General features: G+C 61.4%; 50 protein-coding genes (2 of these 50 cut by a window edge). 29 read left to right on the top strand and 21 right to left on the bottom strand.

Annotated elements, in window-relative coordinates:
* On the top strand, nt 1–180 hold the 3' portion of the coding sequence (locus LOY70_RS27645; protein WP_265031701.1) for a GlxA family transcriptional regulator. The gene continues 780 nt to the left of window position 1, outside the view; only the last 180 of its 960 coding nucleotides appear in the window; its start codon lies off the left edge, out of view; it ends in the stop codon at nt 178–180.
* Nucleotides 181–384: 204 nt separating this feature from the next.
* On the opposite strand, the gene LOY70_RS27640 is transcribed toward LOY70_RS27645, so the two are convergent.
* From LOY70_RS27640 to LOY70_RS27630, 3 genes are all read right to left on the bottom strand, one after another.
* Nucleotides 385–801, bottom strand: coding sequence for a DUF3010 family protein (locus LOY70_RS27640; RefSeq protein WP_265031699.1), 417 nt, complete (start codon nt 799–801; stop codon nt 385–387).
* 86 nt (nt 802–887) lie between these two features.
* Nucleotides 888–1,664: a DUF4239 domain-containing protein gene (locus LOY70_RS27635; protein WP_265031698.1), complete on the bottom strand. Its 777-nt coding sequence runs from the start codon at nt 1,662–1,664 to the stop codon at nt 888–890.
* 107 nt (nt 1,665–1,771) lie between these two features.
* Nucleotides 1,772–2,173, bottom strand: a complete 402-nt coding sequence (locus tag LOY70_RS27630; RefSeq protein ID WP_265031697.1) for a lysozyme inhibitor LprI family protein — start codon at nt 2,171–2,173, stop codon at nt 1,772–1,774.
* A gap of 234 nt (nt 2,174–2,407) precedes the next feature.
* Between LOY70_RS27630 and LOY70_RS27625 the strand changes: the two genes are divergently transcribed.
* From LOY70_RS27625 to LOY70_RS27580, 10 genes are all read left to right on the top strand, one after another.
* The gene (locus LOY70_RS27625) at nt 2,408–3,385 is read left to right on the top strand and encodes a dipeptidase (protein ID WP_030139307.1); all 978 of its coding nucleotides are present in this window, start codon (nt 2,408–2,410) and stop codon (nt 3,383–3,385) included.
* 80 nt (nt 3,386–3,465) lie between these two features.
* On the top strand, nt 3,466–3,996 hold the full coding sequence (locus LOY70_RS27620; protein WP_030139308.1) for a DUF5943 domain-containing protein: 531 nt from the start codon (nt 3,466–3,468) through the stop codon (nt 3,994–3,996).
* 15 nt (nt 3,997–4,011) lie between these two features.
* A complete protein-coding gene (gene dgcA / locus LOY70_RS27615) occupies nt 4,012–6,072 on the top strand; it encodes a dimethylglycine demethylation protein DgcA (RefSeq protein ID WP_265031683.1) in 2,061 nt (686 codons plus the stop codon).
* Between the two features lie 170 nt (nt 6,073–6,242).
* On the top strand, nt 6,243–8,192 hold the full coding sequence (dgcB, locus tag LOY70_RS27610; protein ID WP_265031682.1) for a dimethylglycine demethylation protein DgcB: 1,950 nt from the start codon (nt 6,243–6,245) through the stop codon (nt 8,190–8,192).
* The gene (locus tag LOY70_RS27605) at nt 8,192–9,412 is read left to right on the top strand and encodes an electron transfer flavoprotein subunit alpha/FixB family protein (protein ID WP_265031680.1); all 1,221 of its coding nucleotides are present in this window, start codon (nt 8,192–8,194) and stop codon (nt 9,410–9,412) included. Before dgcB ends, LOY70_RS27605 begins: the two co-directional genes overlap by 1 nt.
* A gap of 12 nt (nt 9,413–9,424) precedes the next feature.
* A complete protein-coding gene (locus tag LOY70_RS27600) occupies nt 9,425–10,195 on the top strand; it encodes an electron transfer flavoprotein subunit beta (protein WP_025215873.1) in 771 nt (256 codons plus the stop codon).
* A gap of 320 nt (nt 10,196–10,515) precedes the next feature.
* Complete coding sequence (locus tag LOY70_RS27595; RefSeq protein WP_265031677.1) at nt 10,516–11,082, top strand: GNAT family N-acetyltransferase; 567 nt, start codon at nt 10,516–10,518, stop codon at nt 11,080–11,082.
* A 1,134-nt stretch (nt 11,083–12,216) separates the two neighbouring features.
* Nucleotides 12,217–15,669 carry a GMC oxidoreductase gene (locus LOY70_RS27590; protein WP_265031675.1) on the top strand — a complete coding sequence of 1,151 codons (3,453 nt, stop codon included), beginning with the start codon at nt 12,217–12,219 and terminating at the stop codon, nt 15,667–15,669.
* 162 nt (nt 15,670–15,831) lie between these two features.
* Nucleotides 15,832–17,700 (top strand): hypothetical protein, encoded by a 1,869-nt coding sequence (locus LOY70_RS27585; RefSeq protein WP_265031673.1) that lies wholly within the window; start codon nt 15,832–15,834, stop codon nt 17,698–17,700.
* 27 nt (nt 17,701–17,727) lie between these two features.
* Nucleotides 17,728–18,972, top strand: a complete 1,245-nt coding sequence (locus LOY70_RS27580; protein WP_265031672.1) for a metallophosphoesterase — start codon at nt 17,728–17,730, stop codon at nt 18,970–18,972.
* Nucleotides 18,973–19,074: 102 nt separating this feature from the next.
* Here LOY70_RS27580 and gbcA read toward each other — a convergent pair whose 3' ends face one another.
* The gene (gene gbcA, locus LOY70_RS27575) at nt 19,075–20,370 is read right to left on the bottom strand and encodes a glycine-betaine demethylase subunit GbcA (protein ID WP_265031670.1); all 1,296 of its coding nucleotides are present in this window, start codon (nt 20,368–20,370) and stop codon (nt 19,075–19,077) included.
* 284 nt (nt 20,371–20,654) lie between these two features.
* On the opposite strand from gbcA, the gene gbcB reads away from it, so the two are divergent.
* Entirely contained in the window at nt 20,655–21,755 is a 1,101-nt protein-coding gene (gbcB, locus tag LOY70_RS27570) for a glycine-betaine demethylase subunit GbcB (RefSeq protein ID WP_265031668.1), read from the top strand.
* Nucleotides 21,756–21,975: 220 nt separating this feature from the next.
* Here gbcB and LOY70_RS27565 read toward each other — a convergent pair whose 3' ends face one another.
* Nucleotides 21,976–23,016, bottom strand: a complete 1,041-nt coding sequence (locus LOY70_RS27565) for a threonine aldolase family protein (RefSeq protein ID WP_123416106.1) — start codon at nt 23,014–23,016, stop codon at nt 21,976–21,978.
* Nucleotides 23,017–23,213: 197 nt separating this feature from the next.
* Here LOY70_RS27565 and LOY70_RS27560 point away from each other — a divergent pair, with 197 nt between their 5' ends.
* The 8 genes from LOY70_RS27560 (at nt 23,214) to fdhA (ending at nt 33,241) form a co-directional block, all read left to right on the top strand.
* Nucleotides 23,214–23,939, top strand: coding sequence for a conjugal transfer protein TraX (locus LOY70_RS27560; RefSeq protein WP_265031665.1), 726 nt, complete (start codon nt 23,214–23,216; stop codon nt 23,937–23,939).
* 146 nt (nt 23,940–24,085) lie between these two features.
* Nucleotides 24,086–25,339, top strand: coding sequence for a serine hydroxymethyltransferase (gene glyA, locus LOY70_RS27555; RefSeq protein WP_047228145.1), 1,254 nt, complete (start codon nt 24,086–24,088; stop codon nt 25,337–25,339).
* Between the two features lie 21 nt (nt 25,340–25,360).
* Entirely contained in the window at nt 25,361–26,611 is a 1,251-nt protein-coding gene (locus LOY70_RS27550) for a sarcosine oxidase subunit beta (protein WP_003177603.1), read from the top strand.
* A gap of 14 nt (nt 26,612–26,625) precedes the next feature.
* On the top strand, nt 26,626–26,955 hold the full coding sequence (locus LOY70_RS27545; protein WP_014340581.1) for a sarcosine oxidase subunit delta: 330 nt from the start codon (nt 26,626–26,628) through the stop codon (nt 26,953–26,955).
* The gene (locus LOY70_RS27540) at nt 26,952–29,969 is read left to right on the top strand and encodes a sarcosine oxidase subunit alpha (protein ID WP_265031648.1); all 3,018 of its coding nucleotides are present in this window, start codon (nt 26,952–26,954) and stop codon (nt 29,967–29,969) included. Before LOY70_RS27545 ends, LOY70_RS27540 begins: the two co-directional genes overlap by 4 nt.
* Before the next feature lie 194 nt (nt 29,970–30,163).
* Nucleotides 30,164–30,796 carry a sarcosine oxidase subunit gamma gene (locus tag LOY70_RS27535; protein WP_265031646.1) on the top strand — a complete coding sequence of 211 codons (633 nt, stop codon included), beginning with the start codon at nt 30,164–30,166 and terminating at the stop codon, nt 30,794–30,796.
* A 221-nt stretch (nt 30,797–31,017) separates the two neighbouring features.
* Entirely contained in the window at nt 31,018–31,875 is an 858-nt protein-coding gene (gene purU, locus LOY70_RS27530) for a formyltetrahydrofolate deformylase (protein WP_025215861.1), read from the top strand.
* A 166-nt stretch (nt 31,876–32,041) separates the two neighbouring features.
* Complete coding sequence (gene fdhA / locus LOY70_RS27525; protein ID WP_072405820.1) at nt 32,042–33,241, top strand: formaldehyde dehydrogenase, glutathione-independent; 1,200 nt, start codon at nt 32,042–32,044, stop codon at nt 33,239–33,241.
* A 99-nt stretch (nt 33,242–33,340) separates the two neighbouring features.
* Here the strand turns inward: fdhA and LOY70_RS27520 are convergent, their stop codons facing one another.
* The 4 genes from LOY70_RS27520 to LOY70_RS27505 form a co-directional block, all read right to left on the bottom strand.
* Complete coding sequence (locus LOY70_RS27520; RefSeq protein ID WP_265031642.1) at nt 33,341–33,670, bottom strand: hypothetical protein; 330 nt, start codon at nt 33,668–33,670, stop codon at nt 33,341–33,343.
* Between the two features lie 145 nt (nt 33,671–33,815).
* A complete protein-coding gene (locus LOY70_RS27515) occupies nt 33,816–34,028 on the bottom strand; it encodes a cold-shock protein (protein ID WP_265031640.1) in 213 nt (70 codons plus the stop codon).
* Nucleotides 34,029–34,405: 377 nt separating this feature from the next.
* Nucleotides 34,406–34,981 (bottom strand): hypothetical protein, encoded by a 576-nt coding sequence (locus LOY70_RS27510; protein ID WP_265031638.1) that lies wholly within the window; start codon nt 34,979–34,981, stop codon nt 34,406–34,408.
* A 106-nt stretch (nt 34,982–35,087) separates the two neighbouring features.
* Nucleotides 35,088–35,495, bottom strand: a complete 408-nt coding sequence (locus LOY70_RS27505) for a DUF3757 domain-containing protein (RefSeq protein WP_265031636.1) — start codon at nt 35,493–35,495, stop codon at nt 35,088–35,090.
* Between the two features lie 306 nt (nt 35,496–35,801).
* Here LOY70_RS27505 and LOY70_RS27500 point away from each other — a divergent pair, with 306 nt between their 5' ends.
* On the top strand, nt 35,802–36,380 hold the full coding sequence (locus tag LOY70_RS27500) for a DUF2780 domain-containing protein (protein ID WP_123343758.1): 579 nt from the start codon (nt 35,802–35,804) through the stop codon (nt 36,378–36,380).
* Here the strand turns inward: LOY70_RS27500 and LOY70_RS27495 are convergent, their stop codons facing one another.
* Nucleotides 36,381–37,268 (bottom strand): acyltransferase, encoded by an 888-nt coding sequence (locus LOY70_RS27495; RefSeq protein WP_265031634.1) that lies wholly within the window; start codon nt 37,266–37,268, stop codon nt 36,381–36,383.
* Between the two features lie 208 nt (nt 37,269–37,476).
* Here LOY70_RS27495 and LOY70_RS27490 point away from each other — a divergent pair, with 208 nt between their 5' ends.
* The 6 genes from LOY70_RS27490 to LOY70_RS27465 all read left to right on the top strand — a co-directional run bounded on the left by LOY70_RS27490 (nt 37,477) and on the right by LOY70_RS27465 (nt 42,919).
* Nucleotides 37,477–37,983 (top strand): ATP-dependent zinc protease, encoded by a 507-nt coding sequence (locus LOY70_RS27490; protein ID WP_265031632.1) that lies wholly within the window; start codon nt 37,477–37,479, stop codon nt 37,981–37,983.
* Nucleotides 37,984–38,052: 69 nt separating this feature from the next.
* Nucleotides 38,053–38,733 (top strand): two-component system response regulator CreB, encoded by a 681-nt coding sequence (gene creB / locus LOY70_RS27485; RefSeq protein WP_265031630.1) that lies wholly within the window; start codon nt 38,053–38,055, stop codon nt 38,731–38,733.
* Entirely contained in the window at nt 38,733–40,151 is a 1,419-nt protein-coding gene (gene creC / locus LOY70_RS27480) for a two-component system sensor histidine kinase CreC (protein ID WP_265031628.1), read from the top strand. Before creB ends, creC begins: the two co-directional genes overlap by 1 nt.
* A gap of 165 nt (nt 40,152–40,316) precedes the next feature.
* Nucleotides 40,317–41,291, top strand: a complete 975-nt coding sequence (locus LOY70_RS27475) for an alpha/beta hydrolase (protein WP_265031626.1) — start codon at nt 40,317–40,319, stop codon at nt 41,289–41,291.
* Nucleotides 41,292–41,345: 54 nt separating this feature from the next.
* On the top strand, nt 41,346–42,719 hold the full coding sequence (gene creD / locus LOY70_RS27470; protein WP_265031624.1) for a cell envelope integrity protein CreD: 1,374 nt from the start codon (nt 41,346–41,348) through the stop codon (nt 42,717–42,719).
* Nucleotides 42,716–42,919, top strand: coding sequence for a hypothetical protein (locus LOY70_RS27465; RefSeq protein WP_123416094.1), 204 nt, complete (start codon nt 42,716–42,718; stop codon nt 42,917–42,919). Before creD ends, LOY70_RS27465 begins: the two co-directional genes overlap by 4 nt.
* Here LOY70_RS27465 and LOY70_RS27460 read toward each other — a convergent pair.
* From LOY70_RS27460 to LOY70_RS27425, 8 genes are all read right to left on the bottom strand, one after another.
* Nucleotides 42,916–43,545 carry a glutathione S-transferase N-terminal domain-containing protein gene (locus LOY70_RS27460; protein ID WP_265031621.1) on the bottom strand — a complete coding sequence of 210 codons (630 nt, stop codon included), beginning with the start codon at nt 43,543–43,545 and terminating at the stop codon, nt 42,916–42,918. The two genes, LOY70_RS27465 and LOY70_RS27460, sit on opposite strands and share 4 nt — an antisense overlap.
* A gap of 80 nt (nt 43,546–43,625) precedes the next feature.
* Nucleotides 43,626–43,805, bottom strand: a complete 180-nt coding sequence (locus LOY70_RS27455) for a hypothetical protein (protein WP_265031619.1) — start codon at nt 43,803–43,805, stop codon at nt 43,626–43,628.
* The gene (locus tag LOY70_RS27450; RefSeq protein ID WP_265031617.1) at nt 43,802–44,932 is read right to left on the bottom strand and encodes a PepSY-associated TM helix domain-containing protein; all 1,131 of its coding nucleotides are present in this window, start codon (nt 44,930–44,932) and stop codon (nt 43,802–43,804) included. Before LOY70_RS27450 ends, LOY70_RS27455 begins: the two co-directional genes overlap by 4 nt.
* 219 nt (nt 44,933–45,151) lie before the next feature.
* The gene (locus LOY70_RS27445; RefSeq protein ID WP_265031616.1) at nt 45,152–47,590 is read right to left on the bottom strand and encodes a TonB-dependent siderophore receptor; all 2,439 of its coding nucleotides are present in this window, start codon (nt 47,588–47,590) and stop codon (nt 45,152–45,154) included.
* A 250-nt stretch (nt 47,591–47,840) separates the two neighbouring features.
* Nucleotides 47,841–48,815: a FecR domain-containing protein gene (locus LOY70_RS27440; RefSeq protein ID WP_265031614.1), complete on the bottom strand. Its 975-nt coding sequence runs from the start codon at nt 48,813–48,815 to the stop codon at nt 47,841–47,843.
* Nucleotides 48,812–49,330: an RNA polymerase sigma factor gene (locus tag LOY70_RS27435; RefSeq protein ID WP_025215842.1), complete on the bottom strand. Its 519-nt coding sequence runs from the start codon at nt 49,328–49,330 to the stop codon at nt 48,812–48,814. The genes LOY70_RS27440 and LOY70_RS27435 overlap by 4 nt, the downstream gene beginning before the upstream one ends.
* 234 nt (nt 49,331–49,564) lie before the next feature.
* Nucleotides 49,565–50,272, bottom strand: coding sequence for a PolC-type DNA polymerase III (locus LOY70_RS27430; RefSeq protein WP_265031610.1), 708 nt, complete (start codon nt 50,270–50,272; stop codon nt 49,565–49,567).
* Entirely contained in the window at nt 50,269–52,203 is a 1,935-nt protein-coding gene (locus LOY70_RS27425; protein WP_265031608.1) for a putative nucleotidyltransferase substrate binding domain-containing protein, read from the bottom strand. The genes LOY70_RS27430 and LOY70_RS27425 overlap by 4 nt, the downstream gene beginning before the upstream one ends.
* A 258-nt stretch (nt 52,204–52,461) precedes the next feature.
* On the opposite strand from LOY70_RS27425, the gene LOY70_RS27420 reads away from it, so the two are divergent.
* Nucleotides 52,462–52,908, top strand: coding sequence for a response regulator (locus tag LOY70_RS27420; RefSeq protein WP_265031606.1), 447 nt, complete (start codon nt 52,462–52,464; stop codon nt 52,906–52,908).
* Nucleotides 52,909–53,091: 183 nt separating this feature from the next.
* Here LOY70_RS27420 and LOY70_RS27415 read toward each other — a convergent pair whose 3' ends face one another.
* Entirely contained in the window at nt 53,092–55,269 is a 2,178-nt protein-coding gene (locus LOY70_RS27415) for a malate synthase G (protein WP_265031604.1), read from the bottom strand.
* Nucleotides 55,270–55,713: 444 nt separating this feature from the next.
* On the opposite strand from LOY70_RS27415, the gene LOY70_RS27410 reads away from it, so the two are divergent.
* A complete protein-coding gene (locus LOY70_RS27410) occupies nt 55,714–56,232 on the top strand; it encodes a glycine cleavage system protein R (RefSeq protein ID WP_265031602.1) in 519 nt (172 codons plus the stop codon).
* 216 nt (nt 56,233–56,448) lie between these two features.
* Here LOY70_RS27410 and rarD read toward each other — a convergent pair whose 3' ends face one another.
* Both rarD and LOY70_RS27400 read right to left on the bottom strand, forming a co-directional pair.
* Nucleotides 56,449–57,336, bottom strand: a complete 888-nt coding sequence (gene rarD / locus LOY70_RS27405; RefSeq protein WP_265031600.1) for an EamA family transporter RarD — start codon at nt 57,334–57,336, stop codon at nt 56,449–56,451.
* Between the two features lie 131 nt (nt 57,337–57,467).
* A protein-coding gene (locus tag LOY70_RS27400) for a serine/threonine protein kinase (RefSeq protein WP_265031598.1) crosses the window boundary here: on the bottom strand, nt 57,468–57,671 show its final stretch. Its footprint extends 771 nt past the window's final position; only the last 204 of its 975 coding nucleotides appear in the window; the start codon falls outside the window, past its right edge — the gene reads right to left on this strand; it ends in the stop codon at nt 57,468–57,470.

Raw genomic sequence — 57,671 nt, 5'->3', positions numbered from 1 at the left:
CGCTTGCGCCTGGAAAAGGCCCGGCAGCTGCTGCGCCAGACCGACATGAGCGTGCTGGAAGTGAGCATCGCCTGTGGCTTTGAGTCACCGTCGTACTTCACCCGCAGTTACCGGGCCCGGTTCGCGCGCTGTCCACGGGAGGATCGGCGGCGGCAGGGGGATGGGCGGGAGGTGGTTTGACAGGCTTTTATACTAAATTATACTCGCGACTATAAATTATACCTGTCGCCATAATTGGGTATAAAAGATTGATACCGCCAGTCATCGGTCATACACCTGTGGCGAGGGAGCTTGCTCCCGCTGGGCTGCGCAGCAGCCCCTCAACAGCGAGAGCCGCTGCGCGCCCCAGCGGGAGCAAGCTCCCTCGCCACGGGGGGAACGCATTTATTTTTTCACCAACGCCGAACACGCCGCCTTGTACGCCTCATGCTGATACTTGTTCAGCGTCGCCGGCAAGGCGAAGTCGTGTTTTTTGTGCTGCGCGTTGATAGTCTGCGGTGACAGCAGCGTCACCTCGCAGCCTTCCAGCAACTGGAAAACCCCTTCAATCTTGAACGTGGTCGGTCCGCCGGCGAACTCGCCTTTCTTGCTGCGCTTCTTGATCGCGATACGTTCGATGCCATGCTCCGCCACGAACGCCCGTACCTGGGCGGCAAACGCCTTGACGTTGGCGGCTTCGTCATCGTCGTCCAGGGCGATTTTCTTGGTGTTCAGGGCGATGTGGGTCAACGCCTGCTGCTCCAGCGAGGCGACGGCGATAATCGCTTCGCTGCCTTTGATTTCGATGCCGCAAATGATCATTGGAACCCTTGATGCCTGGAGGTGTGGAGTTGCAGTTTATCCATCTTGGCCTGGAACGCCGCGGTGATTTTTCACCTGTGGCCCACTCAGTTCATGCCTTGGCGCAGATCAAGCATGATCTTGTCGAAGTAATCGACCCGGATGACGCCGAAGCGGGGGTATTCGAAGTCCAGGATCACATACAGCACGCCGACCATGACTGCCGCGTAACCCAGGCTGTGCAGCCAGTTGCGCCGCTTTGTCCCCGCCATGCCATAGCCGATCAGCAGGGCGCTGATCAGGGCCATGGTCACCAGCATCAGGTAAATGATCAGGGGGGGGTGGGTTTCATGGGCCACGGCGCGGGTCGTGGTGATATCGATCATTTCATTTTGTGCTTGCAGCACACTGACCCCCAGGGTCGGGGTGGGCATCTGTTGCAGCGCGGCGATCGTGCGTTTCCAGATGATCTGTTGCAAAGCACCGGCGTGATCATGGGCGGCCTCGTCGAGTTCGTCTTCGCGCAGGTCGCGGTAATACTCGATGCGGGCGTCGACGTAGTCCTTGAACGCCTGGCGCACGGCCGGTTGCTCGCTCGCCGGTAGCAGATCCAGGCGCAGCCAGGCGGTGCCCATGGCATTGGTTTCGGCCACGATCAGCGCGCGCCGTTGATCAAGACGCGTGGCCGCACCGGAAAAAGTAAAGGCAATCAGCAGCGCCAGCAGGCCAAACACCGCGCCTTCGATTGCACCAATGCCTTGGCGGGCACCCTCCGGGTCTTGGACCAGGTGACGGTTGCCGATCTGGCGACCGGCTTCGATGCCCAGCACAATGGCAATGAAAATGGCCGCGCCGTAGAAGGGCAGGGCGGTAAGAGCGTGCATAAGAGAATCCCCGCAAAGCCAAGCGTGGCGTCATCCTAGGATTCTCTTTGTGATCCGCCTACTGTCAGAGTTGACAGTAGGCGGGGGCGGGAACGACCTCTCTGAGGTCAATCCTGCCCAATCGACTCCAAAAACTCCGACCGATCATCGCTTACCTGGGCCATGCAGTCGTTTTCGGCGATCTTGTAGGCTTCGCTGCCGGGTTTGGCCGGGAAGGCGGCGATGGCGCAGTCGGCGTCGCGTTGTTTGAGCCACAGTTGTTGGGCGGCCTTAACCTTGGCGGTGATGTCGTTGAGCTGGGCCTTGTCGCTGGTGTAGCGGGTTTGCAAGCGCTCAAAGAGGCTCTGCAGGTTTTCATTGAGCAATTGTTCGGCGGCGGTCTTGCCGTAGGCCGAGCAGGCCAGGGTCTGGACGTCGTTTTCAACTTCGTCGCAGGGATTGGGCTCGGTGTCTTCGGTTGCGTGTGCCAGGGTGCTGATCAGTGCCAAAGCCAGGAAGATTGATTTCATCGCGTTGCCGCTCAAGTCAGTGAAAACCAGTGATGCGGCGGATTCTGGCGCAAGCGCCCGGTAAATAACAGACGGGCAGTGTGGGCTCGCCATAGCCCTTTGTCGCGGATTGACGCTTTCGGCAATTCCCCTGTCGTTTTTGCACCCGGTCGCTACGGCCCTCAGGCATATGCTGGCCCCAAAGCGCCGGCACACGATTCGGCGCATGAATCGCTGATAAAAGGGGACTGCCTGATGAGCCCAGCCGAATTGCACGCCGACAGCATCGTTATCGACGGGCTGATCATTGCCAAGTGGAACCGCGACCTGTTCGAAGACATGCGCAAGGGCGGCCTGACCGCAGCCAACTGCACCGTGTCGGTGTGGGAAGGTTTCCAGGCCACCATCAACAATATCGTCGCCAGCCAGAAGCTGATCCGCGAGAACAGCGACCTGGTGATCCCGGTGAAAACCACCGCTGATATCCGTCGCGCCAAGGAGCAGGGCAAGACCGGCATCATCTTCGGCTTCCAGAACGCCCACGCCTTCGAAGACCAGCTCGGCTACGTCGAGATCTTCAAGCAGCTCGGCGTGGGTGTGGTGCAGATGTGCTACAACACCCAGAACCTGGTGGGCACCGGCTGCTACGAGCGTGACGGCGGCCTGTCGGGCTTCGGTCGCGAAATCGTCGCCGAGATGAACCGCGTCGGCATCATGTGCGATCTGTCCCACGTCGGTTCCAAGACCTCCGAAGAAGTCATTCTCGAATCGAAGAAGCCGGTGTGCTATTCCCACTGCCTGCCGTCCGGCCTGAAAGAGCACCCGCGCAACAAGTCCGATGAAGAGCTGAAGTTCATCGCCGACCACGGCGGTTTCGTCGGCGTGACCATGTTCGCGCCGTTCCTGGCCAAGGGCATCGACTCGACCATCGACGACTACGCCGAAGCCATCGAATACACCATGAACATCGTCGGTGAAGACGCCATTGGCATCGGTACCGACTTCACCCAGGGTCACGGCCAGGATTTCTTCGAGATGCTGACCCATGACAAGGGCTACGCCCGTCGTCTGACCAGCTTCGGCAAGATCATCAATCCCCTGGGCATCCGCACTGTGGGCGAGTTCCCGAACCTCACCGAGACGCTGCTCAAGCGCGGTCACCCTGAGCGGGTGGTGCGCAAGATCATGGGTGAAAACTGGGTCAACGTCCTGAAAGACGTCTGGGGCGAATAACCGCCGCCGCACCGCTGAATCCTCTACCTGCGGCCCTCTGCGCCGCAGGCAATACCACGAATTTCCGGAGTCAAGTTTTCATGGCCAAGATCGCCCCGCAACTGCCTATCGAAGTCGACAGCGAAACCGGTGTCTGGACCTCCGACGCCCTGCCGATGCTGTACGTACCGCGTCACTTCTTCGTCAACAACCACATGGGCATCGAAGAAGTGCTGGGCGCCGATGCCTACGCCGAGATTCTCTACAAGGCCGGCTACAAATCCGCCTGGCACTGGTGTGAAAAAGAAGCCGAATGCCACGGCCTGGAAGGCGTCGCGGTGTTCGAGCACTACATGAAGCGCCTGTCCCAGCGTGGCTGGGGGCTGTTCAAGATCCAGGACATCGACCTGGATAAAGGCACCGCCAGCGTCAAGCTTGAGCACTCGGCGTTCGTCTATGTATACGGCAAGGTCGGGCGCAAGGTCGACTACATGTTCACCGGCTGGTTCGCCGGCGCCATGGACCAGATTCTTGCCGCTCGCGGCAGTTCGATCCGCACCGTGGCCGAGCAGGTCTACGGCGGTTCCGAAGAAGGCCACGACGACGGCCTGTTCATCGTCAAGCCGTTGTAAGTCGAGGATCGCGCCATGGCTTTTGAAGCAATGTTCCAGCCGATCCAGATCGGCAAACTGACCATCCGTAACCGCGTGCTCAGCACCGCGCATGCCGAGGTCTACGCCACCGACGGCGGCATGACCACCGACCGGTACGTGAAGTATTACGAAGAAAAGGCCAAGGGCGGCATCGGCCTGGCGATCTGTGGTGGCTCCTCGGTGGTCGCCATCGACAGCCCGCAGGAATGGTGGAGCTCGGTGAACCTGTCCACCGACCGTATCATCCCGCACTTCCAGAACCTGGCCGACGCCATGCACAAGCATGGCGCCAAGATCATGATCCAGATTACCCACATGGGCCGTCGCTCGCGTTGGGACGGCTTCAACTGGCCGACCCTGATGTCGCCGTCCGGTGTGCGTGAGCCGGTGCACCGCGCCACGTGCAAGACCATCGAGCCGGAAGAAATCTGGCGGGTGATCGGCAACTACGCCAGCGCCGCCAAGCGCGCCAAGGCCGGTGGCCTGGACGGCGTCGAGCTGTCCGCCGTGCACCAGCACATGATCGACCAGTTCTGGAGCCCGCGGGTCAACAAGCGTACCGACGAATGGGGCGGCAGCTTCGAAGGCCGCATGAAGTTCGGCCTGGAAGTGCTGAAGGCCGTGCGCGCTGAAGTGGGCGACGATTTCTGCGTGGGCATGCGCCTGTGTGGCGACGAGTTCCACCCGGATGGCTTGTCCCACGAGGACATGAAGCAGATCGCCAAGTATTACGATGATACCGGCATGCTGGATTTCATCGGCGTGGTGGGTTCGGGTTGCGACACCCACAACACCCTGGCCAACGTCATCCCGAACATGAGTTATCCACCGGAGCCGTTCCTGCACTTGGCCGCCGGTATCAAGGAAGTGGTCAAGGTCCCGGTGCTGCACGCGCAGAACATCAAGGACCCGAACCAGGCTACGCGGATCCTGGAGGGCGGTTACGTCGACATGGTCGGCATGACCCGCGCGCACATCGCCGACCCGCACCTGATCGCCAAGATCAAGATGGGCCAGATCGACCAGATCAAGCAGTGCGTCGGTGCCAACTACTGCATCGACCGCCAGTACCAAGGCCTGGACGTGCTGTGCATCCAGAACGCCGCGACGTCCCGTGAATACATGGGCGTGCCGCACATCATCGAGAAGTCCACCGGGCCGAAACGCAAGGTGGTCGTCGTCGGTGCCGGCCCGGCCGGGATGGAAGCGGCGCGTGTCGCTGCCGAACGTGGGCACGATGTGACCCTGTTCGAGAAGAAGGAATTCATCGGCGGGCAGATCACTACGGCCTCGAAAGCTCCGCAACGGGACCAGATCGCCGGTATCACCCGCTGGTTCCAGCTGGAGCTGGCACGCTTGAAAGTCGATCTGCGCCTGGGCGTGGCGGCGGATGCGGCGACTATCATGGACCTGCGTCCGGATGTGGTAGTGCTGGCCGTCGGTGGGCATCCGAACCTGGAACAGAACGAACACTGGGGCGCCGCCGAAGGGTTGGTGGTCAGTAGCTGGGACGTGCTCGACGGCAAGGTCGCGCCAGGCAAGAACGTGCTGGTCTACGACACCATTTGCGAGTTCACCGGCATGTCGGTGGCGGACTTCCTCGCCGACAAGGGCAGCCAGGTCGAGATCGTCACCGACGACATCAAACCGGGCGTAGCTATTGGCGGGACTTCGTTCCCCACCTACTACCGCAGCATGTACCCCAAGGAAGTGATCATGACCGGGGACATGATGCTGGAGAAGGTCTACCGCGAAGGCGACAAGCTGGTGGCGGTGCTGGAGAACGAATACACCGGCGCCAAGGAAGAACGCGTGGTGGACCAGGTGGTGGTGGAAAACGGCGTGCGGCCGGACGAAGAAATCTACTACGCGCTCAAGGAAGGTTCGCGCAACAAGGGCCAGATCGACGTCGAAGCCTTGTTCGCGATCAAGCCTCAGCCCTGCCTGGAGCAGAGTGGCGACGGCTACTTGCTGTTCCGCATCGGTGACTGCGTGGCGCAGCGTAATACCCACGCCGCCATCTACGACGCCCTGCGGCTGTGCAAGGATTTCTAACGGCTTGTGGATAACCCTGTGGGAGCGAGCTTGCTCGCGATAGCGGTGGATCAATCGACACATATGTTGAATTTGAGTCCGTCTTCGCGAGCAAGCTCGCTCCCACAGGGATCGAGCAAGACATCCAGGTTTCTGTGCCTGCAAGACCTGAGGTCTTTGGGAGCTTCACCATGTTGAACACCCTTCTTCCTATCCTGCTGTTCGCCGCTTTGGGCCTTGCGGTCCTCGGCGCCTTGCGGCGGGTGAATATGTGGCGCCGGGGGCGACCGTCCAAGGTCGACCTGATCGGTGGCCTTTTCGCCATGCCCAAGCGCTACATGGTGGACTTGCACCATGTGGTGGCGCGGGACAAATACATCGCCAACACCCACGTGGCCACGGCCGGTGGTGCGGTGGCGTCGGTGGTGCTGGCGATCCTGGTCCACGGGTTTGGCCTGCATAACCGCTTCCTCGGCTATGCGTTGCTGTTGATGTCGGCCGTGATGTTCGTCGGTGCGATCTTCGTCTACCTGCGTCGGCGCAATCCGCCTGCCCGTTTGTCCAAGGGGCCATGGATGCGCCTGCCGAAAAGCCTGCTGGCCTTCTCAGCATCGTTTTTCCTGGTGACCCTGCCGGTGGCCGGCATCCTGCCGGAGAACTTCGGCGGTTGGCTGGTGGCGGCGGTCCTGGGTGTCGGTGTGCTGTGGGGCGTGTCGGAATTGTTCTTCGGCATGACCTGGGGCGGGCCGATGAAGCACGCCTTTGCCGGTGCCCTGCACCTGGCCTGGCACCGTCGTGCCGAGCGCTTTGGCGGCGGTCGTTCCACCGGGCTCAAGCCGTTGGACCTGAGCGACCCGGCGGCACCGCTGGGCGTTGAAAAACCCAAGGATTTCACCTGGAACCAACTGCTTGGCTTCGACGCCTGCGTGCAGTGCGGCAAGTGTGAAGCGGCCTGCCCGGCGTTCGCCGCTGGCCAGCCCCTGAACCCGAAAAAACTCATCCAGGACATGGTCGTCGGCCTGGCCGGCGGCACCGATGCGAAATTCGCTGGCAGCCCATACCCGGGCAAACCTGTGGGTGAGCATGCTGGCAACCCCCATCAGCCCATCGTCAATGGCCTGGTGGACGCCGAGACGTTGTGGTCCTGCACCACCTGCCGGGCCTGCGTCGAAGAGTGCCCGATGATGATCGAGCACGTCGATGCCATCGTCGACATGCGTCGTCACCTGACCCTGGAAAAAGGCGCCACGCCGAACAAAGGCGCCGAGGTGCTGGAAAACCTCATCGCCACCGACAACCCTGGCGGCTTTGCCCCGGGTGGGCGGATGAACTGGGCGGCGGATCTGAACCTGAACCTGCTCAGCGAGAAGAAATCCACCGACGTGCTGTTCTGGGTCGGCGACGGGGCCTTCGACATGCGCAACCAGCGCACCCTGCGGGCCTTCGTCAAAGTGCTGAAGGCGGCGAAAGTCGACTTCGCCGTGCTCGGCCTCGAAGAGCGCGACAGTGGCGACGTGGCCCGGCGCCTGGGTGACGAAGCGACGTTCCAGCTGTTGGCCAAGCGCAATATCCAGACCCTGGCCAAATACAGCTTCAACCGCATCGTCACCTGCGACCCCCACAGCTTCCACGTGCTGAAAAACGAATACGGCGCCTTCGATGGCAACTACCTGGTGCAGCACCACAGCACCTACCTGGCGGAAATCATCGACGCCGGTGCCCTGAACCTCGGCCAGCACAAGGGCGACAGCGTGACGTATCACGACCCGTGCTACCTGGGTCGCTACAACGGTGAATACGAGGCTCCGCGCCAAGTGCTGCGTGCGCTGGGTATCGAGGTCAAGGAAATGCAGCGTTCCGGCTTCCGCTCCCGTTGCTGCGGCGGTGGTGGCGGCGCGCCGATCACCGACATCCCAGGCAAGCAGCGGATTCCTGACATGCGCATGGACGACATTCGCGAAACCGGCGCTGAGTTGGTGGCGGTGGGTTGTCCACAGTGCACCGCGATGCTCGAAGGCGTGGTCGAACCGCGGCCGATGATCAAGGACATCGCTGAACTGGTGGCCGACGCGCTGCTCGAAGACGCGGCCCCAAGCAAGCCAGTGGCTCCGGCCAAACGTGAACCTGCGGAGGTGCACTAATGAGCGACATCATCCGCCGCGACCCTCGCGCCGAGTGGATCGCCCGTAACCGCCTGCACCCGCTGCACGCGGCCATGCAACCGGTCCAGCACAGCTGGATGGGGCCCAACGGCGTGATCCGCAAGAATGTCCACGGCGTCGGCTTCATCGGTCCCAACGGCATCAAGCGTATCGACCGCAGCGGCGCCCAGCAGGGCGGCGCGAGCAAGCGCACTGCCGCCGTTGAAGTGCAATTGCCGCTGCATCAAGTACCGCAACCGGCGTTCTACATCAGCGTGGTGCCGGACATGGTCGGTGGTCGCCTGAGCAGCCACGACCGCGATCTGCTGGGCCTGGCCCATCAGCTTGCGGGGACGGACGGCGCGGTGCTGGCCGTGGTCTTCGGCGAGCACAAGGAAAACGCCTTCGCCACGGCCGGTGTCGACCGCTTGCTGGTATTGGAAGGTGAGGCTTTCAGCGGTTATGCACCGGAGCAACGGGTCCAGGGCCTGCGGGCTGTGGATAACCAATTCAACCCTCGCCATTGGTTGCTGCCCGACAGCCGCACCGGTGGTGGCGAACTGGGCCGGCGCTTGGCGGCGGCACTGGGCGAGCGTCCGGCGACGCGGGTCTGGCAGGTCAAGGGCGAGGAGTGCATTGGCCGCGCCGGTGCAGGCCTGCAAGACCTGGCCCGGCCATTGGCACGCCTGATACTGGCGGCGGCCGAATGCGCCGAGCCGGTCAGTGAAACCCGTCACGAAGCCCTGCCAGTGGAGTTATCCACAAGCGTGGCGCGCAGCTTGTCGCGCATCGAAGACCTGGGCGCGGTAGCGGTGGACCCGGGGGCGATCCCGATGGCCGAAGCCGAGTTCATTTTCTCCGGCGGCAACGGGGTCAAGGACTGGGCACTGTTCCACCAGACCGCCGCGGCCCTGGGCGCCACCGAGGGCGCTTCGCGGGTGGCGGTGGACGATGGTTTCATGGCTCGCGACCGTCAGGTCGGCGCGTCCGGCACCTGGGTCACGGCGCGGGTCTACGTGGCCGTGGGGATTTCCGGGGCGATCCAGCACCTGCAAGGCATCGGTGCCTGCGACAAGGTGGTGGCGATCAATCTCGACCCGGGCTGCGACATGATCAAACGGGCAGACCTGTCGGTGATCGGTGACAGTGCGGCGATTCTCCAGGCCTTGATCGCGGCGGTAGAGGCTTACCGCAACGAAGCCAAGCGCGATGCGGCTTAAAAGGATTCAACCATGAGTACTCAAGTGATCAGCCTGGTGTCCATCGGTGCCCACCCGACCTCGGGTCGGCCTCGGCGTGCCGAACAGGATGCCCGCGCCGTGGAACTGGGCCTGCAACTGGCCGGCAACGACCTGCAGGTGCTGCACGCAGGCGACGTCGCCGAACCGGCCTTGCGCGCTTATTTGGGCATGGGCCTGGATGAACTGCACGTGCTGGAAAACCCCATCGGCGCCGATGCGCTGCCGGCCCTGACCGACTACTTGCGCGACGTCGGCGCCCAAGTGGTGCTCACCGGTAGCCAGGCGGAAACCGGTGAAGGTTCGGGGATGCTGCCCTTCCTGCTGGCGGAAAACCTCGGCTGGCCGCTGGTGGTGGGGCTGGCTCAGGTCGAATCCATCGACAACGGCGTGGCCCTGGTGCTGCAAGCCTTGCCCCGTGGCCAACGGCGTCGCCTGAAAGTGCGCCTGCCATTCTTGGCCACTGTGGATAACGCCGCACCCAAGCCTCGGCAAAGCGCGTTTGGCCCGGCGCGGCGCGGGGCCTTGCACGCTGAAGAGGTGGAGGTGATCGACGACACCTTGCTGGCGGTGGCGACCCTGCAACCGGCCAAGCCACGGCCCAAACGCTTGAAAGTGATCAAGGCCAAGAGCGGCGCCGACCGTATGAAGGCCGCCACGGCCAAGGCCAGCGGCGGAGGCGGCCAGGTGCTCAAGGGCGTGAGTCCGGAGGCCGGGGCCGAGGCGATTCTCAAGCTGTTGATTGAGGAAGGGGTTGTTCGCTAAACCCGGGAACACCTAAATCCCCTGTGGGAGCGAGCTTGCTCGCGATGGCGGCGTGTCAGCAACATCAATGCTACTGATCCACCGCTATCGCGAGCAAGCTCGCTCCCACAGGAGGCATGTGTTTACCCACAATGCCTGAATGCGCCTCTGTGGATAACCTGTTCGGCGCCTGCCGCACACCAGGCCGCTCAGGCCTGCACTCAAAAAACACCCACCTGACCTGTTGCAACATCCGGCCATAAAACCACTGGCCTGGCGGGTTGCCGCGTCCCAAGCCTGTGGGTAAAAAAGGTCGTTTCATCGCCAATGGAGTCCCCTCAATGGAAGTAGAAATTCGTCCCGCCTTGCCCACGGATACCCGCGAGATTGCTCGTTTGTTCCGAATCTCCTCGGAGGGCGCATCGGATTACATCTGGAGCCAGCTGGCGGAGCCAGGCCAGGACCTTCTTGAGGTGGGCGCCGCGCGTTATGCCCGGGAAGACGTCGATTTTTCCTACCAGAATTGCCTTGTCGCCCAGGCCGACGGACAGGTCATCGGCATGATGCACGCTTATGTGACGCGTCATGATCCACAGGCGACCCCAGTGACAGATCCGATCCTGGCACCCTACGCCGACATGGAAATCGCCGATACCCTCTATATCTCGAGCCTGGCCCTTCATGAAGGTTGGCGCAACAAGGGACTGGGCGTGCGTTTTCTCGAGCGGGCCCAGCAGCGTGTCGATCAATTGCAACTCAACGGCCTGAGCCTGATCGACTATGCCGCGAACACCGGCGCCCGGCGCTTTTACGAGCGCCATGGCTTCAGCATCGTCAAGACCTGCCAGGTTGTTCCGCATCCGATGATTCGGGTGACGGGTGCGGCGTATCTCATGCATCGGCCTTAACCGTCATGGCGGCAACCCTTGTGCGAGGCACAGGTTGGCCCGAATCCCTGTGGGAGCGGGCTTGCTCGCGAAAGCGGTGGGTCAGTCGGTCCAAATGAGACTGACAAAATGCATTCGCGAGCAAGCCCGCTCCCACAGGGGCATGTGTTACCCACAATCGCTGTGCGCGCCTCTGTGGATAACCTGTTCGCCCCTCGCGGTACACCACGCCAACCGGGCTCTCCAAGGCAGTGCTCAAAAAACAACCAGGCTAACCTACGGTTTTTCCTGGGTTTTATGGGTGAATAAGTTTCGGTTCATGTCCATACTTGCCCCCAATCTCTGTTGGCGCTTCTGTGGATAAGATGTTCGCTATCCTCTACAAGCCATACGAAGCGGGGCTTTCATGGGATTGATCAATAAATGATCAAATCGCCTTTTCTATCCAGAAAATCCCTTTGGAACTGTCATTTACAGAGCGTTGAAGGGGTTTTCCACAGATTCGTCAAAATTACCCCCAAACACTGTTGGCGCTTCTGTGGATAAGGTGTTCGCTCTCCTCCACGCGTCAGGCCTGGCAAGGCTTTCAAGCCGCTGATCAATAATTGACCTATCTGCCATGAAAACCGTCATTGTTCATAAGTCACGGTTTTTATTCGCTTTCTCGTCAGAAAAATTTCGTTCGCGCCGCACTTGTCCCCATTTGCTGTGGGTGGTCGTGTGGATAAGTTGTTTGCGGAAGGCTACAAGCCACGGCGGGTATAGGCGAAAACGCGATAGATCAAATTTCATACAGTTCTAAGGAACTCCCTTGACGGACGTCAGTCGCCTGTCTTCACTCAGGGCACAAGGACACACCGCAACTGTATCCACATCAGGTTCAGGGAGAACGCATGATGGATAGCCAGCCCCCTCGCTCGTATTTATTTTCTCCTGTGACGTGCGTCCCGACGTGTCCCACCTCGTTGCCCAAACGGCCTGTTCGCCGCGCCGTCAATCTGCGTGCGCGGCTATAGCGCCCCAGTAGGTCCCCGCGTTCCCCCCGTAACACCGCTGACTGCCGCTCGAACCCGCACGGGATAGTGGCCAGGCGTTCGTGCGCCTGATTTGCAGGCAACCGCAGAGTTGCCCCATTTGCCTTGAGAGGACTTGAACATGACACGGATCTCGACCCCCATCAGTGACATCCAGGAGCATTACGACGTGATCGTCATCGGCTCGGGCTACGGCGGCGGTATCGCTGCTTCGCGCCTGTCCCGGGCCGGACGCAAAGTGTGCCTGCTGGAGCGTGGCCGGGAGATCCAGCCCGGCGAGTACCCCAACACCATGCTCGCCGCCACCGAGGAACTGCAGGTGCACGACCCGGACGGCCACATCGGTTCGCGCACCGGGCTGTTCGACCTGCACGTCAACGCCCAGCAGAACGTGGTGGTCGGTTGCGGCCTGGGCGGCACGTCGCTGATCAATGCCAACGTTTCCCTCGAACCGGAGCCCGGTGTGTTCGATGATCCGCGCTGGCCGCTGGCGGTGCGTGAACACCGCGACACGCTGCTCAAGGAGGGCTATGCGCGGGCCCGGGAGATGCTCAAGCCCAATCCTTATCCGGATTCGTCGCCGAAGCTGCCCAAGCTCGACGCCAACCGCAAATCGGCGAGTTACCTCAAGCAGGACGCGCATTTCTACAAGCCGCCCATCAACGTGACGTTCGACAAGCTGCCCAACAACCTCAATCACGTCGGTGTCGAGCAATTGCCGTGCAACGGTTGTGGCGATTGTGTCTCGGGGTGTAACAACAAGGCGAAGAACACCACGCTGATGAATTACCTGCCAGACGCCTGGAACCACGGCGCGGAAATTTTCTGCCAGGCCGAAGTCAGGCACCTGGAACGCGACGGCAATGGCTGGATCGTGCACTTCCAGTACCTGGACAGCGGCCGCGAGCTGTTCTCGGCGCCGACCCTGTTCGTGCGCGCCGACATCGTGGTGGTGTCCGCCGGAACCCTGGGTTCCACCGAGATCATGTTGCGTTCCCGGGACAAAGGCCTGTCGATGTCCGCCCAGTTGGGCGAGAACATGAGCGGCAACGGCGACATCCTCGGCTTTGGCCACAACTGCGACCAGACCATCAACGGCATTGGCTTCGGCGCTCATTCGGCCAAGGAACTGGAACCGGTGGGCCCGTGCATCACGTCGATCATCGACATGCGCACCGAGGGCGATTGGCGCAGCCGCATGGTCATCGAGGAGGGCTCGATCCCCGGCGCCCTCGGCCGGCCCATGGTGCCGAGCATGGCCGCGTTCGCCGAGATGATCGGGGTGCCCACCGACACGGGCTTCGGGGCCAGCCTCAAATACAAAGGCCGGGAAGCCGAGAGTTTCCTGCGCGGGCCGTATCACGGCGCGCTGCATAACATGCAGACCTACCTGATCATGAGTCACGACAACGGCAAAGGCCGCATGGTGCTCGACAACAAGGATCAGTTGCGCATCGATTGGCCTGGCGTGGGTGAACAGGAAAACGTCACCCTCGGCAATGAGCGCTTGCACCAGAGCACCAAGGCGTTGGGTGGAATCTGGGTCGAGAACCCGATCTGGACCAAGCTGCTCAAGCACAGCATCGTTTCGGTCCATCCGTTGGGCGGTTGCGTGATGGGTGAAGACGCGACGCAAGGCGTGGTCAACCACAAGGGTCAGGTGTTCAGCGGCGCCAGCGGCACGGATGTCTACCCCGGCCTCTACGTGACCGACGGTGCGGTGATTCCCACTTCCCTGGCGGTCAACCCGCTGCTGACCATCTCGGCGGTGAGCGAGCGCAACATGGGCCTACTGGCAGCTGACCGGGGCTGGATCATCGACTACACGCTGCCCTCGGCTCCACGCAAAGCCGTGGCGCCGCCGACCCTCGGCGTGCAGTTCACCGAAACCATGAAGGGCTACTTTTCCAGCGCCTTTACCCAGGCCCAGGGCACCGACCTGACGTTGTACGAAGCGGCGGCCAAGCGCGGCAAGGCCGACAACTCGTCCATCGAGTTCACCCTGACCATCACCGCCGCCGATCTCAATCGGCTGATCAAGGAACCGGAACACGCCGCGACCCTGGTGGGCACCCTGGATGCGCCGCTGCTTTCGCCCAAGCCACTGGTCGCCAGCAATGGCGTGTTCAACCTGTTCGAGCAATACCAGGAACAGGTCGGCGTGCGGCACATGAACTACGACATGAAGCTGACTGCCGAGGACGGCCACGATTACTACTTCAGCGCCTTCAAGACCGTGCCCGAGGATGATGGCGTGCTGAACATCTGGCACGACACCAGCACGCTGTATGTCACGTTGTATCGCGGGCCGGACAAGACCGGCGAGGTGATCGGCTCGGGGGTGATGCACATCCTGCCGGCCGACTTCGCCAAACAGATGACCACCATGAAAGTACTCAACGCCCGCAACGAGCGTGAGCGCGTGGAGGCGCTGGCACGGTTCGGCAAATTCTTCGCCGGCATCTTGTGGGAGAGCTATGGCGGGGTCTTCGCCGGCGATATCTACTTCAACCCGGACGCACCGCCCCGGCTCAAACGGCCCCTGGATGCCCCGGCGCCGACTGTGCATTTCTTCCAGACCGAAGACAACGTCGAGTTGCGCCTGACCCGTTACCAGGCCGGCAGCAAAGGCCCGGTAATGCTGGTGCATGGCTTGGGCGTGGGCTCGAATATCTTCTCCACCGACACCATCCATACCAACTTGCTGGAGTACCTGTGCAAGCACGAGTACGACGTCTGGCTCCTCGACTTGCGGGTAAGCATCCTGTTGCCCGCCAGCAAGCACGAATGGAACGGCGACCAGGTGGCCCAGTACGATTTCAAGGCGGCCATCGAACAGATCCAGCAGGCGACCCTGGCCCGTGACGTGCAGTGCGTGGTGCATTGCTATGGCGCGACGACCTTCTTCATGTCGATGCTGGCGGGGTTGCAAGGGGTGCGCTCGGTGGTCTGCTCGCAGATCGCCGCCGACACGGTGGTCGCCACCGCCACCGGTTTGAAAGCCGGGCTGCACCTGCCGGGCATGCTCGACGCGATCGGCATCAAATCCCTCACGGCCTACGCCGACACCAAGGAAAACTGGTTCAACAAACTCTACGACAAGGCCCTCAACGGCTATGCCCGGATCGAGGCCCAAGGCTACTGCACCAACCCGGTCTGCCACCGCATCACGTTCATGTATGCGTCGCTGTACCGCCACGACACCCTCAACGAAACCCTGCACGACAACCTGCACGAATTGTTCGGCGAATCGAACATGCACACCTTCGAGCACCTGGCGCTGATCGTGCGCAAGGGGCACCTGGTGGACTTCAAGGGCAACGACGTCTACATGCCGCATTTCGATCGACTGAAGTTGCCGATCTGCTTCATCAGCGGCGCCGACAACCAGTGCTACCTGCCGCAGAGCACCCTCAAGACCTATGAGCGACTGTGCGATATGCACGGCCCGCAATTGTTCAGCCGCCACGAAGTGCCGGGCTACGGCCACATCGATTGCATGTTCGGCAAGGATGCGGTGGTGGATGTGTATCCGATCATTCTTGAGCACCTGGAGAAGACCGCCCTCGGTTGACGCAAGACCGAGTGGTCTGCATCGCGAGCAAGCTCGCTCCCACAGGGGCCATGTGCCGCTGATTTTGTGCACGCCACACATCCAGTGTGGGAGCGAGCTTGCTCGCGATGGCGATCGTCAGAGCGCCGCATATCGTGAGCCAAGAATAAGGAAAAGGATGCCATGAACACTTACATCCGCTGGTTCCAACGCATCATCTGGGTGGGGATTGTCATGAACATGGTCTTCGCGATTCCGGCGCTGTTCGCGCCGGCGTTGCTGACGTCCATGCTCGGCTTGCCACCCGTGTTGTCCGATCCCTGGCTGGAAAACAGCGGCATGTTGCTGGTGGGGATCAGCCTGTTCTACATGCCGTCGGGGTTCAACGCGCCGCGTTTCGTGGTGCATTCGTGGTTGTGCGTGCTGTCGCGGTTGGTGGCGGTGGTGTTCTGGATCTACTTGATCAACACCAACAACCAGGGCCCATTGTTCGTTCCCATGTTGATGGGCGACTTGAGTATGTTCCTGATCCTGGGCGTGCTGTTGTACCTGGGCTGCCCGGTGGCCAATCGACCCCTGGCCCTGCTCTGCGCCGGTTGGCGGGAATGGCGTGCCGGCTGGGCGCGGCGCTGGCACAGTCACGGCTTCAAGGTCGGCACGCTGGTGGTTGTGCTGGTCCTGGGTTTCATCGGCTACCAGACCTGGTACCAGATGATCCGCGAAGTGCCACAGCCAGACTTTGCCTCCGATGAAGATCATTACAAATACGCCGCCATCGGCCTGGGCATCGAGGCGCGCATCCCGTATTACCTGTTCGCCGTATTGCCGCAGATGTGCCCGGAAAAACTGCCCAAGCCGGGCGGCTACGAGGTGTTCGGGTTCCTCTATGAAAACGGCAACGACTTGCCCATCGGCATGGCCAAGCGGCAGCTCGGCTATCCCACCGTGGAGCCCAACTGCGCCCTGTGCCACACCGGCTCTTACCGGGCCAATGCCACGGATGTCGCGGTTCCGGTCGCCACTGCGCCGGCCAATACGCTGCAACTGCAAGCCTTCCAATGGTTCGCCTACGATTGCGCCAGTGACCCGAAATTCACCCCGGATGCGGTGATGGCGGCGATCAACAGCAAGTTCCAACTGGGTTTTTTCGAAAAGCTGTACAACCGTTACCTGATCATTCCGATGGCCAAGAGTGCGTTGCTCAAGCAGAAGCAGGCCTACGCCTGGCAGAAACTGCGTCCAGCCCAGGGGCCGGGCCGGACCGACACTTTCAACCCGACCAAAATGGTGGTGTTCGGCTTCCCGGATGACTCAACCATTGGCACCGTGGACTTGCCCCAGGTCTGGAACCAGAAGCCTCGTGAGTCGCTGTATCTGCACTGGGATGGCAATAACAACAACATCCATGAGCGCAATTACGCCGCGGCCATGGCCGTGGGCGCGACGCCGCAATCGGTACTGCCACCGAGTTTCAACCGGGTGACCAATTGGTTGCTGGGGCACAAGGCGCCCGCCTGGCCGTTCGCCCTGGACCAGGCGAAAGTCGCCCAGGGCAAACCGATCTGGGAGAAAAACTGCGCCGGTTGCCACGACTTCGGCCGCACCGACACGGGCCAGGTCACAACCAACATCGACCAGTTGGGCACCGATCCCCATCGCCTGAACTCGTTCACCACCGGCTTGGTGACGGCGTTCCATGGCTTCAAGAAACCACCGTTCGACTTCAGCGCCTACCGCAAGACCCAGAGCTACAGCAACACCCCCACCGACGGCGTCTGGCTGCGGGCGCCATACCTGCACAACGGCTCGGTGCCGACCCTGTGGGATTTGCTGCAACCGCCAGAGCAACGGCCGCCAGTGTTCTACACCGGCTCCGACATCTACGACCAGGAGAAGGTTGGCTTTATCACCAGCGGCGCGCAGATGAAGGCGTCGGCGGATTTCAAATACGACACCCGCCTGGAAGGCAACCACAACAGCGGTCACCTGTATGGCACGCAGCTGTCGGACGTCGACAAACGGGCCCTGATCGAATTCATGAAAACCCTGTAGCCCAGGGCACTGCGAAGGAGCGTCCACATGTCATTACTGCACCATTGGGAACATGAGTTCGACAAGGTCAAGGTCCGTCTGCACGGGTTGGTCACGCGGCTGGAGATGTCCTGGAAGAAACTCGTCAACGATCTGGAACCCGAGGAGTTCCAGGCCATCGTCAAGTTGCTGCAAAGGGGGCACGACCAGGCGCAGCACGTCATTGACCACGGCGACCTGCCGGATGATGAACCGGCCGTGCCCTGGGAACTGGCCCACGGCTTGTCGATCCTGAAGATCGGCAGCGCCAAGCCCTTGCCGCAAAGCGAGGACGAACTGCCGACACGGGTGCTCAAGGACGGTACCTTGCTTGGTTGTCGCAAATGGGAGTTGCTGGATTTGTTGTGGAGCGAGGCGCTGCTCAAGTGGATCGAGAACCTGCGCCACCATGCGCCGTTCGCCACCAACCCGGCGCTGGTGAAAATGGACAGCGACGTGATACTGGCCATCGCCGGCGACTGGGGTACCGGGCCTTTCGACAGCCATGCGCCAGCGGTGGCCGTCGCCAATCAGATGCAATTGGCCCAGGCCGACTTCACCATCCACTTGGGCGATGTGTACTACGCCGGCACCCATTCCCAGGAAGACGTCGATATGGTCGGCTGGCCCCAGGGCAAGCATGGCTCGTTCACCCTCAACTCCAACCACGAGATGTACAGCGGTGCCCATGGTTATTTCAAGGAACTGGCCAAGCGTTTCCCGGTGCAGCAGGGCACCAGTTACTTTGCCTTGTACAACGACGACTGGCTGGTGGTCGGCCTCGACAGCGCCTACGCCTCGGACGCGATGAACCTGTACATGGACGGTACCCTCAACACCCAGCAGATCGAGTGGATGAAAAGCCTGCCCAAGCGCAAGAAACTGATGGTGCTCAGCCATCACCAGGGCTTCGATATCTCCGGGCATCACAAGACTGCGCTTTACCAGCCGGTGTGCGATGCCTTGGGGCGTGAGCCGGATTACTGGTACTGGGGCCACTTGCACAACGGTATCTGCTACGCCACCCAGGGCGGGCTGCACGCGCGCTGCGCCGGGCACGGGGCGATTCCCTACGGCACCACCAGCGAACTGAACGGGCATGCCCGGGTGCTGTGGTCGGAAACCCAGTTGGCCGGGGACGAGGCGTATCCGGAGCGGGTGTTGAACGGGTATGTGAAGGTGCGGTTGGTGGGGGAGAACATCGAAGAGACGTTTTATGGGGAGGATGGGTCGGTGCGGTGGTCGTCGAAGTAATCGGCGTCCTCTAGGCCGCTATCGCGAGCAAGCTCGCTCCCACAGGGGTTCTGTGTCGTTCACAAAACCTGTGGGAGCGAGCTTGCTCGCGATGCTTCTGACTTAGCCCTGGACCGGAACGCCCTTGAGGTACGGCGCTGGCTCGGCCCCCAGGTTGTTGAGCATGCGCTCGCTGTACCAGTCCACGAAGTTCACCACGCCGAACTCATAGGTCTTGGAGTACGGGCCAGGCTGGTAGGCGGTGGAGTTGATGCCGCGCTGGTTTTCTTCGGCCAGGCGACGGTCCTGGTCGTTGGTGGCGTCCCAGACCTGGCGCATGCGCGCCACGTCGTAGTCCACGCCTTCGACTGCGTCCTTGTGCACGATCCACTTGGTGGTGACCATGGTTTCCTGGGCGCTGATCGGCCATACGGTGAACACAATGATGTGGTCGCCCATGCAGTGGTTCCACGAGTGCGGCAGGTGCAGGATGCGCATCGAGCCCAGGTCCGGGTTCTTGATGCGGCCCATCAGCTTGGCGCAGCCTTGCTTGCCGTCCATGGTCATCGACACGGTGCCTTTGAGCAGCGGCATGCGCACGATGCGGTTACGCAGGCCGAAGCTGGCGTGAGCGTAAGGGATCTTCTCGGCATCCCAGGCGGCGGCGGAGGCGGCCACGTGGTCCTTGAAGGCCTGGTCGGCCCGCGGGTCGGTGACGTCGTCCCATTCCAGCAGGGTCTTGAGCAGTTCCGGGTGCGCGCCGCCGCAGTGGTAGCACTCGCGGTTGTTTTCCAGCACCAGCTTCCAGTTGGCCTTTTCCATCAAGGTGGTTTGCACCGCCACCTTGGTGTTTTCCATGTCGTAGGGTTCCATGTAATGGGTCAAGGTCGCCAGGAAGTCATCAATGGCCGGCGGGTTCTGCGCCAGGCTGATGAAGATGTAGCCACCGGCGGTCTTCACGTTCACGGGTTTCAAGCCGTATTGCTTCATGTCGAAGTCGGCGCCCATTTCGGTGCCGGCGAACAGCAGGCGGCCGTCCAGTTCGTAGGTCCACTGGTGGTAATGGCAAACCAGTTTGGCGACCTTGCCCTTTTCACTGGTGCACAACCGTGAACCACGGTGACGGCAAACGTTATGGAAGGCATGCACCACGCCGTCGGCGCCGCGGATCACGATGATCGGGTTCTTGCCGACTTGCAGGGTCAGGTAATTGCCCTTGGCCGGGATTTCGCAGGTCATGCCGGCGATCAACCATTCCTTCTGGAAGATTTCCTGCATGTCGATATCAAACAGGCGCTCATCGCTGTAGAACGGCTGAGGCAGCGAGAACGTGCGCTCGCGCTCCTGTAGCATCTGTGCGGTGGCCTTGCGTGCGGGTTCCAGCGGATCGCCCAGGCTCAGGGTAGTGGTGACGTCCATCGTTTTATCCTCATGGCCCTCTACGTGACCATCAAAAAAGTGGCTGATCGGTTGTGCTACGCAAGGTGAAAAATAGTGTTTGTCTGTTGGGGCGAGTGTGGGCCCGCGCAGGGGCCGAACCTTATCCATGGGCGACATGGCCCAATCTGTTCCCGACGCGTAAGGCCCGGTAGTTAAGGGCTGGTCGCGATAAGTATGTGAATGTCGCAGATAGGTAAATGGCCGTTCAGGCGCCTGCGCACAATCGCCAACATGAAGGCCGGCAGTCGGCCGTGGAGATCAGCATGTCCAATAACTTCCTGAACCCGGTCACGACCCAGACCTGGGCCAATGGCCGACATATCGTACGTTGCGTCAAAGTCATCCAGGAAACCTGGGATGTGCGCACGTTCTGCTTCATGGCCGACCAGCCAATCATGTTCTTTTTCAAGCCGGGGCAGTTTGTCACCCTGGAGCTGGAAATCGAAGGCCAGCCGGTCATGCGTTCCTACACGATCTCCAGCTCGCCGTCGGTGCCCTACAGTTTTTCGGTGACCATCAAGCGCGTGCCGGGGGGCAAGGTGTCCAACTGGCTGCACGACACCCTGCACGAGGGCCAGGAGCTGGCGGTGCACGGGCCGGTGGGCTTGTTCAACGCCATCGACTTCTCCAGCCCCAAGGTGCTCTACCTCAGCGGCGGCGTCGGGATTACCCCGGTGATGTCCATGGCGCGCTGGTACTACGACACCAACGCCAACGTCGACATGGTGTTCATCCACAGCGCCCGCTCGCCCAAGGACATCATCTACCACCGCGAGCTGGAGCACATGGCGTCGCGGATCGACAACTTCAATCTGCATCTGATTTGTGAAAAACATGGCCTGGGCGAACCCTGGGCTGGTTATCGTGGCTACCTGAACCACAAGATGCTGGAACTGATGGCGCCGGACTTCCTGGAGCGCGAAGTATTCTGCTGCGGCCCGACGCCGTACATGAATGCGGTCAAGCGTCTATTGGAGAACGCCGGTTTCGACATGAAGCGTTATCACGAGGAGTCCTTCGGCGCCACGCCACCGGAAGCCCGCGCCGACGCCGTGGAACAGGCCGAACAGGCCGCCGATGCGCCGGAAGTCGACGCCGCGGACCTGCACCTGGTGGAGTTCACCTCTTCCGGCAAAAGCATTCGCGTGGGCCCCGGAGAAACCGTCCACGCTGCCGCTGCAAAACTCGGCATGATGATCCCCAAGGCCTGCGGCATGGGCATCTGCGGAACGTGCAAGGTATTGAAGCTGGGCGGGGAAGTGGAAATGGACCACAACGGCGGGATCACCGAGGACGACGAGGCCGAGGGTTACATCCTGTCGTGCTGCAGCGTGCCGAAGGGGGATGTGCGGATCGAGTTTTGATCCGTTCTCTCTGGCGGGTGATGAGCTCTTGTGGCGAGGGGATTTATCCCCGTTGGGCTGCGAAGCAGCCCTAAAACCAGGCACCCCGGTGTGTCAGATCAATCAGAGTCGGCTGTTTTGGGGCCGCTTCGCGCCCCAACGGGGATAAATCCCCTCGCCACAGGTTAACCATGTCCCCGGCCCAAGCAGTGGTGGGGAGCGGTCTTGAGTGAGTCTTTACTTAGCCCGCCATCACTTCCCGAATATCCGCCGCCAATTCCCGCACTCGTGCTTCTTCGGTATCCCACGAGCACATGAAGCGTGCGCCGCCCTTGCCGATGAAGGTGTAGAAGCGCCAGCCCTTGGCCGTGAGCGCGGCGATGGCCGGTTCCGAGAGTTGCAGGAACACGCCGTTGGCCTGGACCGGGAACATCAGTTCCACGCCGGGAATGTCGCTGACCAGTTGCGCGAGCAATTGGGCGCAGCGGTTGGCGTGGCGAGCGTGCTTGAGCCAGGCATCGTTGTGCAGCAGGCCGACCCAGGGCGCGGAGAGAAAGCGCATTTTCGAGGCCAGTTGCCCGGCTTGTTTGCAGCGGTAGTCGAAGTCCACCGCCAGGTCGTGATTGAAGAACAGGATCGCTTCACCCACCGCCATGCCGTTTTTCGTACCGCCGAAGCACAACACGTCCACGCCGACCTTCCAGGTCAGGTCCGCCGGGGAGCAGCCGAGGAAGGCGCAGGCATTGGAAAAGCGCGCGCCGTCCATGTGCAGGTTCAGCCCCAGCTCCTTGCAGGTGACGCTGATGGCGCGGATTTCATCCGGGGTGTAGACGCTGCCGACTTCCGTGGCCTGGGTCAGGGTCACGACCCGTGGCTTGGGATAATGAATGTCCTGGCGCTTGAGGGCGATCTCGCGGATCGACTCGGGGGTCAGCTTGCCGTTTTCAGTGCGTGCGACCAACAGCTTGGAACCATTGGAGAAAAACTCTGGCGCGCCACATTCGTCGGTTTCGACGTGGGCGGTTTCCGAGCAGATCACGCTGTGGTAACTCTGGCACAGTGAGGACAGCGCCAGGGAGTTGGCCGCCGTGCCATTGAACGCGAAGAACACTTCGCAGTCGGTTTCGAACAAGGCCCGGAAATCATCCGCCGCGCGATGGGTCCATTCGTCGTCACCGTAGGCGCGCTGATGGCCCTGGTTGGCTTCTTCCATGGCGGCCCAGGCTTCGGGGCAAATACCGGAATAGTTGTCGCTGGCAAACTGTTGACTCTTGTCGGTCATGGCCTTGCTCCTGAGGTAGAGAGTCCTGGGTAAAGAGTTCCCTGGCGGAATTCCCCGGGTGAGGGGTTCCATTGGTTCGGCGTGCTTGGGTCTGCAGCGCCGTGGTCGATGCTGGTGCGCACTTTACCCAAGATTAGCGAGGGAACACACCGGATGTTGCTGTCAGAAAGTCACAAAGCCATTGGGCCGCTGTACACATGAGTCGCCGTGACGGGGCACTTGACCTGCTCAAGTGGCTGGCTCTGCTGGCAATGGTGTTCGATCATCTTCGATATGTCGGCTTCTCCGTCGATTGGCTCTATGTGCCTGGACGCCTGGCGTTCCCGTGGTTCTGCCTGGCGATGGCGGCGAACCTGGGGCGTGCCGGGGCCAGCGCCAGCCCGTGGCGTTATCTGGGCTGGCTGCTGTTGTTCAGCGCCGTGAGCGAGATTCCCTACCGACTGTTCTTCCCCGACCCTGCCACCCTGAATGTACTGCCAACCCTGACCCTGGGGCTGTTGGTGGCGCGTAGCTGGCAGACGCCGACCCTGGAGGCGCGAGGCCTGGCGGTGGGGGCGTTGCTGTTGGCGGCGTTGTTTTCGTCGCAATTGATGTTCGGCTTCTTCGGCGTGCTGCTGCCGCTGGCGATGCTGCTGGTGTTGCGCCGGCCCTGGTATTTCGCGCTATTGCCAGGGTTGGTGTGCGTAGCGGCGAATCAATGGCGGGTCTTGTATGGCGCGGCGTGGCTGGGGGATGCGGTGGCGCTGTGGGGGCTGCTGGCTTGCCTGTTTGCGCCAGGGCTGGGGCTGTTGCTGTTGCGCCAGGCCGGTCGCCTTCATCCGCCGGCGATGCGGCGTTGGGCGTACGGCCTTTATCCGGCGCATTTCCTGGTCTTGCTCGTGGTTCGCCAGATCGCCACAGGGTCAGTGTTCCATTCCATTTGAGCGCATGTCGTAAACGCACCTTTGTGTGGCGTCCATAGGCATTTGACCTGCCTGCGCCGGCCATACCATCGCATCCAAAGGGCACGACCGAATGGTCCGTGCCTCACCGAGACGAAAGGCGCACCGCCGCCGCTGGGAGAGACGCGATGTTCAGCAAGCAAGATCAGATTCAAGGTTACGACGATGCACTGCTGGCGGCGATGAACGCCGAAGAGCAACGCCAGGAAGATCACATCGAGCTGATCGCGTCAGAAAACTACACCAGCAAGCGTGTGATGCAGGCCCAGGGCAGCGGCCTGACCAACAAGTACGCCGAAGGCTATCCGGGCAAGCGCTACTACGGTGGCTGTGAGCACGTCGACAAAGTCGAAGCCCTGGCCATCGAACGCGCCAAGCAACTGTTCGGTGCCGACTACGCCAACGTCCAGCCGCACTCCGGGTCTTCGGCCAACAGCGCCGTGTACCTGGCCTTGCTGCAGGCCGGCGACACCATCCTGGGCATGAGCCTGGCCCATGGCGGTCACCTGACCCACGGCGCCAAAGTGTCGTCCTCGGGCAAGCTCTACAACGCGGTGCAATATGGCATCGACACCACCACCGGCCTGATCGACTACGACGAAGTCGAGCGCCTGGCGGTCGAGCACAAGCCGAAAATGATCGTGGCCGGTTTCTCGGCTTACTCCAAGACCCTCGACTTCCCACGTTTCCGTCAGATCGCCGACAAAGTCGGTGCCCTGCTGTTCGTCGACATGGCCCACGTGGCCGGTCTGGTCGCCGCCGGTCTGTACCCGAACCCGCTGCCGTACGCCGACGTGGTCACCACCACCACCCACAAGACCCTGCGCGGTCCACGTGGTGGCCTGATCCTGGCCAAGGCCAACGAAGAGATCGAGAAAAAGCTCAACGCCGCGGTATTCCCGGGCGCCCAGGGTGGCCCGCTGATGCACGTGATCGCCGGCAAGGCGGTGTGCTTCAAGGAGGCGGCGGAGCCTGGCTTCAAGGCTTATCAGCAGCAAGTGATCGATAACGCCCAGGCCATGGCTGGCGTGTTCATCAAGCGCGGCTACGATGTAGTGTCCGGTGGCACCGATAACCACCTGTTCCTGGTCAGCCTGATCCGTCAGGGCCTGACCGGCAAGGACGCCGATGCTGCCCTGGGCCGCGCCCACATCACCGTCAACAAGAACGCCGTGCCGAACGACCCGCAATCGCCATTCGTGACGTCGGGCCTGCGCATCGGTACCCCGGCGGTGACCACCCGTGGCTTCAAGGTTACCCAGTGCGTGACGCTGGCCGGCTGGATCTGCGACATCCTCGACAACCTCGGCGACGCCGATGTCGAGGCCAACGTTGCCCAGCAAGTGGCGGCCCTGTGCGCGGACTTCCCGGTTTATCGCTGAGTCGGTTTTGGAGTAATGACTATGCAACGCTATTCGGGCTTCGGCCTCTTCAAACACTCACTCAGCCATCACGAAAACTGGCAGCGGATGTGGCGTACGCCGACCCCGAAAAAAGTCTACGACGTGGTCATCGTCGGCGGCGGCGGGCATGGTCTGGCGACCGCCTATTACCTGGCCAAGGAACACGGCATCACCAACGTGGCCGTGGTCGAGAAAGGCTGGCTGGGCGGCGGTAACACCGCGCGCAACACCACCATCGTGCGCTCCAACTACCTGTGGGACGAATCGGCCCACCTGTACGAACACGCGATGAAACTCTGGGAAGGCCTGTCCCAGGACCTGAACTACAACGTGATGTTCTCCCAGCGTGGCGTCTACAACCTGTGCCACACCCTGCAGGACATCCGTGATTCCGAGCGCCGGGTCAGCGCCAACCGCCTCAACGGCGTGGACGGCGAACTGCTCAACGCCAAGCAAGTGGCCGACGAGATCCCGTACCTGGATTGCTCGAAAAACACCCGCTACCCGGTGATGGGCGCCACCGTCCAGCGTCGCGGCGGCGTGGCCCGTCACGATGCCGTGGCCTGGGGCTTTGCCCGGGCGGCGGACGCGTTGGGCGTGGACCTGATCCAGCAGACCGAAGTGATCGGTTTCCGTAAGGAAAACGGCGTGTGCATCGGTGTGGAAACCAACAAGGGCTTCATCGGCGCCAAGCGCGTCGGCGTGGTGACCGCCGGTAACTCCGGGCACATGGCCAAACTCGCGGGCTTCCGCCTGCCGATCGAATCCCACCCGCTGCAAGCGCTGGTGTCCGAGCCGATCAAGCCGATTATCGACAGCGTGATCATGTCCAACGCCGTGCACGGCTACATCAGCCAGTCCGACAAGGGTGACCTGGTGATCGGTGCCGGTATCGACGGCTACAACGGCTACGGCCAGCGCGGCTCGTACCCGGTGATCGAACACACGGTCCAGGCCATCGTCGAGATGTTCCCGGTGCTTTCGCGAGTGCGCATGAACCGCCAGTGGGGCGGCATCGTCGACACCACGCCGGACGCCTGCCCGATCATCTCCAAGACCCCGGTGCCGAACATGTTCTTCAACTGCGGTTGGGGCACCGGCGGCTTCAAGGCCACCCCGGGCTCGGGCAACGTCTTCGCTGCAAGCCTGGCCAAGGGTGAAATGCACCCACTGGCCGCGCCGTTTTCCATCGACCGTTTCCACAACGGCGCACTGATCGACGAACACGGCGCTGCCGCCGTCGCCCACTAACAGGAGAAATCCCTATGTTGCATATCTTCTGTCCTCACTGCGGCGAACTGCGCTCCGAAGAGGAATTCCATGCATCCGGCCAGGCGCATATCCCGCGTCCGCTGGATCCGAACGCCTGCACCGACGAGGAGTGGGGCGACTACATGTTCTTCCGTGACAACCCACGCGGGTTGCACCATGAACTGTGGGACCACGTCGCCGGTTGCCGTCAGTACTTCAACGTGACCCGTGACACCGTGACCTACGAGATTCTCGAAACCTACAAGATCGGCCAAAAGCCGCAGTTCACCGACAAGGCTGACAGTCCGAAAGCGGCTGCACAGGCTCTGGGAGAGAAGGTATGAGCCAGATCAATCGCCTGTCCAACGGTGGACGGATCGACCGCAACAAAGTGCTGAGCTTCACCTTCAACGGCCAGACCTACAAAGGCTTTGAAGGCGATTCCCTGGCCGCTGCACTGCTGGCCAACGGCGTCGACATCATTGGCCGCAGCTTCAAGTATTCCCGCCCGCGCGGCATCTTTGCTGCCGGCGCTGAGGAGCCGAACGCGGTGCTGCAGATCGGTGCCACCGAAGCCACGCAGATCCCTAACGTGCGCGCCACGCAACAGGCGCTGTACCAAGGTTTGGTCGCCACCAGCACCAATGGCTGGCCGAATGTGAACAACGACATGATGGGCATTCTCGGCAAGGTCGGCGGCAAGCTGATGCCGCCGGGCTTCTACTACAAAACCTTCATGTACCCGCAATCGTTCTGGATGACCTACGAGAAGTACATCCGCAAGGCCGCAGGGCTAGGTCGCTCGCCGACCGAGAACGATCCGGACACCTACGACTACATGAACCGTCACTGCGACGTGCTGATCGTCGGCGCCGGCCCTGCCGGTTTGGCCGCCGCACTGGCCGCGGCCCGCAGCGGTGCGCGCGTCATTCTGGCCGATGAGCAGGAAGAGTTCGGCGGCAGCCTGCTCGATTCCCGCGAGAGCCTGGACGGCAAGCCGGCGACCGAATGGGTCGCGGCTGTGGTTGCTGAACTGCGCTCGATGCCCGAAGTGGTGTTGCTGCCTCGTGCCACGGTGAACGGTTACCACGACCATAACTTCCTGACCATCCACGAGCGCCTTACCGACCACCTCGGTGATCGTGCGCCGATTGGCCAGGTTCGCCAGCGTATCAACCGTGTCCGCGCCAAGCGCGTGGTGCTGGCGACCGGCGCCTGCGAGCGCCCGCTGGTCTACGGCAACAACGACGTGCCGGGCAACATGCTGGCCGGCGCTGTGTCGACCTACGTGCGTCGCTACGGCGTGGCACCGGGCAAGAAACTGGTGTTGAGCACCAACAACGACCACGCCTATCGCGTAGCCCTGGACTGGATCGACGCCAGCCTGCAAGTGGTGGCTATCGCCGATGCCCGCGCCAACCCTCGTGGTGCGCTGGTAGAAGAGGCGCGTGCCAAAGGTATTCGCATCCTCACCGGCAGCGCCGTGGTCGAGGCTCGTGGCAGCAAGCGTGTCACCGGGGCACGAGTCGCAGCGATCGACGTCCGCGCCCATAAAGTCACCAGTCCCGGCGAATGGCTGGACTGCGACCTGGTGGCCACTTCCGGCGGCTACAGCCCGGTGGTTCACCTGGCGTCGCACTTGGGCGGCAAGCCGATCTGGCGTGAAGACATCCTCGGTTTCGTACCGGGCGAAGCACCGCAGAAGCGTGTATGCGTGGGCGGCGTGAATGGCGTCTACAGCCTCGGCGACACCTTGGCCGATGGCTTCGAGGGCGGCGTGCGCGCGGCCAGTGAAGCCGGTTTCAAAGCGGTGGAGGGCGTGTTGCCCAAAGCCCTGAGCCGTCATGAAGAGCCGACCCTGGCGCTGTTCCAGGTGCCGCACGAAAAATCCACCGCACGGGCGCCGAAGCAATTCGTCGACCTGCAGAACGACGTGACTGCCGCTGCCATCGAACTCGCCACCCGCGAAGGCTTCGAGTCGGTGGAACACGTCAAGCGCTACACCGCACTGGGCTTCGGTACCGACCAGGGCAAACTGGGCAACGTCAACGGCTTGGCCATCGCGGCCCGCTCGCTGAACGTGAGCATCCCGCAGATGGGCACCACCATGTTCCGTCCGAACTACACGCCGGTGACTTTCGGCGCGGTGGCCGGCCGGCACTGTGGGCACATCTTCGAGCCGGTGCGTTTCACCGCGCTGCATGCCTGGCATGTGAAAAACGGTGCCGAGTTCGAAGACGTCGGCCAGTGGAAGCGCCCTTGGTACTTCCCGAAGAACGGCGAAGACATGCATGCCGCGGTCAAGCGCGAATGCAAGGCGGTGCGTGACAGCGTCGGCCTGCTCGACGCCTCGACCCTGGGCAAGATCGACATCCAGGGCCCGGATGCCCGCGAGTTCCTCAACCGCGTCTACACCAACGCCTGGACCAAGCTCGACGTGGGCAAGGCCCGCTACGGCCTGATGTGCAAGGAAGACGGCATGGTCTTCGACGACGGCGTAACGGCCTGTCTGGCGGACAACCACTTCCTGATGACCACCACCACTGGCGGCGCGGCGCGCGTGCTGCAATGGCTGGAGATCTATCACCAGACCGAATGGCCGGACCTGAAGGTGTACTTCACCTCGGTCACCGACCACTGGGCGACCATGACCCTGTCGGGCCCCAACAGCCGCAAGCTGCTGAGCGACGTCACCGACATCGACCTGGACAAGGACGCGTTCCCGTTCATGACCTGGAAGGAAGGCCTGGTGGGCGGCGTGCCGGCGCGGGTGTTCCGGATCTCGTTCACCGGTGAGCTGTCGTACGAAATCAACGTGCAGGCCGACTACGCCATGGGCGTGCTCGAGCAGATCGTCGAGGCGGGCAAGAAATACAACCTGACCCCGTACGGCACCGAGACCATGCACGTACTGCGGGCCGAGAAGGGCTTCATCATTGTCGGCCAGGACACCGACAGCTCGATGACCCCGGACGACCTGAACATGGGCTGGTGCGTAGGCCGGACCAAACCGTTCTCGTGGATCGGCTGGCGCGGCATGAATCGCGAAGACTGTGTGCGTGAGGACCGCAAGCAACTGGTGGGCCTCAAGCCGATCGACCCGAATGTCTGGCTGCCGGAAGGCGCGCAACTGGTGTTCAACACCAAGCAGGCGATCCCGATGACCATGGTCGGCCACGTGACCTCCAGCTACGCCCACAACTCCCTGGGTTATTCATTTGCCATGGGTGTGGTCAGGGGCGGTCTCAAGCGGATGGGCGAACGAGTGTTCGCGCCATTGGCCGACGGCAGCGTGATCGAGGCAGAGATTGTTTCTTCGGTGTTCTTCGATCCGAAGGGGGATCGGCAGAATATCTAAAGGGACTTTGGTTCTGTGGGTGGGCAGTTACACCGCGTCGCCTGATTCGCGAGCAAGCCCGCTCCCACAGGATCGAAGTCGCCAAAGGAATTTGAGCCAGGCATCAATCCAATGTGGGAGCGGGCTTGCTCGCGAAGGCGGCAGGACAGTCAACACAAATGCCGGAACAACAGAATTCAAGACAGGTGCTCCATATGACCGCAGTCAACGTGTACCAACAACGCCCAACCACCGGGGCCAAGGCCGAGTCGTCGCTGCACCATGCCGACCTCGCCAGCCTGGTGGGCAAGGGCCGCAAGAACGCCGGTGTGACCGTGCGCGAGAAAAAACTCCTGGGCCACCTGACCATCCGTGGCGACGGCCACGACCCGGCGTTCGCCGCCGGTGTGCACAAGGCCCTGGGCCTGGAATTGCCAGGCGCCCTGGCCGTCATCGTCAAGGGCGAAACCAGCCTGCAATGGCTCGGCCCGGACGAGTGGCTGCTGGTGGTGCCGAGCGGTGAAGAGTTCGCCGCCGAGAAAAAATTGCGCGAAGCCTTGGGCGACCTGCATATCCAGATCGTCAACGTCAGCGGTGGCCAGCAGCTCCTCGAGCTGTCCGGCCCGAACGTGCGCGACGTGCTGATGAAGTCCACCAGCTACGATGTACATCCCAGCAACTTCCCGGTGGGCAAGGCCGTGGGTACGGTGTTCGCCAAGTCGCAACTGGTGATCCGCCATACCGGCGAAGACACCTGGGAACTGGTGATCCGCCGCAGCTTCTCCGATTACTGGTGGCTGTGGTTGCAGGATGCGGCGGCTGAGTATGGGTTGAGCGTGCAGGCCTAAAAACACGGTCTAAAGCCGAACACTTTTGTGGCGAGGGGATTTAGCGAAACGTCGCACCGCCCCGCTGGGCTGCGCAGCAGCCCTCAACCAGCCACCTCGGTGTATCAGACCGATCGCATCAAGCTTTTGGGGCCGCTTCGCAGCCCAACGGGGATAAATCCCCTCGCCACAGGGTTCTGCGCTAGGCGAGGCTTTACCCATAACAAACAGGAGTCACCGCAATGAGTCGCGCCCCAGACACATGGATTCTCACCGCCGACTGCCCCAGCGTGCTCGGTACGGTGGACGCGGTGACCCGCTTTCTGTTCGAGCAGGGCTGCTACGTCACTGAGCACCATTCCTTCGACGACCGGCTCTCGGGGCGTTTTTTCATTCGCGTGGAATTTCGCCAACCGGATGGCTTTGACGAGCAAAACTTCCGCAGCGGCCTGGCCGAACGTGCCGAAGCCTTTGGCATGGTCTTCGAGCTGACCGCGCCCAACTACCGGCCCAAAGTCGTGATCATGGTGTCCAAGGCTGATCACTGCCTCAATGACTTGCTCTACCGCCAGCGCATCGGCCAGTTGTCCATGGACGTGGTGGCCGTGGTGTCCAACCACCCGGACCTCAAGCCGTTGGCCGACTGGCACCAGATTCCCTACTACCATTTTCCCCTGGACCCGAACGACAAGCCCTCCCAGGAGCGGCAGGTGTGGCAGGTGATCGAAGACACCGGCGCCGAGCTGGTGATTCTCGCCCGCTACATGCAGGTGCTGTCGCCGGAGTTGTGTCGCAAGCTCGACGGCAAGGCGATCAACATCCATCACTCCCTGCTGCCGGGTTTCAAGGGTGCCAAGCCGTATCATCAGGCCTACAACAAAGGCGTGAAACTGGTCGGCGCCACGGCGCACTACATCAACAACGACCTGGATGAAGGCCCGATCATCGCCCAGGGCGTGGAAGTGGTGGACCACAGCCACTATCCCGAGGACCTGATCGCCAAGGGCCGGGATATCGAAGGGCTCACCTTGGCCAGGGCCGTGGGGTATCACATTGAAAGAAGGGTGTTCTTGAACGCCAATCGCACGGTCGTTCTTTAGGCCGACATCGCGAGCAAGGGTTACGCGATCAAATTGTGGGAGCGAGCTTGCTCGCGATGAGGCCCTCCCAAACAGTAAAGAAACAAGACACAAGCACTACCCGAGCAATCAACGCGCTGCCTGCCTGGGCAACGCAGTTCCACAAAAACAACAGCGAGGTGAAAGCATGTCTGGTAATCGTGGTGTCGTGTATCTCGGCAACGGTAAGGTCGAAGTACAGAAAATCGACTATCCAAAAATGCAGGACCCGCGCGGCAGGAAGATTGAGCACGGTGTCATCCTGCGCGTGGTCTCCACCAACATCTGCGGCTCCGACCAGCACATGGTGCGCGGCCGTACCACGGCTCAGACCGGTCTGGTCCTGGGTCACGAAATCACCGGTGAAGTGATCGAAAAAGGCAGCGATGTCGAGAACCTGAAAATCGGTGATCTGGTGTCGGTGCCGTTCAACGTGGCTTGCGGGCGCTGCCGTTCCTGCAAAGAGCAACACACGGGCGTTTGCCTGAGCGTCAACCCGGCCCGTGCCGGCGGTGCCTACGGTTACGTGGACATGGGCGATTGGACCGGTGGCCAGGCCGAATACGTGCTGGTGCCGTACGCCGACTTCAACCTGCTGAAACTGCCGGACCGCGACAAGGCCATGGAGAAAATCCGCGACCTGACTTGCCTGTCCGACATCCTGCCGACCGGCTACCACGGCGCCGTTACCGCGGGCGTGGGTCCTGGCAGCACCGTGTACATCGCCGGTGCCGGTCCGGTTGGCCTGGCGGCTGCCGCTTCCGCTCGCCTGTTGGGCGCGGCGGTGGTGATCATCGGCGACGTCAACCCGGTCCGCCTGGCTCACGCCAAGGCCCAGGGTTTCGAAATTGCCGACCTGTCCACCGATACACCGTTGCACGAACAGATCGCTGCGCTGCTGGGCGAGCCTGAAGTCGACTGTGCTGTCGATGCCGTAGGCTTCGAAGCCCGCGGCCATGGCCATGACGGCGTCAAGCACGAAGCCCCGGCCACCGTGCTCAACTCGTTGATGGGTGTGGTCCGTGTCGCCGGCAAGATCGGCATCCCTGGCCTCTACGTCACCGAAGACCCGGGCGCAGTCGATGCCGCGGCGAAAATGGGCAGCCTGAGCATCCGCTTCGGCCTCGGCTGGGCCAAATCCCACAGCTTCCACACCGGCCAAACCCCGGTCATGAAGTACAACCGCCAGCTGATGCAGGCGATCATGTGGGACCGCATCAACATCGCGGAAATCGTCGGCGTACAGGTGATCAGCCTGGATGATGCGCCGAAAGGCTATGGCGAGTTCGATGCGGGCGTGCCGAAGAAGTTTGTGATTGATCCGCATAAGTTGTTCAGTGCGGCGTAAGGCTGTAGGCAAGACGGAAAAAGGGCGACAGTGATGTCGCCCTTTTTTATTTGTCTTGGCTGGCTTCGTGCAAAAAAATGGGATGTACGCAATGAGTTATCAACTCCCTTTGGTGAGTGTCAGTGTTCGCTTCTTGGTGTTCCCATATTGGTCTATTGGTATCTCCACAGCATATACGCAGGTGTTTGGGGATGAGCTTTCCAGTGCTAAGCCATTCAGCAACAGGATATTGTCCCCATGGGCCTGCCCCGACCAGCCTGAACTGCTCACTTTATATTCGTAAGACCCTACCGGATCATTCGGCGAGGTATTGGGTAATGGAGTAGCTACTATCTCTTGTATAGAGGGACAACTTGCTGCGTACACAGTATGAACGGTGCCTAGAAGCCCAGCGATGGACAGCAGGCCAGCAAAAAAAATTGTGTTCATGATTTTCATTCCTTGCGAGGTTGGAGTTCTGATAGTCATTTGATCGGCAGGGCTGGACTACTGTCAGGATTGACAGTGGTCCAGACAGATAGGAAATAACTGGGCTATCTTTCATAACGCGATCATCGACTGGCAGGGCCGGTCATTATTCCGGCATCACTCTCGTAGCCTGCATACCTTTGGCGCCCTGCTCGATTTCAAAGGAGACGGTTTGTCTCCCTTTCAAGGTTTTATAGCCCTCCCCGGATATCGCCGAGTAGTGAACGAACAATTCCTCGCCGCTTTTGCCGCAACTAATGAAGCCATAGCCCTTTGCATCGTTAAACCATTTAACGGTTCCTTTGATTCGGTCGTTCATTTTTATTGTCCTGCTTGCCCGAATGAATAAAGGCCTGGTTGCCCATGACCTTGTTTTCGTTGACACAGCGGGAGCTTAGGGGCGGCGAAAATCGTTGCCTACTGTCAGAGTTGACAGTAGGCAATACCGAGAGGAAATAACCGATTGCAGATGATATTCAGATGGCGGTCATGAGGCGGTCATGCCATGGCTTGCGCTTGCAATCGTCGGCCGATCACGTCCAGCCGGCCTGATCGTTCCCACGCTCTGCGTGGGAATGCATCCCGTGACGCTCTGCGTCACCTTGCAGAAGCGGAACGCGGAGCGTCCCTGGCGGCATTCCCACGCGGGAGCGTGGGAACGATCAATCGTGGCGAGGGGCAAGCCTCCTCGCACGGTTATTGATGTGCAGTTGCGGCCCCGACCCGGTCGCAGAATTCAGGGTAGAAACCCCGGGCGCTAGGGCCTTGGCAATAGTCTTGCGCCTGGGCCAATGCAGCGCCGCTGAAATTCAGGTTGCGGGGCATGCTGGCAAAGGTGACGTAGCCACCCTGTTGCGTCTTGATGGCGTCGAAGCCCTGCATGTCGTAGATCAGTTCCACGTCATCGTCGGCCAGCAGTCGCGCCTTGACCGTCACTTGCGTGTATTGCTTGCCTCCTGGCGCGCCATTGAGCGCCGCCAGGCCGTGGCCGACCACGCGCAGCATCTGCGGGACCCAGGGCTCGCACTCATCCGCGCAAGCGCCTGGACGGTAGAGCACCGTCAGCGCCTGCTGATCGCGGCGCACCTCGGTCAGGGCCGGGTCGGAGCGTTTGATGCGATGCTCGATGGTCAACCAGGTCTTCTGCGCTTCGCTGATGTCGTCGGCAAGCTCCGGATTCAGCGGGCCCCGCTGGCATTCGGTGACGCCAAAGGCTATGAGCATGCCCGTCAGGATGACCGCGAGGGTCGCTCCGCCAATTTTTACATTCATAGGCAAACTCTGCAGGAGGAAGCGGCACTGTACGGTAACCGCGCAGGCAATGGCAGGGCGTTTTAGAGGCGCAGCGGTGCGGCAACTGATCCGTGGTGATCAACCGTCAAAAGCTGACGCGAAAGTCATCGGCGTTGATCAACCTGCACGTTTTGATGTCCGGGCTTTCGCAGCGATTGTCCGCCCAGGGCAGTAGGGTCGGCTCTTGGACTTGGAGGTATTCCAGGGTCAGATTGATCGCACCGTACTTGCAAGTAATGGTTGCCCTCGTCGGCGCCTGGTTATGTGTATCAGGTTCATGAATGGCGAACTCGGCACCGTTGAATTTCAACAGGGCAGGGTTGGCCACTTCCACGAGGCTGTGGCTCTCCCATTCGTGATCATCCTGAACTTCTATCGTTCCAGTGTCCCTATGGATTTGCGTGACGGCAGGACAGGTTATATCCCCGGCATGGGCATGGCCGATGATCAGCAAGAGCATTCCTGCGCCGCCGACAGTCAGTATGTTTCGCATGTGTCAGCCTCCACTTTTCGTGTCGGCGACATGGTTGCGGCTATGCGCGGCGAGGACTACTGTCAAGGCTGACAGTTGATTATGTTGATTTGGAATTAGTTAAGCTTGATCTATCAGCGTTGGTGATAAAAAACTCAAGACTTCATGAAAAGCGGAAGTGACTGAAAATATTGAAAAGTTTTCATGCATGGAAAGCGAATCTGATGCAAATCCCAGAGCAGGAACAATCCTCGTTCAACCCAGTCCAACGCTCGATTTTGCGCCGCCCCTCACGGGCGGTTTTTCAGGGTTCAGAGGATGTTCGGAATGAAGGTTTCACGCGGTTTTGCCCTGTCTTGCCTGTTGACGCTGGCCGCCAGCCCGGCCTTCGCACAGTTCAGCCTCAGTGATGCGGCCAATGTAGTGTCGGCAATGCAAGGCAATCAGGCTGAACAGGGGGAGGGCGCCGTGGCTGCCGCACCGAAAGCCGCCGGGCTGCTTAACACACTGGGCTCGGAGCTCAAGATCACGCCAGAGCAGGCCATCGGCGGCGCCGGCGCAATGTTGGGATTGGCGAAGAACCAGCTCAGCGAGCCGCAGTTTTCCGAGTTGAGCAAAAGCGTGCCGGGCCTCGATCAGATCGCCGGTAACAGCGCCATCGGCGGGCTCAATGGCTTGGGCGGCTTGCTCGGTGGTGGATCGGATAAAAATGCCTTGCTCGACGGCTTGCTGGGTAACGTCAAGGATACCCGTGACCTGAACAACGCCTTCAGTGCGCTGGGCATGGACAGCGGCATGATTGGCCAGTTTGCCCCGGTGATCCTTCAATACCTCGGCCAACAGGGCGTGGCCAGTTCGCTGCTACAAAACCTCGGCGGTATCTGGGGCGCCGGCGCCGGTATCTGATCAGCCACGCTCGCTGCGCAAGGCCGCGATGCGCTGATCCTTTTCGCTCCAGAGCTGGTTGACCCAGTCCTGGACATGCTGGCGGAACAGCGGGTCGTTTTCGTAATCGCCCTGCCACAGCGCCGGGTCCAGCTCGCGAGTCTGGATGTCGACGATGACCCGGGGCACCGCGCCGCTGATCAAATCCCAGAACCCGGGAATCCGCTCTTGCGGGTACACCACCGTGACGTCCAGTACCGCGTCCAGTTGTTCACCCATCGCCGCCAGCACGAATGCCACGCCACCGGCCTTGGGCTTGAGCAGGTGGGTGAAGGGTGACTGCTGCTGTTGGCTTTTGGCGGCGGTGAAGCGCGTGCCTTCGAGGTAGTTCACCACGGTGACCGGTTGGCGCTTGAACAGCTCGCAGGCCTGGCGGGTGATCTCCAGGTCCTTGCCGGCCAGCTCCGGATTCTTGGCCAGGAAGGCCTTGGTGTAGCGCTTCATGAAGGGGTAGTCCAATGCCCACCAGGCCAGGCCGAGGAACGGCACCCAGATCAGTTCTTTCTTGAGGAAAAACTTGAAGAACGGCGTGCGCCGGTTGAGGGCCTGGACCAGGGCGGGGATGTCGACCCAGGATTGGTGATTGCTGATCACCAGGTAAGACGTATCGCCGCGCAGGTTGGCGCCACCGCGAATGTCCCAGCGGGTGGGGATGCATAGGGCGAAGATCAGTTTGTCGATTTCGGCCCAGGTTTCGGCGATCCACATCACCGCCCACGAGGCATAGTCGCGAAAGCGCCCGGGCAGGATCAGTTTGAGCAGGGCGAACACCATCAGGGGCCCGAACAGCACCAGGGTGTTGAGTAACAACAGCAGCGTGACGAAACAGCCGGTGAGCAGGCGGCGCATACATGACTCTTGCAAGCGGGTGGGCGGGCCATGATAAGCAGCTTCGGGCGACAGGCCAAATCGGCGTGGACGAATGTTTCACTTTGGCTTGTATAGGCTGTACTGCTCTTGTGACGGGGAAAGCTGGCTGCCTTGCCACCGGTACGATCAACCGAACGAATTCACCCGTCACGGTCTAAACCCCCATCCACACAGGAAGCCCTATTGCATGAAATCCTTTTTCGCCCTGCTTACCCTGGTGGCCCTTCCAGTGCTGGCTGCCGAGCCGACCCTGTACGGGCGCTACGAATACATCGCGCTGCCGGAAATCGGTGGCGAAGTGCTCAAGGCCAAGATGGACACCGGCGCACTGACCGCCTCGCTGTCGGCCAAGGACATCGAAACGTTCACCCGCGACGGCGACGACTGGGTGCGCTTCCGCCTGGCGACCAAAGGTGCGAGCAACAAGGTCTATGAACACAAGATCGCGCGCATCAGCAAGATCAAGACCCGCTCCGAAGAGGATGAGGACGACGACGAAAAAATCGCGCCGACCAAGCGTCCGGTGGTGGATCTGGAGCTGTGCCTGGGTAACGTCAAGCGCACCGTGGAGGTCAATCTGACCGACCGCAGCAGTTTCAACTACCCGTTGCTGATCGGCGCCAAGGCCCTGCGCGAATTCGGCGCGGCAGTGAACCCGGCCCGTCGCTTTACGGCGGACAAGCCCGACTGCTGATTTCCCTGATTGACGTGCCCCAAGCCTTGGGGCACCGTTCCGGCAACTTTATTGCCGGGCTCGCAAGCCATGCCTCATATCCTGATTGTCGAAGACGAAGCCGCCATCGCCGACACGCTGGTGTTTGCCCTGCAGGGTGAGGGTTTCGACACCACTTGGCTGAGCCTCGGCGCCGCTGCCTTGGAACACCAGAAAAACACCCCGGCCGACCTGATCATCCTCGATGTAGGCCTGCCGGATATCAGCGGATTCGAGACTTGTAAAAATCTCAGACGTTTCAGCGACGTTCCGGTCATCTTTCTGACAGCCCGGGATGGCGAGATCGATCGGGTCGTGGGCCTGGAAATCGGCGCCGACGATTATGTGGTCAAACCCTTCAGCCCCCGCGAGGTAGCGGCCAGGGTCCGGGCGATCCTCAAGCGCGTGGCGCCGCGACCGACGGCGGACGTGGGCACTGCGTTGTTCCAAGTGGACAACGACCGGGTGCAGATCAACTATCGTGGGAAGCCGCTGAACCTCACGCGCCACGAATTTCGCCTGCTGAACTGTCTGTTGGAACAACCCGAACGGGTCTTCAGCCGCGAACAATTGCTCGACGCCCTGGGCGTGGCCAGTGATGCCGGCTATGAGCGCAGCATTGACAGCCATATCAAGAGCGTACGCGCCAAGTTGCGCCTGGTCCGGGCCGAGGCCGAACCGATCCAGACGCACCGGGGCCTGGGCTACAGCTACAGCCCGGGGCACAGCTGATGTCGCTGGGGATCCGGATTTTCCTGGTGTATGTGCTGTTTATCGGTTTGACCGGATATTTCGTGCTCAACACGGTCATGGAAGAAATCCGCCCTGGCGTGCGCCAGTCCACTGAAGAGACCCTGGTGGACACCGCCAACCTGATGGCCGAGATCCTGCGGGACGATTTCAAGGCCGGCACCCTCAACCAGAATCGTTGGCCGCAGCTTCTCAAGGCCTACGGCGAGCGCCAGCCGGCGGCGACGATCTGGGGCTTGCCGAAAAACCAGGTCAGCCATCGCATCTACGTCACGGATGCCAAAGGCATCGTGGTGCTCGATTCCAGTGGCGTGGCGGTGGGCCAGGATTATTCGCGCTGGAACGACGTATACCTGACCCTACGCGGCCACTACGGCGCCCGCTCGACCCGCAGCGTTGCCGATGATCCGACCTCTTCGGTGATGCACGTCGGCGCGCCGATCCGCGACAACGGCCGCATCATAGGTGTGGTGACCGTCGCCAAGCCCAACAGCTCGCTGCAGCCTTATATCGACCGCACGGAGCGACGGCTCCTGGCGTATGGCGCGGGGTTGGTCGTCCTCGGCCTGCTGTTGGGGGCTTTGCTGTCGTGGTGGCTCAGCGCAGCATTGCGCCGTTTGACGACCTACGCCCAGGCGGTCAGCCAGGGACGCCGGGTGGAAGTACCGCATTATCGCGGCGGCGAGTTCGAGCAACTGGCGGGCGCGGTGGAACACATGCGCACCCAACTCGAAGGCAAGGCCTACGTCGAGCGTTATGTGCACACCCTGACCCATGAACTCAAGAGTCCGCTGGCGGCGATTCGCGGCGCCGCCGAGCTGCTGCAAAGTGATATGCCTGCGGCCCAGCACCAGCGGTTTGTCAGCAACATCGACAGCGAAAGCGTGCGCATGCAGCAGTTGATCGAGCGCTTGCTCAATCTGGCCCAGGTCGAACAACGACAGGGGTTGGAGGACGTGGTCGCCGTGCCGTTGGTGGCTTTGCTGGATGAGTTGCTGGAAGCGCGCGGTGGCTGGATCGAAAGTCGTCAGCTAAAGGTCGAGCAACACATTGACGCCGACCTGACGCTAACAGGCGAGGCATTTCTGTTGCGCCAGGCCCTGGGTAATCTGCTGGAAAACGCCTTGGACTTTACCCCCGCCCATGGATTGCTGCGCATCAGTGCCGAGCGCGTCGGCAGCCACGTCGAGATCCGTCTGTTCAATCAGGCCGACCCGATTCCCGACTACGCCCTGCCGCGCCTGAGCGAGCGCTTCTACTCCCTGCCACGCCCTGACAGCGGTCGCAAGAGTACCGGCCTGGGGCTCAACTTTGTGGAGGAGGTGGTGCAGTTGCACGGGGGTGAATTCAGGATTGGCAATGTCGAGGGTGGGGTGGAGGTGGTGCTGCGGTTGCCTTGAAAGGAATTTGATTAATTTTGTTATTGGTTAATTTACATAATCATTTTTTAGGTTTAATTTCCGCTCAGCACCGACGAACAATAACTAGACGCACGCCCTGCCTTACGGCGAGATGGCTTTCGGTTCGTTGGTCCTATTCGTGGCTACACAACCGGGAGCATGAGCATGGTAAGCCTCTGGCAAAAATTGCAGGCCAAGTTGCTGCGCGCCTTCGCCAAGCGAATGAAGGCGAAGTTCACCTATGACGCCGCGCTGTTTCCGTTGCGCGCCGTGACCGAACAAATCATTACCACTCCCTGGGGGCCAGCGCGGGCGTTGTTCTACTGGCCCCATTCCCAAGCCTCGACGACGCTGCCGGTGTATTTGAATTTTCATGGCGGTGGCTTTGTCGCCGGGACACCCGAGCATGACGATAGCTATTGCCGTCGACTGGCCCACAACCTGAACTGCCTGGTGGTCAACCTGGACTATGCGCTGGCGCCAGAGCAGGTCTTTCCCGCAGCGCCGCGACAATGTTTTGCCGTGCTCGAGTGGTTGGCCGCCCAGGCCGAAGCGTTGGGCATCGATCCTCAGCGGATCGCTGTCGGTGGCCATAGCGCCGGCGGCAATCTGGCCACGGTGGTCGCAGGTCTGGCACGGGGGCATCGCACACTCAAAGTGGTGCATCAATTAATCGACTATGCGGCGCTGGACCTGGCCCAGGACCCGGCGCTGAAAACCTCCACCATTGCTCGTCCCTTGCTCGGCGTCGGCCTGATGCGGTTCTTCATGCGCTGCTACCTGAGCGATCCGGCACAGGCACTCGATCCGTTGGCGTCGCCCTTGCTGTCGCCGGTCGATTCGCTGGTGGGGATGCCCGCGGCCACGGTGATCACGGCGCAGTACGATATCTTGCGCGGCGAAGGCGAGGCCTACGCCGAGAAACTGCGTCAGGCCGGCGTGCCAGTGCGGCAGCGAATGTTTGAAGGTTGTGACCATATGTTCACCCATCTGGGTCCGGACGAGTCGGCCGAGGAGGCCTGGCAGCTGATGGAAGATTCCCTGCGCGAAGCTTTCCAGGGCGTAGACGAGGCAGAGGCCGGCGTTCGCGCGCAACACGACGAGGGCAGTCTCCACACAATCTCCACAATCGCTCCATAAGCCCAGCACACAGCCACCCCAGACTCTCCCTCATTCGAACAGGGAGAGCCCCACATGAATCGCAACCTCGCTATAAAACTGGGCATGATCGCCCTATTGATTCTCTTGCTGATGATTCCGCTGATGATGATCAACGGCCTCATCGACGAGCGCCAGGAGCTGCGCGACGGGGTGTTGCAGGACATCGCCCGCAGCTCCAGCCACAGCCAACAACTCATCGGGCCGATGATCGTGGTGCCGTTTCGCAAGAACGTGAAGGTCTGGAATACCAATGAGAAGACCGGTGTGCGGTTCCTGGAAACCGTCGAGCAAAGTGGCGAGTTGTATTTCTTACCGGAGGAATTCGAGCTCGACGGCCAGGTGCGCACCGAAACCCGTGCCCGAGGGATCTACGAAGCGCGGTTGTTCCATGCCGACAGCCGGATCGATGGCCGCTTCAAGGTGCCTGAGCACTATGGTGTCGCCACCAAGGACTTCGCCGATTACCGCTTCGACGAACCGTACCTGAGCGTCGGCATCAGTGACATCCGCGGCATCGAGAATGCGCTGACCCTGACGCTCAACCAGCAGACCGTCGACTTCCTGCCGGGCTCGCGGCTCGGCTGGCTGGGGCAGGGTGTGCATGTGCCGCTGCCGATGGTCACTGCCCAGGGCAGCCCCGAGCTGACCTTCGGTTTCGACCTGCGCCTGCAAGGCACGGGCGAGCTGCAGATTCTGCCGGTGGGCAAATCCACCAAAGTACATCTGTCAGCCGACTGGCCGCACCCCAGCTTCATCGGCAACTTCCTGCCCATCAAGCGCGACATCAATGAGCAGGGCTTCAGTGCGGATTGGCAGACATCGTTTTTCTCCACCAACCTGCTGGAAACACTGCAAGCCTGTGAGCCCAGCGATGGCTGTGAAGCGTTCCGCAGCCGTGCCTTCGGGGTGAGTTTCGTCGACCCGGTGGACCAGTACCTCAAGAGCGACCGGGCGATCAAATATGCGCTGCTGTTCATCGCCCTGACCTTCGCCGGCTTCTTCCTTTTCGAAGTGCTCAAGAGCCTGGCGGTGCACCCGGTCCAGTACGCGTTGGTGGGTGTGGCGCTGGCGTTCTTTTACCTGTTGCTGCTGTCATTGTCGGAGCACATTGGCTTCGCCTTGGCGTACTTGGTATCGGCCAGTGCCTGTGTGTTGCTGATCGGCTTTTATGTCTGCCATGTGCTGCGCAGCGTGAGCCATGGCCTGGGGTTTTCGGCGGGGCTGGCGGGGTTGTACGGCTTGCTCTACGGCTTGTTGAGCGCAGAGGACTACGCGTTGTTGATGGGCTCGCTACTGTTGTTCGGCCTGTTGGGCGTGTTCATGGTGCTGACCCGCAAGCTGGACTGGTACGGGGTGGGGTCGAAGCCGGCCGCTGCAATGGCCTTCGATCTGGGAGAAGTGAAATGAGCCGGTCGTTGGGGTTGCGTGAGGATCAGCGGGAGGGGGCGATGCTGGTGGCGCTGATTGCCGGGTTGTTTCCGTTGGACCGCAGTGGCCCTATCGCGAGCAAGCTCGCTCCCACAGGAGACCTCGATTATCCGGGCAACGGATCAAATGTGGGAGCGAGCTTGCTCGCGATGGGGCCGGTACAGCCAGTGCAGCACTAAACCTTGGGCACGGTCGCTACCATAGAAGGCCGCAAGCTCACCTCGGCAAACCACGCCGCCAGTTGCGCATGGGCCTTGCGCCATTCCAGGTCCGGATGGCGCAGGTCCAGGTAGCCCAAGGCGCAGGCCACGCTGATGGAGGCCACGTCGAAATGGCAAGCCAGTTCGGCAATCGCCTCGGCTTCGAGCATGCCCAAGGCACGGCGAATCTTGTCCCGCTGCGCCTCGAGCCAGTCGTCCCAGTGCTTTTCCACTGGGCGCAGGGCGGTCTCGTAACGAATCATCACCGCCGCATCCATGATCCCGTCGGCCAGGGAGGCCAGGGTCAGGCGCCGCCAGCGAGCCGCGCCATCGCGGGGGATCAGCGGGTTGCCGACGTGCTGGTGGTCGAGGTAATCGAGAATGACCCGGCTGTCGTGGATCACACTGCCGTTGGCCAGGCGCAGGGCCGGGATCTTGCTCAACGGGTTGTCATCAATGAGCGCCCGATCCGGCTTGACCGGTGTGAGCTGGCTGAGCTGCAACGCCACGCGGTCCTGCTGACCGGTTTCGTGCAGCAGCACCAGGACCTTGCGAACGAAGGGCGAAGCGGGGTTGTGGAACAGCGTCATGCTGGGGGTGGGCATGCAAAGTATCCTCGATTGGCGGGCAGGGTCTAGCCTAGACAGTTCCGGTGCGGCTGGCGAGTGGTCATGCCCGGCTGAGCTTATCCGCGCTTGAGCAATCCCCAGGTCCCCAACACCGTCGGAATCCCCAGGCCCACCCAGGCCACTGCATCCCACGCCCCATCGCCCAGCAGCGCCGAAAACAACCCCGCCGCGCTCAGTACGCCAATCACCACGGGAATACCGAACACCTTCCAGAAACTCGACTGCCGAGGCCTCACGAGGCGACCTCCGTGCCGACAATTGCGCGCTTGGCCGCTTTACGCCGCACCAGCCACAGGTAGACGCCACTGCCGAGGACGATGATGGTGAGCACGTCGAGGGTCGCCCAGAAGATCTGCATCGGCCGGCCACCGTAGTCGCCGAAGTGCAACGGCAGGGACAGGCTCATGACGTCCATGTACCACGGCCGCTCGGCCACGGCGGTGACCTCCAGGGTGCTGGCATCGATCAATACCGGTGTCAGCAAGTGCGAGGTCAGGTGGGTGCTGCCTTTCATGAACACGCCGTAGTGGTGTTGGCTGGAAAACAGCGTGCCGGGGAAGGCGATGAAACTGGGCTCCATGCCCGGCGCGACGTTCTTGGCGATGTCGAGCAAGCGGGTGGCCGGGGCCAATTGCGTCAGCGGCGGGGTGTTGCGATAGGGTTCGACCATGGCGCTGAGGCTGTCGTTGCGCCAGGCGGCGATGATCAGGTCGGCGCATGCGGCAATCACGCCGGTGACGCCCACGGTCAGTGCCCAGACCAGCGTCACCACGCCGATCAGGTTGTGCAGGTCGAGCCAGCGCAGGCGCGTGGATTTGTCCTGGCGCACCGTGGCGAACTTCAAGCGCCGCATGAACGGTAGGTACAGGACCACGCCGGAAATGATGGCAATCACAAACAACAGGCCCATGAACGCGAGCAGCAACTTGCCCGGCAACCCGGCGAACATGTCCACGTGCAGGCGCAGCATGACCATCATGAAGCCGCCGTTGGCCGACGGCATTTCCAGGGCCTCGCCGGTGCGCGCATCAAGCATGAAAGTATGGGAGGAATTGGGCTCGGTGTCCGGTGTCGGCGCCATGATGGTGAAGATGCCGTTGGGCTCGTCTTCGTCCCAGCCGAAATACTGGACCACTTCGCCCGGACGATGGGCCTTGGCCTTTTCCACTAATTGCTGGAGATCCAGGTGTGGCGTGTCGGCGGGCATCTCCCGGAACTCGGGGGCGTCGCCCAGCAGTTGCTCGATTTCATGATGGAAAATCAACGGCAGCCCAGTGATCGCCAGCATCAGCAGGAACACCGTACAGATCAGGCTGGTCCAGGTGTGGACGAAGGACCAGCGGCGGATGGTTTTGCTTTTCATGAGCGATCCGAAATGCAAGAGGACGCTGATGCCTGAGCCCCATCAGTCAAGCCGCGAAACCTGTGGGAGCGAGCTTGCTCGCGAAAGCGGTATGTCAGACAACATCAATGTTGACTGTTACGCCGTCTTCGCGAGCAAGCTCGCTCCCACAGGGTGTTCATTTGACTGACGGGTCTCAGGTACAGGTGCCCTCAAAAAGGTTTTGCAAATGCTAACCGTTTACCATTTGTAATTCACGCTGGCGACGACGTTGCGTTGGTCGCCGTAGTAGCAGTAGAAGCCATCGCAGGTGGACAGGTAGTCCTTGTTGAAGATGTTCTTCGCATCCACCGCCACCGTGACGCCTTTGAGGGTCTTGTTCAAACGCCCGAGGTCGTAATGGGCCGAGGCGTCGTACACGGTATAGGAGCCGACATGGCCCCAATCGGTGTTGGTGGTATTGCCGTAGGTGTCGCCGACATAACGCACGCCGGCACCGACCCCGAAGCCATCCAGCGGACCGTTGTGCCAGGTGTAGTCCGCCCAGACGGTGGCCTGGTTGCGCGGCACCTGGGCCATGCGCTTGCCTTTTTCAGCGGCGGTACCCTTGGTGATTTCACTGTCGTTATAGGTGTAGGAACCGATCAGCTTCAGGTTGTCGGTCACGTCGCCCGAGGCTTCCAGTTCCAGGCCACGCACCTGGACTTCACCCACTTGGCGGGTGATGTTGTTTTCGGTAACCGAGTTGTTCTGCTGCGTCAGGTCGAACACCGCAGCCGTCAGCAGGGTTTTGGTGCCCGGTGGTTGGTACTTGATGCCGGCTTCGTACTGTTCGCCTTCGGTTGGTTTGAACGCGTCGGTGCTGTTGACGGTTGAACCTGCCGCCGCCTGGAACGACTGGGCGAAGGAGATGTAAGGCGTCACACCGTTTTCGAAGACGTAGCTCAGTGCCGCGTTGCCGCTGAATTTCTTGTCGCGCTGGGTGTTGGTCGCATCGTTCTGGTTGTGGAACACGGTGCCGGTGTGAATCCAGTCTTCACGGCCGCCGAGGGTCAGGCGCCAGTTGTCCAGGGCGATCTGGTCCTGGACATACAGGCCGGTCTGGTTGGTCTTCTGGTTGTAGTCGTACATGGTGAAGTACTGGACGTTGGAGAAGTCCTGCCCATAGGTCGGGTTGTTGACGTTGCTGGTCGGCACACCGCCAGAGCCCCACTTCCAGCGGGCATTGCTGTTGGAGCGTTGGTGGTCCAGTCCCAGCAGCAACGTATGACTCAAGGCTCCGGTCTGGAAGTCAGCCTGGAAATTGTTATCCACGGCAAATTGGCTGATGTCTTCGTCAACGATGCTGGCACTGCGTTTGACGGTGCCGTCGGCGCTCACCGATTGGTCTGGACCATCCGGAAAGAACGAGCCGCCGGCGGAAATGCCCTGGAATTCCAGGTCGCTCTTGGTGTAGCGCAGGTTCTGGCGGAACTGCCAGGTGTCGTTCAGGCGATGTTCGAAGTTGTAGCCCAGCGCGTAGTAGGTGCGATCGTAGAACTCCCAGTCCGGGTCGCCCAGGTTCTTGTGGTGGGAAATCTTGCCCGCCGGCGAAGACAGCTTGGTGCCTTGCAACGGCAGGAATTGCCCGGTGATGCCGGTGTCGTCGCGGGTGTACTGGGACAGGAAGGTCAGGCGCGTGTCGTCGTTGATGTTCCAGGTCAGGCTCGGGGCGAGGTTGTAGCGCTTGTCCGGGATGTGGTCGACCTGGGAATTGCTGTCGCGCACGGTGCCGCTGAGCCGATAGAGAAGCTGGCCTTCGTCATCGACTTTGCCGGTGCTGTCGAAGTTGATCTGCTTGTGCTCGTAGCTGCCGGCCTGCAACTCGACTTCATGGCTGCTTTCGGCTTGCGGGCGACGGCTGACCATGTCCAGCATGCCGCCGGGTGGCGTCTGGCCGTAGACCGACGACGCCGGGCCGCGCAGCACGGCGATGCGCTCCAGGTTCCAGGGCTCGATTTTTGGTGTGATGTAGTTGCCCTTGGGCAACGGCAGGCCGTCGAGGAACTGAGTCGGCACGAAGCCGCGCACCAGCAGCCAGTCGTTGCGTGAATCCGAGCCATAGCCGCTGCTCTGCACGCCAGCGGTGTAGCGCAGGGCGTCATTGAGGTTGAGGACGGAGCGGTCTTCCATCTGCTGGCGCGTGACCACGGAAACCGAGCGTGGCAGTTCGACAATCGGCGTATCGGTTTTGGTGCCGGCCGCGGTGCGGGTGGCCGCGTAGCCCTCGGTCGGGCCCCACGCGGTTTCGCTGGTGCCGGCACCGATCACGCTGGTTTCCGGCAACGCCATGACGCCCTCGGGCACCGCCACCAGGCTGTAGGTGCCGGCGTTGCTTTGTTCCAATTGCAGGCCGGTGCCACGCAGGGCCTCACGCAATGCGCCGGTGGCGTCGAACTGGCCCTGGACCGGTGCCGAGGTTTTGCCCGAGGCCAGGGACGGGTTCAGGCTCAGGGCGAGACCGGCCTGGCTGGCGATCTGGTTCAGTGTGCTGGCCAAGGGGGCGGCGGGCAGGTTGTAGGCGCGTACGCTGGAAGCCTGTTCAGCCGCCAGTAGCGGGCCGCTGGCGAGGGGAACGGCAAAGGCAATGGCGACGGCCAACAGGCTGGGGCGCAACAGGGTGTCTAGCGGGCGGGACATACGGCGGCTCCTGAATGGAAATATTTCTCAATTGCCTGAGTGCCGGATGAAAATCGAAAAGTGATAGGGCTGGATGAAAATAATTTAGATTCAGTTTTGAGGTCGGCTTGGGTTTTGTGGTGTGTGGGATAGCCTTTTCGCGAGCAAGCTCGCTCCCACACTGACCGAGTCGCTCGCAATATCGTGTGCGCCGCTATTCCCTGTGGGAGCGGGCTTGCCCGCGAAGGCGGCCTGCCTGACACAACATCTCTCAGGGCTTGGCCTCGGTCCTCGGCCCCACCACCACCCACCACTTGGTGTGATGCTCGACCTGCACCGGCAAGGTCGGCAGCAGCGCCGTCAGGGCCAGATCGGTGTTGTGCAGCGGGAAGCTGCCGGTGATGCGCAAATCGGCCACCTGTGGCTCGACGCCCAGGTAGCCGCGACGATAGCGCCCCAGCTCATGGACCAGATCTTCGAGGCGAGCGTTATCCACCACCAACATGCCGCGGGTCCAGGCATCGGCGCCGGGGCTCAAGGCGAGCAACGGTCCGAGGCCGTCGCGGCGCATCAGCACCTGCTGGCCTTCGCGCAGAATCTGTTCTTCGTCGGTTGCTTGCGGATGGGCCGCCACCGCGGATTTCAACACGCTCAGGCGCGTGCCTTGGTCTTCGCGCTTGACCAGAAATCGCGTGCCCAGGGCGCGCATGCGCCCTTCGCGCGTCTCGACGATAAACGGGCGCGGGTCGTTGTGGCCGGTTTCCACCAGGATCTCGCCTTCCTGCAGGACGATGCGGCGCTGCTTGTCATCGAAACGCACGTCCAGGGCACTGTGGGTGTTGAGGTTAATCACTGTGCCGTCGGCCAGGCGCAGGGTGCGTTGTTCGCCCGTGGCGGTGCGCTGGTCGGCCAGCCAGTAATCCAGCGGCAGGTAACGCTCCCCGGCAAACAGCGCCAGACCGATGACCGCGACAAGACTGGCCAGGCCGCTGCCCACCTTGCGAAGCCGGCGTCGAATGCTGACCCGCGATTGCAGCAACGCGGCCCGCGCCGGCCCGCTGGCAACACTGAAGCGCTGGTCGAGCATGCCCAATTGCCGCCAGGCCCGGGCGTGTTCCTCGTCGGCGGCATGCCACCGGGCGAAGGCTTCATGTTCCTGGGCGCTGCCCGAGTCCAGGGACAACTGCCAGGCGATGGCTGCATCCAGCACACTGGCCGAGACTGGCTTGGCGTGGGCCGCGCTCATGTTGGCTCACCATAGAGTGCGATGTAGCACTGTCGAATGCCTTGGGCCAGATACTGCCGTACCCGGGGCACCGAAACTCCCAGGCGCGCGGCGATTTCAGCGTGGCCGAGGCCGTCGAGGCGGTTATAGAGAAAGGCCGCGCGGGCCTTGCTCGACAGTTTGCCCAGCAGACGATCAATGGCCTTGAGGTCTTCGAGGATCAGTTGCTGTTCTTCCACCGACGGTTGTTCGTTTTCGGGGATCAGCATCAGTTCGGTGAGGTAAGCCTGCTCCAAGGCCGCCCGCCGGAAATAATCGAACAGCAGGCCCTTGGCGATCGCCACCAGAAACGCCCGCGGCTCGCGGGGCGCCTTCAGCTCGTCACGGCCCAGCAGCCGCACGAAGGTGTCCTGGCTCAAGTCTTCGGCCCGCTGTGGACAGGCCACATTGCGCCGCAGCCAGGCCAATAGCCAACCGCGATGGTCACGGTATAACGCACCAACCAGATCACTGTGGGGGCTAGGGACTGACGACACGGAGCATCACCGACGTTTTAAGTAACGAGAATTGTTCGCGATTGTGGCAGAGGCGGGGGAGGGAAAGCAATTGGCGCTGGTCGGGCAGTGGGGGAAGGAGATTGAGGCCGGGCTCTGTGTGGGGGCGAGCTTGCTCGCGATAGCGACAGGTCAACCAACATCAATGTCGACTGACAGTGCGGCTTCGCGAGCAAGCTCGCTCCCACAAAAAGCTCTATGTTCGTAAGCTTCAGGTTAAAGCGAAGGCGCCTGTTGCCGCCGCTTCCACTGGCCCAACCGCTGTTGCAGGTCCAGCGGGCTCTGGATCTGTTGCTGACGGGCGCGGCTGAACAGGATCAGCGCCAATTCGGCGGTGGCCAGGGCGTCGGCGCTGGCGTTGTGGCGGTCGAAGACTTGCAGCTTGAACCAGTCGATCCATTCGTCCAGGCCCGCCTTGCGCAAATGGGCCTGGGGACAAAGCAGGGGTGCCAGGTCTGCCACATCCAGGAACAGATGCTGCAAGCGATAACCCAGGTAATCCTTCAGTGCCCGCCCGAGCATGTGGGAATCGAATGGCGCGTGAAACGCCAGCAGCGGGCTGTCGCCGACGAACTCCATGAACGCCAGCAGTGCCTCGGCCGGATTGCTGCCCGCGGCGATGGCACTGGGGGCCAGGCCGTGGATCAACACACTCGGCCCCAGCTTCTGTTTGTCGCATTGCAAGGTGCGTTCGAATTGCTGGCTGAAATCGATAGCACCGTCTTCTATGACCACTGCACCAATGGACAGCACCTGATCCTTGTTCAAGTTCAGGCCGGTGGTTTCCAGATCCAGCACCACCCAGCGCTGTTCTCGCAAGCTGCGCTCATCCAGTGGCGAGGGCGCGGGCAAGCGCTCCAGGCGTTGCTGCAGTACGTCGGGCAACGTCGGCTGGGCCGGACGCAGCCAGGAAAAAATACTCACAGCTGGTACCTTACCGTCAGGCTGCTTTGCAGACGCTGGGCTTGGCGCAAGGACTCGCGCAGGATGCGTCGGTCCAGGTGATTGAGGCTGTCGGGGTCGACGCGATTGGAGTAGGGCAGGTTCTCGCGGGTTTGCAGTTGATGTTGCTGCATGCGGGTCTGCTGGATGAAGTGATAGGCCTCTTCATAGGCCGCGCCATCCAAGGGTTCGATCACTTCCTTGACGACCAGTTGCCGCAAGCGCTCCAGGGTATTGTTGGCTTCGATGCCATTGGCCAGCGCCAGCAGGCGGGCGCCGTCGACGAAGGGGGTCAGGCCTTGCACCTTGAGGTCCAGGGTCGCCTTTTCGCCATTCTTGCGGCTCAGTACGAAATCCCTGAAACGTCCCACCGGCGGGCGATGGCGTAGCGCGTTCTCGGCCAGCATGCGCTGGAACAGACGGTTATCGGCCACCTGGGCAAGCACTTGCTGGCGCAGTTGCTCGCAGCCTTGCTCATCACCCCAGACCACCCGCAAGTCGAAATAGATGCTCGAGCCCAGCAGGTTTTCCGGAGTGGCTTCACGGATGAATGCCGCAAAGCGCCGGGCCCATTCGGCGCGGGACAGGCACAGCTCGGGGTTGCCGGCCATGATGTTGCCCTTGCACAAGGTGAAACCGCACAGGGCCAGGCTCTGGTTGATCTGTTGGGCGATGGGCAGCAGCAACCCGCGGATCTGCGCCGCATGGGCGGCGTCCCGGGCTTCGAACAAAATGCCATTGTCCTGATCGGTGTGCAGGGTTTGCTCGCGTCGGCCTTCGCTGCCAAAGCACAACCAACTGAAGGGTACGCCTGGGTCGCCCTTGTCAGCCAGGGTCAGTTCGATGACGCGGCACACGGTGTGGTCGTTGAGCAGGGTGATGATCTGGGTGATCTGGGTCGACGACGCGCCGTGGGCCAGCATGCGTTCCACCAGTTGGCCGATCTCGCCGCGCAGGGCCACCAGGTTCTCCACTTTCGGGGCGCTGCTGATGGTCCGGGCCAGGTGCACCAGGTCGACCCGCTGCAGGGAAAACAGGTCGCGCTCCGACACCACGCCACACAGGCGATGTTCCTTGACCAGGCAGACATGGGCGATGTGGCGCTCGGTCATGGCGATGGCCGCGTCAAAGGCGCTGTGGTCCGGCGAGAGGAAAAACGGTGCCTGGGTCATGTGTTCGGCGATCGCCTGGGAAAAGTCCCCGGAACCATCGGCCACCACGTGCCGCAGGTCGCGCAGGGTGAAAATCCCGACCGGTGCTTTGTGCTCGTTCACCACCACGATGCTGCCGACCTGTTGTTCATGCATTAATTTCACGGCTTCGCGCAACGGTGTGTCGGGGCTGCAACTCACTGGATGCCGCATCGCCAGTTCACCCAGGCGGGTATTGAGGGAGTACTGGGTGCCCAGGGTTTGTGCGGATTTTTGCTGGACCTGCTGGTTGACCTGGTCAAGCAGGCTGCTGACGCCTCGCAAGGCAAAGTCGCGAAACGGGCTGGACAGGGCGAACAGCTTGATGAACGCCTGCTTGTTCAGTTGCAGGCAGAACGTGTCCTCGCCGGCCAGGTGTTCGGTGCGGGTCGCTCGCTCGCCCAGCAACGCGGCGAGGGGGAAGCATTCGCCGGTGGTGATTTCGAAGGTGGTTTCGGTGCCGCCCTTGGCCGTATGCGGACGCTCGCCTACCACCCGGCCTTGCTTGACGATGTAAAAGTGCTCCACCGGGCCGTCGGCGGGTTTGATGATGCTTTCGCCCATTGCGTAAAAACGCAGCAGGCATTGCTCCACCAGGTAGGCCAGGTGGGCATTTTCCATTTGGTTAAACGGGGGAAAGCGCTGGAGAAACTGCAGCGTACCCTGGATGTTTTGCAACACCGCGGTTTTCCCTGCCTGGATGAAAGCATCCGCTTTTTTCATAACCGTTACGCAGTCTTTTTCGAATTGTTGTGGTCGGATCTGTTCTCCATGGTCGGCTCCTGAACACTGAGTGCCCATTGGACGTAAGTCTAGGTTGGCGCAAAGCGGCCGAAGCTTTGGAAAAACGCCCAATCGGCCTTAGAAAATTCTTCATTGAATGTTCTTGGAAAAAAATCCGACGAAGTGCACATTGAAGCGCCGCGGAACGATGTCTGACCACTGTGCCAGGGGATCGATTTAAAGAACGTAGAGAGCATCATGTCCGACCACGATATTTTGAGTGACGACGAGCGCGAGGCGCTGAGTGCCGTCATGCTGGAACCTGACCTGCCGCCGCAGCGAGTCTTGATCGTCGATGACGATAAGGACGCTCGCGAGCTGCTGTCGGAAATTCTGGCGCTGGACGGCATTCATTGCATGACCGCCGCCAGCGGCGAAACGGCCCTCAAGATGCTGGAAACCAAGCCGTCGATAGGCCTGTTGATCACCGACCTGCGCATGGGCAACGTCGATGGCCTGGAGCTGGTGCGCCTGGTGCGCGAGTCCGAGCGGGCGGCACTGCCGATCATCATTGTGTCCGGCGACGCCGACGTGAAGGACGCCATCGAAGCCATGCACCTGAGCGTGGTGGACTTCCTGCTCAAGCCGATCGATACCGAGAAGTTGCTGGGCTTGGTCAAGCATGAGTTGGGGATGGATCTTTAAGACCGTTTGCCGAGGACCGGGGCCACTCAAATGTGGGAGCGAGCTTGCTCGCGATGGCGGCCTGACATTCAACACCGCCATCGACTGCTACACCGCTATCGCGAGCAAGCTCGCTCCCACAGGCGCATAAAAAAGCCCTGATCTTTCGATCAGGGCTTTTTTGTGCCGCTGTCTACCGCTCAATCACAACCCATTGGCGGCCTTGAACTCGCGACGACGACGGTGCAGCACCGGCTCGGTGTAGCCGTTAGGCTGCTTCGTGCCTTCGATCACCAGTTCGACCGCCGCCTGGAAGGCGATGTTGCTGTCGAAGTCCGGCGCCAGTGGACGGTACAGCGGGTCATTGGCGTTCTGGCGGTCCACTACCGGCGCCATGCGCTTGAGGCTTTCCATCACCTGGTCTTGCGTGACGATGCCGTGGCGCAGCCAGTTGGCGATGTGCTGGCTGGAAATACGCAGCGTGGCACGGTCTTCCATCAGGCCGATGTCGTTGATGTCCGGCACCTTGGAGCAACCGACGCCCTGGTCGATCCAGCGCACCACGTAGCCAAGAATGCCTTGGGCGTTGTTGTCCAGTTCGTTCTTGATCTGCTCCGGCGTCCAGTTCGGTTCGACAGCCAACGGGATGGTCAGGATGTCATCCACCGAAGCGCGAGCGCGCTTGGCCAGTTCGGCCTGACGGGCGAACACGTCGACCTTGTGGTAGTGCAGCGCGTGCAGGGCGGCAGCGGTCGGTGACGGAACCCAGGCGGTGTTGGCGCCGGCCAGCGGGTGAGCGATCTTCTGCTCGAGCATCGCCGCCATCAGGTCCGGCATCGCCCACATGCCCTTGCCGATCTGGGCACGACCTTGCAGGCCGGTGCTCAGGCCGATGTCGACGTTCCAGTTTTCGTAGGCGGCGATCCACTTCTCGGCTTTCATGTCGGCCTTGCGCACCATCGGGCCAGCTTCCATGGAGGTGTGGATTTCATCGCCGGTACGGTCGAGGAACCCGGTGTTGATGAACACCACGCGCTCGCTGGCGGCCTTGATGCAGGCCTTGAGGTTGACCGTGGTACGGCGTTCCTCGTCCATGATCCCGACCTTGAGGGTATTGCGCGGCAGGTTCAGTACGTCTTCGACACGACCGAACAGCTCGTTGGTGAACGCGGCTTCTTCCGGGCCGTGCATCTTCGGCTTGACGATGTACACCGAGCCGGTGCGGCTGTTGCGCCGTGACGTGTTGCCGTTGAGGCTGTGGATCGCCGCCAGGCTGGTGATCAGGCCGTCGAGAATGCCTTCGGGCACTTCGTTGCCGTGCTTGTCGAGGATGGCGTCGATGGTCATCAGGTGGCCGACGTTGCGCACGAACAGCAGCGAGCGGCCGTGCAGCGTCACGCTCGAACCGTCGACGGCGGTGTAGACGCGGTCGGGGTTCATGGTGCGGGTAAATGTCTGGCCGCCCTTGGCGACTTCTTCAGCCAGGTCGCCCTTCATCAGGCCGAGCCAGTTGCGATAGATCACCACTTTGTCATCGGCATCGACGGCCGCCACGGAGTCTTCGCAATCCATGATGGTGGTCAGCGCGGCTTCCATCAGGATGTCTTTGACGCCCGCGGCATCGGTCTGGCCGACCGGGGTGTTGGCGTCGATCTGGATTTCGAAGTGCAGGCCGTTGTGCTTCAGCAGCACGGCGGCGGGTGCCGAGGCGTCGCCCTGGAAACCGATCAGTTGGGCATCGTCACGCAGGCCGCTGTTGCTGCCGCCCTTGAGGGCGATCACCAGTTTGCCTTCGACAATCTTGTAGCCGGTGGAGTCGACATGGGAGCCGGCTGCCAGCGGGGCCGCTTCGTCGAGGAAGGCGCGGGCGAAGGCGATGACCTTGTCGCCGCGTACCTTGTTGTAGCCTTTGCCTTTTTCCGCGCCGTCGGCTTCGCTGATGGCATCGGTGCCGTACAGCGCGTCGTACAGCGAACCCCAGCGGGCGTTCGAGGCGTTGAGGGCGAAGCGGGCATTCATCACCGGCACCACCAGCTGCGGGCCGGCCATGCGGGCGATTTCGTCATCGACGTTTTGGGTCGTGGCCTGGAAATCCGCCGCTTCTGGCAGCAGGTATCCAATGTCTTGCAGGAAGGCTTTGTAAGCCACGGCGTCGTGGGCATGGCCGGCACGGGCCTGGTGCCAGGCATCGATCTGCGCCTGGAAATCGTCGCGTTTGGCGAGTAGGGCTTTGTTCTTCGGCGCCAGGTCGTGGATGACCTTGTCGGCACCGGCCCAGAACGCCTCGGCGGTGAGGCCGGTTCCGGGAATGGCTTCGTTATTCACGAAGTCGAACAGGACTTTGGCGACCTGCAGGCCACCGACTTGAACGTGTTCAGTCATTGCTTGCCTCACTCTGCTCAGCTATTTCGCTTTTCAGCTCTTCGATTTTGACAATGAAGCCTCGGGACATTTAAACCACAAACCCCGGAACCAGTACATGCCATCGCTGGCGGCTGGGTGGGACCTATCAAGGGCTTTTAGCCTTGCTGACGGGGCTTTCAGGGATGCGACTGCGCCTTAAGCGGACATCGGTCCAACGTTATGTAGTGCGCGCTGCGGCATACTACATGATCAATTGCGGTTGTGAAAATTAGACTAATTGCGTCGTTCCGCGACCGACTAAAGCACTGCAGTCACGACGAGGCATCGAATGTTCTCAAAAAGAGGGTTGATTGTTCCAGATAAATCTTGAAGGTTGTACACGATTATTCTTGTGCCTTCTCAAGGGAACAGGATTTGTGCGTCCTGCCTATACTGTTTCTTCCACAACCAGAGGGCTGCGCCATGGACCACTTGGTCATCACTGTTTTCGCCCCGGACCAGCCCGGGCAGGTCGAGCGCATCGCCGCATGTATTGCCGAACATGGCGGCAACTGGCTGGAAAGCCGCATGTCGCGCCTGGCCGGGCAGTTCGCCGGGATCCTGCGCATCAGCGCCCCGGCCGAATCCCATGAAGAACTGATCGAAGCCTTGCAAGGACTGTCGACCCACGGTATTCGCGTGTTGATTGCCGAAGGCCCTCTTGAAGAGTCCTGTAGCTGGAAACCCATTGCCATGGAACTGGTGGGCAACGATCGTCCTGGCATCGTACGTGACATTACCCGGTTGTTGAGCGAGCAGGGCGTGAACGTCGAGCGCCTGGTGACCCATGTCGGGCCGGCGCCGATGAGCAGCGAGTTGTTGTTTCACGCCGAAGCGATCCTGGGCGTGCCGTTGACCCTGTCGCTGGACACCTTGCAGGAGCGCCTGGAAACCCTGGCCGATGAGTTGATGGTGGAGCTCAAGCTCAGTGACGAAGCCTGATGGGGTTATCCAAGGAAAAACTGCGCCTGCCTGTGGATAACCTGTAGAGACACAGCGCCAGCCCACGCCCGCCGGGGTTCAGCGGGCAATGATCAAAAAATCACCAATTTTCAAGGGCTTGTGCACAAACGGCGGGGATCAGGTTGTGGATAACCTTGGGAAGGATCCGCACAGGCCACGCCAGCCGTGGTCTGTGGGTCTTTGTGTGTTTTTTGATCAGTTACGCCGACGCATACTGATCACGGCATCGATGCTGTACACCGCAAGCCCGGCCCAGATAAACAGGAACGCTACCAGGGTGCTGGAGGATAGATGCTCACCGAACAGCAGCACGGCGAGCAGCAGCACCAGGGTCGGTGCGATGTATTGGAGGAATCCCAGCGTGGTGTAGGGCAAATGCCTTGCCGCGGCGTTGAAGCACACCAATGGAACCAGTGTCACGGGGCCGGCCGCCACCAGCCACCAGGCTTCGGAGGTGGTCCAGAACGCCGCCTGGGCACTGGTGGCCGTCGGATTGAACAGCAACCAGGCTACGGCGATCGGTACCAGCATCCAGGTTTCCACCACCAGCCCCGGCAGCTCCTTGACCGGCGCCTGTTTGCGGATCAATCCATAGAAGCCGAAGGTCAGCGCCAACATCAGCGACACCCACGGCAGGCTGCCCACTTGCCAGACCTGCTGCGCCACGCCGACCGCCGCCAGCCCCACCGCCAGCCATTGCATGCGCCGCAGCCGCTCACCGAGGATCAGCATGCCCAGCAACACGTTCACCAGCGGGTTGATGTAGTAACCCAGGCTGGCTTCGAGCATGCGACCGTTGTTCACCGCCCAGACGTAGGTCAGCCAGTTGGCCGCGATCAGCGTGCCGCTCAAGGCCAGGATCGCCAGCCGACGCGGATTGTCCCGCAGTTCGCGCCACCAGCCCGGGTGTTTCCAGACCATCAGCAGCGCTGCGCCAAACAGCGCCGACCACAGCACCCGGTGGATGATGATTTCCACGGATGGGACGTTGGCGATGGCTTTGAAATAGATCGGGAACAGGCCCCAGATGATGTAGGCACTCAGGCCCAGGATGTACCCGCGACGCGGGTTGGCGGCTTGCATGCAGAATCCTTGCTTAGGCAGCTAACAAAGGCGTGATTGTAAGGAGATTTGTCGGGTTGTGCTGTGAACCTTTGTGAGCGTTCTGACCCCAGCACAAATCCCTCTGTGGGAGCGGAGGCTGCTGGAGCCAATTAGAACAACTTCAACGGCTCTTCATTGAGCGCCGCCAGTTGCTCGCGCAAGGCCAATACCTGGTCGCCCCAGTAACGTTCGCTGCCAAACCACGGGAAGCTGCGGGGGAAGGCCGGGTCGTCCCAGCGCCGCGCCAGCCAGGCGCTGTAGTGCATCAGGCGCAAGGCCCGCAGGGGCTCGATCAGCGCCAGTTCGCGCGGGTC

Source organism: Pseudomonas sp. B21-054 (genome assembly GCF_026016345.1).
Classification (GTDB): domain Bacteria; phylum Pseudomonadota; class Gammaproteobacteria; order Pseudomonadales; family Pseudomonadaceae; genus Aquipseudomonas.
The sequence above is the reverse complement of the archived record's forward strand: the minus strand, read 5'-3'. Positions and strand labels throughout refer to the sequence as shown.

What these genes read in the sequence shown, in the direction of transcription:
- creC (WP_265031628.1), top strand. Translation starts at nt 38,733, where the DNA reads ATGTCGCTGGGGATCCGGATTTTCCTGGTGTATGTGCTGTTTATCGGT.
- LOY70_RS27580 (WP_265031672.1), top strand. Translation starts at nt 17,728, where the DNA reads ATGTCATTACTGCACCATTGGGAACATGAGTTCGACAAGGTCAAGGTC.
- LOY70_RS27460 (WP_265031621.1), bottom strand. Translation starts at nt 43,545, where the DNA reads ATGCCCACCCCCAGCATGACGCTGTTCCACAACCCCGCTTCGCCCTTC.
- LOY70_RS27590 (WP_265031675.1), top strand. Translation starts at nt 12,217, where the DNA reads ATGACACGGATCTCGACCCCCATCAGTGACATCCAGGAGCATTACGAC.
- LOY70_RS27560 (WP_265031665.1), top strand. Translation starts at nt 23,214, where the DNA reads ATGAGTCGCCGTGACGGGGCACTTGACCTGCTCAAGTGGCTGGCTCTG.
- LOY70_RS27605 (WP_265031680.1), top strand. Translation starts at nt 8,192, where the DNA reads ATGAGCGACATCATCCGCCGCGACCCTCGCGCCGAGTGGATCGCCCGT.
- creB (WP_265031630.1), top strand. Translation starts at nt 38,053, where the DNA reads ATGCCTCATATCCTGATTGTCGAAGACGAAGCCGCCATCGCCGACACG.
- LOY70_RS27620 (WP_030139308.1), top strand. Translation starts at nt 3,466, where the DNA reads ATGGCCAAGATCGCCCCGCAACTGCCTATCGAAGTCGACAGCGAAACC.
- purU (WP_025215861.1), top strand. Translation starts at nt 31,018, where the DNA reads ATGAGTCGCGCCCCAGACACATGGATTCTCACCGCCGACTGCCCCAGC.
- LOY70_RS27635 (WP_265031698.1), bottom strand. Translation starts at nt 1,664, where the DNA reads ATGCACGCTCTTACCGCCCTGCCCTTCTACGGCGCGGCCATTTTCATT.
- LOY70_RS27505 (WP_265031636.1), bottom strand. Translation starts at nt 35,495, where the DNA reads ATGCGAAACATACTGACTGTCGGCGGCGCAGGAATGCTCTTGCTGATC.
- LOY70_RS27640 (WP_265031699.1), bottom strand. Translation starts at nt 801, where the DNA reads ATGATCATTTGCGGCATCGAAATCAAAGGCAGCGAAGCGATTATCGCC.
- LOY70_RS27410 (WP_265031602.1), top strand. Translation starts at nt 55,714, where the DNA reads ATGGACCACTTGGTCATCACTGTTTTCGCCCCGGACCAGCCCGGGCAG.
- LOY70_RS27565 (WP_123416106.1), bottom strand. Translation starts at nt 23,016, where the DNA reads ATGACCGACAAGAGTCAACAGTTTGCCAGCGACAACTATTCCGGTATT.
- LOY70_RS27515 (WP_265031640.1), bottom strand. Translation starts at nt 34,028, where the DNA reads ATGAACGACCGAATCAAAGGAACCGTTAAATGGTTTAACGATGCAAAG.
- LOY70_RS27440 (WP_265031614.1), bottom strand. Translation starts at nt 48,815, where the DNA reads ATGAGCGCGGCCCACGCCAAGCCAGTCTCGGCCAGTGTGCTGGATGCA.
- rarD (WP_265031600.1), bottom strand. Translation starts at nt 57,336, where the DNA reads ATGCAAGCCGCCAACCCGCGTCGCGGGTACATCCTGGGCCTGAGTGCC.
- creD (WP_265031624.1), top strand. Translation starts at nt 41,346, where the DNA reads ATGAATCGCAACCTCGCTATAAAACTGGGCATGATCGCCCTATTGATT.
- LOY70_RS27425 (WP_265031608.1), bottom strand. Translation starts at nt 52,203, where the DNA reads ATGAAAAAAGCGGATGCTTTCATCCAGGCAGGGAAAACCGCGGTGTTG.
- LOY70_RS27450 (WP_265031617.1), bottom strand. Translation starts at nt 44,932, where the DNA reads ATGAAAAGCAAAACCATCCGCCGCTGGTCCTTCGTCCACACCTGGACC.
- LOY70_RS27585 (WP_265031673.1), top strand. Translation starts at nt 15,832, where the DNA reads ATGAACACTTACATCCGCTGGTTCCAACGCATCATCTGGGTGGGGATT.
- LOY70_RS27540 (WP_265031648.1), top strand. Translation starts at nt 26,952, where the DNA reads ATGAGCCAGATCAATCGCCTGTCCAACGGTGGACGGATCGACCGCAAC.
- LOY70_RS27600 (WP_025215873.1), top strand. Translation starts at nt 9,425, where the DNA reads ATGAGTACTCAAGTGATCAGCCTGGTGTCCATCGGTGCCCACCCGACC.
- LOY70_RS27495 (WP_265031634.1), bottom strand. Translation starts at nt 37,268, where the DNA reads ATGCGCCGCCTGCTCACCGGCTGTTTCGTCACGCTGCTGTTGTTACTC.
- dgcA (WP_265031683.1), top strand. Translation starts at nt 4,012, where the DNA reads ATGGCTTTTGAAGCAATGTTCCAGCCGATCCAGATCGGCAAACTGACC.
- LOY70_RS27500 (WP_123343758.1), top strand. Translation starts at nt 35,802, where the DNA reads ATGAAGGTTTCACGCGGTTTTGCCCTGTCTTGCCTGTTGACGCTGGCC.
- LOY70_RS27445 (WP_265031616.1), bottom strand. Translation starts at nt 47,590, where the DNA reads ATGTCCCGCCCGCTAGACACCCTGTTGCGCCCCAGCCTGTTGGCCGTC.
- dgcB (WP_265031682.1), top strand. Translation starts at nt 6,243, where the DNA reads ATGTTGAACACCCTTCTTCCTATCCTGCTGTTCGCCGCTTTGGGCCTT.
- LOY70_RS27490 (WP_265031632.1), top strand. Translation starts at nt 37,477, where the DNA reads ATGAAATCCTTTTTCGCCCTGCTTACCCTGGTGGCCCTTCCAGTGCTG.
- LOY70_RS27545 (WP_014340581.1), top strand. Translation starts at nt 26,626, where the DNA reads ATGTTGCATATCTTCTGTCCTCACTGCGGCGAACTGCGCTCCGAAGAG.
- LOY70_RS27520 (WP_265031642.1), bottom strand. Translation starts at nt 33,670, where the DNA reads ATGAACACAATTTTTTTTGCTGGCCTGCTGTCCATCGCTGGGCTTCTA.
- gbcA (WP_265031670.1), bottom strand. Translation starts at nt 20,370, where the DNA reads ATGGACGTCACCACTACCCTGAGCCTGGGCGATCCGCTGGAACCCGCA.
- LOY70_RS27420 (WP_265031606.1), top strand. Translation starts at nt 52,462, where the DNA reads ATGTCCGACCACGATATTTTGAGTGACGACGAGCGCGAGGCGCTGAGT.
- gbcB (WP_265031668.1), top strand. Translation starts at nt 20,655, where the DNA reads ATGTCCAATAACTTCCTGAACCCGGTCACGACCCAGACCTGGGCCAAT.
- LOY70_RS27535 (WP_265031646.1), top strand. Translation starts at nt 30,164, where the DNA reads ATGACCGCAGTCAACGTGTACCAACAACGCCCAACCACCGGGGCCAAG.
- LOY70_RS27550 (WP_003177603.1), top strand. Translation starts at nt 25,361, where the DNA reads ATGCAACGCTATTCGGGCTTCGGCCTCTTCAAACACTCACTCAGCCAT.
- LOY70_RS27465 (WP_123416094.1), top strand. Translation starts at nt 42,716, where the DNA reads ATGAGCCGGTCGTTGGGGTTGCGTGAGGATCAGCGGGAGGGGGCGATG.
- LOY70_RS27630 (WP_265031697.1), bottom strand. Translation starts at nt 2,173, where the DNA reads ATGAAATCAATCTTCCTGGCTTTGGCACTGATCAGCACCCTGGCACAC.
- fdhA (WP_072405820.1), top strand. Translation starts at nt 32,042, where the DNA reads ATGTCTGGTAATCGTGGTGTCGTGTATCTCGGCAACGGTAAGGTCGAA.
- LOY70_RS27625 (WP_030139307.1), top strand. Translation starts at nt 2,408, where the DNA reads ATGAGCCCAGCCGAATTGCACGCCGACAGCATCGTTATCGACGGGCTG.
- LOY70_RS27595 (WP_265031677.1), top strand. Translation starts at nt 10,516, where the DNA reads ATGGAAGTAGAAATTCGTCCCGCCTTGCCCACGGATACCCGCGAGATT.
- LOY70_RS27510 (WP_265031638.1), bottom strand. Translation starts at nt 34,981, where the DNA reads ATGAATGTAAAAATTGGCGGAGCGACCCTCGCGGTCATCCTGACGGGC.
- LOY70_RS27475 (WP_265031626.1), top strand. Translation starts at nt 40,317, where the DNA reads ATGGTAAGCCTCTGGCAAAAATTGCAGGCCAAGTTGCTGCGCGCCTTC.
- glyA (WP_047228145.1), top strand. Translation starts at nt 24,086, where the DNA reads ATGTTCAGCAAGCAAGATCAGATTCAAGGTTACGACGATGCACTGCTG.
- LOY70_RS27415 (WP_265031604.1), bottom strand. Translation starts at nt 55,269, where the DNA reads ATGACTGAACACGTTCAAGTCGGTGGCCTGCAGGTCGCCAAAGTCCTG.